Source organism: Actinospica sp. (assembly GCF_035552695.1).
Taxonomy (GTDB): domain Bacteria; phylum Actinomycetota; class Actinomycetes; order Streptomycetales; family Catenulisporaceae; genus Actinospica.
Map to the genome: position 1 here is coordinate 1 of NZ_DASZKT010000137.1, position 48038 is coordinate 48038.

Consider the following 48038-nt stretch of genomic DNA (forward strand, 5'->3'; position numbering starts at 1 on the left):
GGACGCGCTCCCAGCCGATGAGGCAGACGAACCCGGCGACCGGCAGGCCGACCACGAACGTCCAGAACGACGCCTTCTCCCACCAGCCCGGGTCACCGGGCCCCAGCCAGCCGATCAGCGGCTGGCCCGGATAGCCCGGGATCTGCGGCCGCAGCATGTCGATCACGACCTGGATGCCGTACGCCAGCGACATGAGCGCCGCGATGATCAGCACGGCCTTCATCCGGCCGTCGGTCGGCCGGGAGACGGGGCGGGGCTTGGGCATCGGCGCGGGCGCGGGACCGGGCGGGGGCGCGAAAGTCGGCTGGTAGCTCATCGCCGGGCCGCCGTCGCGGTCGCGGTCGCATCCGAAGGCGCGGCCACCGCCGTCGTCCGCGCGACGTGCGCGTCGTTCCCGGTCACCTGCGATGCCGAGCTCGGGTGCCGGCCGAGGCCGAAGTTCACCACGAGGGCGAAGACCGCCAGGAACGCGGCCGCGACGGCGTAGCCGATCAACACCCTCAGGTGCGGTTCACGCTGGTAACCGCGCGGTTCCCGGATTGCAGGCGGCGACGAGTACGCCATGACCTCTCCTCAGCGCTCGAACACAGGGGTCTGCTTCGCGCTGAGAGTAGATCCGGGCTGTCGGGACCGGTCCCTCGAAACCTAGGCGGCGGCTCGCGCCAGGGCCAGCCGGCGCACGTCGAGGATGACGCCGGACTGCTGGTCGAAGGAGTCGAAGCGGACGCGACGCTCGTCCACGCCGAGGTCGATCAGGCGGGCCGCGGTGCCCGCGACCATCGGGCCCGAGCCGGCGATGAAGATGTCGTGGCGGGTCCAGTCGTCGTGCTCCATCGCCTGGCGCTGCAGCACGTCCGCGAGCAAGCCGCGCTCGCCGCGGAAGCGGTAGTCCTCCGACACGCACGGCACGACGCGCAGCCACGGATCCCGGCGAACCAGCGCGGCGAGCCGATCCATGGCGTACAAGTCCTCCGCTCGGCGTACCCCGAAATAGAGATGCACCCGGCGGTGGTCATTCCAGCGGCTCAATTCCTCGGCGATGGCGAGCATCGGAGCGATGCCGGTACCGCCGCCGACGAGCAGGATGTCGCGCTGCGAGCGGGGGTCGCAGACCATGGACCCGACCGGGGGACCGAGGCGCACGGTGTCGCCGACGTAGGTGTGGTGAACGAGCGCGGAGGACACCCAGCCCGCGTCGATCGCCTTGATGTGCAAAGAGATCAGGCCGTCGGGGGAGGGCGCGTTGGCTATCGAGTACGGTCGCCAGACCCGCGGCCAGCGCAGCGTCTCCACGGATGCGTACTGGCCCGACCGGTAGGGATACGGCGAATCCGGCTCCAGTGTGACGACGGCCGTTGAGCCGTTCGGACGTACGTGCCCGACGACGCGCGCGGCCCACCACGGCGGCGCGGTGCGAGCCGCCTCGTTGGCCGCCTCCACCATGAGCCCGGCGACGCGCTGGAACGCGGCGTACCAGCAGCCGTCCATCTCGGCCGTCCAGCGCGGACCGGCGAACCTGCGCAGCGTGCTCAGCAGGCACTGGCCGACGACGGCGTAATGCTCGGGGCGCACCCCGAAGCGGCGGTGGTCACGGCCGAGTTGCCGCACGTACTCGTCCAGCGCCTCGGTGTCGTGGGCGCGGTGCACGAGCGTGACCAGGGCGGTGATCAGCCGGTCCCGGTGGGCGTCCATCATCGGCGGGAACAGATCCCGCAGCGCCGGGTCCTCCAGGAACAGCAACGCGTAGAAGTGGCTCGCCAGTTTGTCGGCCTCGGCCTCGACGAGCGCGAACGACTCCTGGATCAGGCGGGGGTCGAAGGGCTTCGGCATCCGTGGGTCCCCTCGTCATCGGTGTCTTCGTCTCCGTCCGGCGGACAGCCAGTCGGCCGGACGGTGATCCTCACGCTAGGTCATATCTCGGCTACGCGTGGTCCATTCGGTTGAATTCGCTGGCCCACGCCATGCCCTGTGCGCGGCCGAATGGGGTTCCGACGCATCCCAGCGCGCTGGTTGAGTGACCGAGCGTGAGCGACGTCACTCGACGCGGCCCGGTGCGTGGTGGAAGGATCGGCGGCATGACTACCGCTCTCATCACCGGCGGCACGGCGGGCATCGGACGCGCGTTCGCCGACAAGTTCGCGGCGCTCGGCTACGACCTCGTACTCGTCGCGCGCAACCAGGAACGGCTCGACGCGACGGCCGGGGAGCTGCGCGGCGAGTCGGCCGGAACCGATGAGGAGCGGCAGCGGGCCGAGCGCCGGGTTGAGACGCTCAGCGCGGACCTGGCGACGGTGCAGGGCCGGGCGCTGGTCGAGGAGCGGCTGGCGGAGAAGGATCGGCCGGTGGACATCCTCGTCAACAACGCGGGATTCGGCATCGCCCACTCGTTCCGCTCCGGCTCGCTGGAGGAAGAGGAGCGGCTGATCGACGTGCACGTCCGCGCGGTGCTGCGGCTCACGCACGCGGCGCTGCCCGGGATGGTGCTGCGCGGGAAAGGATCCGTGATCAACGTCGCGTCGGTGGCGGCCTTCGTCCCGCGCGGCACGTACAGCGCGGCGAAGGCCTGGACCGTCAGCTTCAGCGAGTCGGTGGCGGCCGAGCTGAACGGCACCGGCGTGCGCTGCATGGCCCTGTGCCCGGGCTTCACGCACACCGAATTCCATGATCGCGCCGAGGTTGACCCGCAGCAGATCCCCAACTGGATGTGGCTCGACGCCGACGAGGTGGTCGACGCCGCGATCGACGACCTTCGCAAGGGCCTGACTGTCAGCGTGCCGAGCATCAAGTACAAGGCGCTGGTCGGCGTCAGCAAGATCGTTCCACGCCGCCTGAGCACCCGGGTGAGCCGCGGCGTCTCGAAGCGCTGGTAACACTGGTGACGGCGCGTCGGCGGCCGGGCTCCGACACCCGGCCGCCGACCCTGCGATCACTTCGTGAAGTAGTGCCCCGCCTCGAGGTCCTCGATCAGGCCCACGTGCTCCGGGCGCCAGCCGAGCCACTCACGGGTGAGTGCGCTGGACGCGGGGTTGTCGATCGCCGCGAAGTGCGCGAACCAGCCGAAGTAGCCCTCGACTTCGTCGGGGGCGAGGGACTTGACCGGGAGGCCGAGCCCCGCGCCGATGGTCTCCGCGATCTGGCGGAACGGGATGCCCTGCTCGTCGGTGGCGTGCAGACGACGACCCGCGGGCGCCGACTCGAACGCCAGCCGGAACAGCCGGGCGGCGTCGAAGCGGTGCACGGAGGGCCAGACGTTCGCGCCCTCGCCGATGTACGCCGCGGCGCCGTTCTGGCGCGCGAACTCGATCAGCTGCGGGACGAAGCCGTGGTCGCCCTCACCGTGCACGCTCGGGGCGAGCCGGATCGCCGTCGCGCGCACGCCGCGGTCGGCGAACTCGAGCGCGGTCTGCTCCGAGACGCGCGGGATCGGCGGCGGGTTGGGTGCGTCGGTCTCCTCGGTGATGAGAGTGCCTTGGCTGATCAGGCCGGTGCCCGAGGCGACCACGAGCGGCCGGCCGGACCCGGCCAGCACCTCGCCGAACGTCTTGATGGCCACCCGGTCCGCCTCGCCCGACGCGGCGAAGTCGGCGAAGTCGTGGATGAACGCGGTGTGGATCACGCCGTCCGCCGCGTCCGCCGCGGCACGCAGAATGTCCAGGTCGTGCAGCGTGCCGCGGGCGACCTCTGCCCCGGTCGCGGCGAGCGACGCGGCCCCCTCGTCCGAGCGGGCCAGGCCGACGACCTCGTGCCCGGCGTCGAGCAGGTCGCGGACGACGGCGGAACCGATGAAGCCGGTCGCGCCGGTGACGAATACGCGCATGATTTCTTCCCTCGATGAAGATCGCTGAAGCTGTCGTGCTTGCCCTTCCACGATGCGCGCCGCGGGTCGCCGCCGTCCAAGTCCTGTTCCGAGTCGGTTCATACGTATCAGGCATCATCCCAGTTAGAACGATATTCTCGATGACAGAGGTGACAGAACGAGATACCATTCCCGTATGACAGATTCGTCATCGCCCGAGCCGGAGTCGGGGCGCGCCGCGGACCTCGATCTGCGGCTGGTGCGCTACTTCACCGTCGTCGCCGAGCAGCGGCACTTCGGCCGCGCCGCGGAGGCGCTGCACGTCGCCCAACCGTCCCTCAGCCGCCAGATCGCCCGCCTCGAACAGACGATCGGCGCCCGCCTGCTGGACCGGACGACGCAGGGCACGAAGCTGACCGAGGCCGGGGAGGTCTTCCTGCCGCAGGCCAAGTCCCTGCTGCGCTCGGCCGCCCAGGCCACCGCGCGGGCCAGGGCCGCGGCGGAGCCGAGCCGGATCACGATCGGCTACATGACCGGGATCATCGTCACCCCCGCGGTCCGCGAGCTCCGTCGTCAGCATCCTGACGCCGACGTGCACACCGTGCACGTGGACTGGAACGAGTCGCGCGACGCGCTGCTCGACCACCGGTTGGACGCGGCGGTCGCCCGGCTGCCCTTCCCGACCGACCAGTTGAACGTCACGATCCTCTACGACGAGCCGCGGGTCGTGATCGTGCCGCTGCAGCACCGGCTGGCGGGCAAGGAGTACGTCACTCTCGCGGACATCGCGGACGAGCCGATGCCCCGGGTTCGCGGCTCCGACCCGGCCTGGTCGGCCTTCTGGCGCATCGAGCCGCGGCCGGACGGCCGCCGGGTCCTGGACGGTCCGATCGTCGACGCCATGGAGGACAAGTTCGAGGTCGTCGCGGCGGGTGAGGCCGTGGCCATCGGCGCGGGCGTCGCGCACAACTCGCTGCGACCCGATCTGACGGCGATTCCGCTGGAGGGCGTCGAGCCCGTGCACGTCGTGCTCGCCACCCGCGCCGACGATCGGTCCCGCCTGGTCGCGGCCTTCCGCAAGATCGCGTCGGCCCAGCTCACCGGCCCGGAACCGCGCGTCCGCCACTAGACTCGGCGGGTGCGCATCACTCGGTGGATCCCGCGGCGCGTGCTCGGCAGCCCGCTCGTGTCCGCGGCCGGGCGACAGGTGTTCCCGCGCGTCGACGGGACCCTGCAGCGGGCCACGCACGGACGGGCCTCGCTCGCCCGCGCGCTCGGGATCCCGTTGATGCTGCTGGAGACGACCGGGCGGCGGACCGGCCGGCCGCGCGTCACGCCGCTGACCTTCGCGACGCAGGGCACGGATTTCCTCGTCGCCGGCTCGAACTGGGGGCAGGAGCGCCAGCCCGGATGGGCGCTCAACCTCGGCGCGACGCCCGAGGCCGTCGTATCGCTGAACGGCGAGCGCATCCCGGTGCGCGCCCGGCGGCTGGCGGACCCGGAGCGCGCGACGGCCTGGTCGCTACTGCTCGAGGTCTGGCCCGCGTACGACGAATACGCCGAACGGGTGCAGGCCACGTCCGGCCGGGAGATCATGGTCTTTCGATTGGAGCGCTCATGGTGACGATCACCGTGGTACCGGCGAACGAGGCGTCCTGGAACGATCTGCAGACGATCTTCGGCGAACGCGGCGAGGCCCACCGCTGCCAGTGCCAGTGGTTCAAAGTGCCCGCCGCGGAGTGGCGTGCGCTGAGCGTCGAGGACCGCGCCGAGGGGCTACGCGCCCAAACGGAGTGCGGTTACCCCGACGCCGGTACGACAAGTGGGCTGATCGCGTACCTAGACGACGAGCCGGTCGGCTGGTGTGCGGTCGAGCCGCGCACCGAGTACCCGCGCCTGCTGCGCAGCCGCGTCCCCTGGTCCGGCCGCGAGGAGTCCAGAACCGACGAGACGGTGTGGGCCGTCACCTGCTTCGTGACGCGCACGGGCTTTCGCCGACAGGGCGTCAGCAAGGCCCTCACCGCGGCCGCGGTGGATTTCGCCCGAAAGCGCGGTGCGCGAGCGATCGAGGGCTACCCGATCGCCACCAAGCCCGGCCAGGAGTTCTCCTGGGGCGAACTGTACGTCGGCAGCCGCAGCACGTTCGTCGCCGCCGGATTCCGCCAGGTCAGCCGACCCACGGAACGCCGCGTAGTAATGCGCATCGACTTCGACGAGACCTGACGACCCCGCGCCCGCAACGCCGCTCGAAGCGACGCACGGGCCCGAGTCGCGATCCGCGTGGGATCGGCTCAGTCTGCTTCGGATCGTGTCAGTGCGGGTCACCCCTGATCAGCCCGGTTCAATCTTGATCAGTGCGGTTCAGTCTTCTGCGGTCAGCGCGTGGGGTCGCGTTCGGCGAGCGATCCCGCGTCGGCTCGGATCAGTCCACTTCGGATCGTGTCAGTGCGTGTCCGTGCGGGTCAGCCCGGTTCAGCCATGATCAGTGTGGTTCAGTCTTCTGCGGTCAGTGCGGGTCAGACCTGATCAGTCTCCTGCGGTCAGCGCCGTCAGCAGCCGCCGGAGTGAGTCCAGTCGCGCCGGGTCGACGCCCTCGGTTTCGTCGAGCTTGCAGTCTGGGGCGTCTGCCATGTGCGTGCAGCCGCGCGGGCACTCGGCCGTGATCGCCGCGAGGTCGGGGAAGGCCGCCACCACCGCGTCCGGCGAGACGTGCGCTAGGCCGAACGAGCGTACTCCGGGGGTATCGATCACCCATCCGCCCGCGAACTCGTCCGTCTCCGGCAGCCGCAGTGCCACCGCCGAGGTCGAGGTGTGTCGCCCCCGGCCGGTCACGTCGTTGACCACGCCTGTCACCCGGTCCGCGCCCGGAATCAGCGCGTTGACGAGCGTGCTCTTGCCGACACCCGAATGGCCTACCAGGATGCTCATCTTCCCGGCGAGCTCCCGCCGCAGCTCAGTCAGGTCGCCGGTGCGTTCGGTCACCACGACCGTTACGCCGATCGGCTCATACGCGGCCAGCAGCGCGCCGGGATCGGCGAGGTCCGCCTTGGTCAGGCACAGCACCGTGGACAGTCCCGCCTCCAGCGCCGCGACGAGGCAGCGGTCGATCATCCGCGGTCGCGGCTCCGGATCGGCCAGCGCGGTGACGATCACGAGCTGGTCCGCGTTGGCGACGAGCACGCGCTCGACGGGGTCGGTGTCGTCCGCCGTACGCCGCAGCACGTGCTGTCTCGGCTGAACCCGCACGACGCGCGCGAGGGAGTCCGGACCGCCGCGCATGTCGCCGACCAGCGACACCCGGTCGCCGACGACCACGCCCTTGCGGCCCAGCTCGCGCGCCTTCATCGCGGTCACCTCGGCGCCCTCGCGCTCGCCGGACTGCACGAGGCAGGTGTAGCGGCCGCGGTCCACGGCCAGCACCATCGCGTCGGCGGCGTCCTCCTGCGCGGGACGGATCTTCGAGCGGGGACGCGAACCGCGCGGATTCGCCCGGACGCGGACATCGTCCTCGTCGAAGTCCCGGCCACGCCTCACCACGAGGCAGCTCCAGCCGAAGCAACCCCAGCCGAAGCAACGACGACCCCACACGCGGCAGACCCGGGCAAAGCGGCCCCGGACACGGCGGCCCCGGACACACCAGACCCGGGCACAGCAGATCCGGACACACCAGACCCGCCCGAGAACGCGTCGCGCTCATCCGAGCCAACGCCACTGCCAGTGCCACAGCCAATGCCCCCACAGCCGCTGCCAACGCCGCCGTCAGTGCCGCTGCCAACGCCACTGCTACCGCCACGGAACTCGACACAGCGTCCGTCCCGGCGCCTGATCCTGCGGCCAGGCCTGTTCGGACGCACGCCGCGCTCGCTCACGCCGCGTAGTCCGTCCCGGCGAGCAGCGCCGCCCAGCGTCCGGGGAAGTCCGGCAGCGTCTTGCCGGTCGTCGCCACGTCCTGCACCTGCACGCCCGGCACCGCGAGCCCGAGCACCGCACCGGCGGTCGCCAGCCGGTGGTCCTCGTACGTGTGGAACACCCCGCCGTGCAGCGGCGCCGGCTCGATCAGCAGCTCCTCCGGCAGCTCCTTCACCCTGCCGCCGAGGCCGTTGATCTCCGCGGCGATCGCGGCGAGCCGGTCGGTCTCGTGCAGCCGGATGTGGCCGATGCCGCGCAGCCGCGAGGGGCCGTCGGCGAGGGCCGCGAGGGCCGCGATGGTCGGCGTCAGCTCGGCCTCGTCGGCCAGGTCGAGGTCGATCCCGTGGATGGTCGCCGAGCCCCGGCACTCGAGTCCGGCCTCGGTGAACTCGAACGAGGCCCCCATCAGCGTCAGGATCTCGCGGAGCCGGTCGCCGGGCTGCGAGGTCGCCCGCGGCCAGTCGGCGATCGTCACCGTGCCGCCGGTGACCAGGGCCGCGGCCAGAAACGGGGCCGCGTTCGACAGGTCGGGCTCGATGGTCTGGGTGACCGGCTTGATCGCGCCGGGCCGCACCCGCCAGCGCTCCGGCTCCGAGTCGTCCACCTCGACGCCCGCCGCGCGCACCATCTGCACCGCCATCGCGATGTACGGCAGCGAGGGCAGTCGGCCGCCCACGTGCCGCACGTCCACGCCCTCGTCGAAGCGCGCGCCGCTGAGCAGCAGCGCCGAGACGAACTGCGAGCTGGACGACGCGTCGATCTCCACGGCGCCACCGCGCAGTCCGCCCGCGCCGCGCACGGCCAGCGGGAAGTGGCCCGGATTCGCGGCGTCGTCGATCTCGGCGCCGAGCGTGCGCAGCGCGTCCACCAGCGGGCCGACCGGACGTTCGTGCGAGCGCGGGTCCCCGTCGAAGCGCACCGGGCCGTCGGCCAGCGCGGCGATCGGCGGCACGAAACGCATCACCGTGCCCGCGGCGCCCATGTCCACCTCGGTGCCGCCGGTCACCCGCTCCGCTGGCGTGACCAGCCAGGATCCGTCCAAGCCGTCCTCGCCGGCGTCGTCGATCTCCGCGCCGAGCGCGCGCAGCGCCCCGGCCATCAACAGCGAGTCCCGGCTGCGCAGCGGCCGATAGAGCGTGGACGGGCCGTCGGCCAACGCCGCCAGCACCAGCGCGCGGTTCGTCGCGGACTTCGACCCCGGCACCGTCACCCGGGCGCGGATCGGTTCAGCGGCGGCCGGCGCGTCCCACAGCTCGTCTCTGCTCATGAACCCAAGCGTATCGGGGATGATGGGTGACATGTGCGGGAGATACGTGGTGGCGACGCCGTACCGGCAGATGGAGCTGGACTTCCAGGCCGTGGCAGGGGACGAATTCGCCGCGGGCTACGCCGCCAGCTACAACGTGGCCCCGACGGACCCGGTGCCGGTCGTCTGGCAGCGCCGCGAGGACGAGGGCGAGCGGCTTCTCGGCGCTGCGCGCTGGGGGCTGATCCCGTACTGGGCCAAGGACCCGGGCATCGGCGTGCGGGCGTTCAACGCGCGGATCGAGTCCGCCGCGGAGAAGCCGATGTTCCGCGACTCCTTCGCCAAGCGCCGCTGCGTGCTGCCCGCGGACGGCTACTACGAGTGGAAGAAGGAGGCCGGCCGGAAGCAGCCGTTGTTCATCCACGCCGAGAACGGCAGGCAGCTCGCCCTCGCCGGTCTCTACGAGCGCTGGATCGACCCCGAGGGCCGTCCGCTCTTCTCCGTCTCCGTCCTCACCGGCCCCGCGCTCGGCCGGTTCACCGAGATCCACGACCGGATGCCGCTGACGATCGCCCGCGACACGATCGACGCGTGGCTGGACCGGGACGTCCGGGACGCTGACCAGGTGCGTTCCTTACTCGACCTGGCCACCGTGCCCGCGTGGGCCGCGCGCCCGGTCGGCCCGGAGGTCGGCAACGTGCGCAACAACGGGCCCGAGCTGATCCGGGAATTAACCGACCCCGGCACGCTGTTCTAGACCACGTGCCTGGATTGATGACGAGAACGCCCGTGCAGTCGGACCATGACCTGTTCATGAAGCCTCGACTCGTTGCCCCGACCCCGCAGCGGCTAGAGTCGGGTGGGGCCAAGGTGGTCGACGCCGCTTGGGAGCGTCGTGGCCTTGCCCTGGACACGGAGGTTGCAACAGGCGTGGGCATGATCGCCGACCACGGCCGTCCGACCGCGTCGCAGGACGCCGAGGATACGCTGAACGCTGCCGCCGAACAGAGGACGTCCGCCGCGCCGGAGGGGGAGACCCCCGCGCAGCGCGACGCCCGGTTCGAGCGGGACGCGATGCAGTACCTCGACGCCCTCTACTCGGCCGCGCTGCGGATGACCCGCAACCCGGCCGACGCCGAGGACTTGGTGCAGGAGACCTACGCCAAGGCGTACGCGTCCTTCCACCAGTTCCGGCCGGGCACCAACCTCAAGGCCTGGATGTACCGCATCCTGACGAACACGTTCATCAACGGCTACCGGAAGAAGCAGCGCGAGCCGCTGTCCGCCGGCAGTGACGAGATCGAGGACTGGCAGCTGCACCGCGCCGAGTCGCACACCTCCAGCGGGCTGCGCTCGGCCGAGGTCGAGGCGCTCGACCACCTGCCCGACTCGGACGTGAAGCAGGCGCTGCAGTCCATCGGCGAGGACTTCCGGATGGCCGTGTACCTCGCCGACGTCGAGGGCTTCCCGTACAAGGAGATCGCGGACATCATGGGTACGCCCATCGGCACTGTGATGTCCCGGTTGCACCGGGGACGGCGCCAGCTGCGGGAACTGCTGGGCGACTACGCGAAGCAAAGGGGCTTCGGCGGCGAGAGCGAGAAGGAGACGGTGTCATGAGCTGCGGCCACCCGCACGACGACTGCGCGTCGGTGCTCGAACACGTCTACGAGTACATCGATCACGAGATGGCCGACGACGACCTCGCCACGGTCAAGCAGCATCTCGACGACTGCACCCCGTGCCTCGCCGAATACGGGCTGGAGCAGGCGGTCAAGGCCCTGGTGCACCGGTGCTGCTCGGAGGTCGCGCCGGAGGACCTGCGCGTGAAGGTGCTCTCCAAGATCCGCCAGGTGCAGGCGGGCGCCGCGGCCGACGCCGGCTGCGGCGGTCCCGAAGCCGACGCCGCGGACGTCCCGGCGGGCGCGAAGCAGGCCTCGGCGCTGTCCTGACGCGCCGTCCTGACCCGCCCCGACGGCGTTCACCGCTCGTCGCAATGCCCTGAGCCGTGGCCCGCGGGACGCCGTTCGGCGCCGTACCGTGACGCCGGGGTGACCGAACGCTCACGACGCGCCGACCAGCGCACTCGACGTTCGCTCAATGAAATGAATTCCTCACGACTACGCCCCCTCGCGGCGTCTATGCTCAGTACGCTTAGCCGGTAGTCCGATCGGAGAGACCGATCGACGGGGCTGGCGAGGACGGGCCGGATGCCGCAGCGCGCACGGTACTTCTTCACCGCCGTGATCGCCGCGGCGGCGGTGGCCGCCGCGTGCGTGCTGCCGGGCACCGACTGGGCGAACGTGCCCCGTGCCCCCTTCCTGGTCCTGCTGCTGCTGCAGGTGCTGCTCAATCTGACGATCCGGCTGCCGGACACCCAGGAGAGCCCCGCGGGCCCCGCGATGGTCTCGGTGCTGCTGGCCTCGATCGTGCTGCTGCCGCCCGGTGCCGCCGCGCTCACCGGAGCCGTCTCCTCCTCGTGCATGGTGCTGCGCCGCGCCCGGCCGACGCGCGTCGGCTTCGCCTGCGCGGTCGCCTTCCTGGCCGCGGCCGCGGCGGGCGAGGTGTACCACGCGGCGGACGGGCGCACCGTGCTGACCGGCTCCGACTTCCCCGGCGCGCTGGTGCCGATAGGCCTCGCCGTGCTGGTGCTCAGCGTGGTGCCGGCCGCGGTCATCGAGACGTTCCTGGTGCAGGTCGGCCGGCAGACCCAGCGTGCCGCGCTGCGCGACTTCACCCTCCGGATGGTGCCGCGCAACATCGCGTACGCCCTCGTCGGCCTGCTCACCGCGGTGCTCTGGACCGTGTCCTACGACGCGCTGGCCGCGATCGTGCTGCTCGGGCCGGTGATCGTCACGCGCTGGGCCACGGTGCAGTACGAGGAGCAGCGCACCGCGCACGACGCGATCATCAGGACCCTGGTCCAGGCCGTGGAGATCAAGGACCTCTACACCCGCGGGCACAGCGAGCGGGTGGCCAGGATCAGCGAGATGATCGCGGACGAGTTGCGGCTGCCGCCGGAGCGGGTCGAGGTGCTGCGCTACGCGGCGACGCTGCACGACGTCGGCAAACTCGGCGTGCCGACGCGGCTGCTGCGCAAGACCGAGCGACTGGACGACGAGGAGTTCGAGGAGATCCGGCTGCACCCCTCGCGCGGCGTGGAGGTGGTGCGCGACATCGCCTTCCTGGACGAGGCGTACAGCGCGATCCTGCACCACCACGAGCGGATGGACGGACTGGGCTATCCGAGTGGCCTGCGCGGTATGAGGATTCCGCCGTTCGCGCGCATCATCGCGGTGGCCGACGCCTTCGACTCGATGACCTCGACCCGGTCCTATCGCGGCGCCCGCGGCTCGGACGAGGCGCTGAACGAGCTGCGCGCCAACATGGGCACCCAGTTCGACCCGGCGATCGTGGACGCGATCGCGGCGGCGCTGTCCCGGGCCGAGCTGGCGGGACGTCCGTGGCGCGGCGACGGTACCGCGTGCCCGGGCGCCCGCGGCGGCCAGCCGGAGCTCGCGGAGCTGCCGCCGGGAGCGGTGGTCGCGCAGTTCGACCACGACGACCCCGCGTATCAGCTCCTTGCCGTGGACGTCGAGGGCGCCGAGAAGCCGCAGACCGATGACTACGCGTCCGGCAGCGAGCCGCCGACCGATGAGTCCGCCGAGCGTGAGCCGGCGGTCGACGAAACGTCGGGCGGCGACAACCCGGTCCCGGACGTCTCGCTTCCGGCCGCAACCCTTCCGGACGCGGCGCTCCCCGACGCGGTGCTCCCGGACCCAGTGCTTCCAGACGCCGTGCTTCCGGACCCGAAGCAGCCCCCTGCCCCGCGCGACGAGCTGCGTCTCGCCCCCTTCCGTCCCGAGCTGAACCTCCCGACGCAGACCAAGCGCGAGCCGAAGAACGACCGCGCCGCGGACCGAGCCGCGGACCTGGCCACCGAGCGCGGCACCGACCGCGACACCCCGACGAACACGGGCCCTGAGACGGAGGGCAGATGAGCGGCGCCCTCCGGTACTTCACCCGATCGCGTCACGAATCGGGACCCGCGCGGACGCAGACTCCGCCGCGGCACCACTTCGTCGCCACTCCGGTGCTGCTCGGCTGCCTGCTCGTCGCTGGCGTGCTGGCGGCCATGCTCAAGCTGTTCGTGCGCGGTCCCGTGCAGATGTCGGACGCGCTCGCGTTCGGCGCCGTCATAGTGCTCGGCGAAGCCCTGCGGATCACGCTGCCTGGCGGCCGGGACAACGCCCCGTTGGCCGCCACCGCCGGGCTCGGCTACGCGCTGACCACGTCCATCGGCGGGCGGCCCGCGATGTGGGGCCCGGTGCAGGTGATCGTCGTGGTCGCGGTCGCCGCCGTGATCGGCTCGGTGCCGCAGGCGATCGCCGGACGGCCCGCTCCGATCGGATACCTCGTTCGGCGCATTGGTGTGACCGGCATCGTGGCCTGGCTCCTCCGTACGGTCCTGGCGCCCGAGATCGCCACGGCCACCCGCACCGAACTGCTCCTGCTGCTCAGCGCGATGGCCATCCTCGCGCTGCTGATGGACCCGGCTTTGGCGGCCGTGTTCGCGACATCCTCCGGCTACTACGCCACCGGCTCGCTGCTCAGCCACTCCGAGTACGGCGACTCCTCCGTCGAGCACGGACGGCCCGCCGAGTCCGCCGCCGCGCCCCGGACGAGCCTGCGGCGGCTGCTCGACACCTGGTTCGAGGAATGCGTGGCGACGGCGCGGATCTGCCCGGCGGTCGCCGCACTCTCCGTCGCGGTCGCGCTCGCCGCCGACCCGCTCGGCCTGTGGGTGCTGCCGATCGCCGCCGCGCCGGTGCTCGTCATGCAGCGCGCGCTGCGCCGCTACTCCGCGATCCGCGCCACCTACCAGCAGACGATCCGCGCGTTGTCCCGGATGACCGACCTCGCCGGGTACACCGACCCGGGCCACGCGCGCCGCGTGTGCCGGCTGGCCCTCGCCATCGGCCGCGACCTGGACCTGACCGAGCCGGAGCTGCTCGACCTCGAATACGCGGCGCTGCTGCACGACATCGGCCAGCTCTCGCTCGCCGACCCGCTGCCCGGCGGCGCGACCGTGCTGGCCACGCCGTGGGTCGCGGCCGAGGTGGCGGCGCGCGGCGCGGAGGTGGTGCGGGAGACCGGCGTGCTCGACCGGGTCGCCCGGGTGCTTGAGGCCCAGCCGCTGTCCTACCGCGCCCAGCTCGCCGTCTCGGAGGCCGCCGTCGGCGAGGACGAGGCGATCGGCGACGAGAGCGAGCGGCGGGCCGCCGCGATCCTGCGCGTGGCCAACGACTTCGAGGACCTGCGCACCGCGGAGCCCGGACCGTCCGCGCACGTCAGTGCCCTGGCACGGATCCGCCGCGGGATTGGGGACCCGTACGACCCGCGCGCCGTCGAATCGCTCACCCGGCTGGTCTCGGTCGAGTAGGCCGCAGCCTGCGCTGGGAATCCGCGCTTGTCAATGCGCGCCCGGTACCGCCTTCGTTGATCCGATTGGTCGCCGCCGTTCGTCCGGCCGGGCGGCCCGAGTTGGTACTGTTCAGACTATGAGCGAAGTGGTCCGGGCGGAGATGGTGGCGAACGTCGCCGAGGTGCACGTCAAGGTCGGCGACAAGGTCGAGGCCGGGACCGCGCTGGTGCTGCTGGAGTCGATGAAGATGGAGATCCCGGTGCTCTGCGAGGGCCCCGGCACGGTGACCGATGTCCAGGTCGTGCCCGGTGACGTGATCCAGGAGGGCGACGTCATCGCCGTCCTCGGCTGACGCGGCCCGAAGCCCCGATCATGCCCATGCCCACGCCCGACCCCGCCGCCGTTCCCGCGAACTCGCCGACTTCTGAAATCCCCTACTGTGGCCACTGCGGCGAGCCCGCCGCGTCCCCGCACCCGGCGTGCGTCGCCCGGCTGAGCCTCGAGCCGCCGCGCTACTGCCCGCAGTGCCGCAGGCGTCTGGTCGTCCAGGTGCTGCCCACCGGCTACCGGGCCCGCTGCTCCGCCCACGGCGACCTGGCCTAGTCCCTCTGGCGTTCCCTCTGGCGAAGTCCCTGTTCTAGGCCGTCGCCGCGCCCCTACAGTTCCAGCGCGTACGCGCGCAGCACCAAGTCCAGGTCCGACCGCGGACGCCAGTCCCGCTCCGGCACGCGGGTGAACCCGAGCCGGTCGTACAGGCGGTGCGCGGCGAGGTGCTGCGGGCCGGTCGAGAGCACCAGCCGCGTCGCTCCGGCCCGCTTCGCACGGTCGATACACGCGCGGACGAGCGACTCGCCGACGCCGCGTCCGCGTGCCGGATCCGCCGTCGCCAGCATGCGGAACTCCACCTCGTCGCCCGTCGCCAGATCCCGCCAGGGTGATCCGGGGCCGGCGAAGACGACGGTGCCGAGCAGGTCTTCCGGCTCCTCGGCACCGTCGTCGAACGCGACGAGCAGCGTGGTGCCGGGCGACTCCCAGCGGGACCGGGCATCGCGCAGCACCTGCACGTACTCCGGACCGGCCAGGTTCTCCGACTCGTACACCTCGGCCGTCAGCTCGCCGATCCGCTCAAGCTCGGCTTCCCGCGCCGCACGCACCACCAGATCCATGCCGCAGATCCTACGTGGTCACTCCCGCACGCGGCGCGGGCCGGTTACCCGCCGCCCTCAGGCCGTCTCGGGCTTCGCCGTCACGGCCAACGGCTCCTCGTGCTCGACGTCGTGGTCGTAGTCGGAGGAAGCGGTGGCGTCCACCCCGGCCGGTGCCTTGATCGCACGGAGCACGAGGTTCGACACGACGAGCACGACGAGGTTGACCACCAGCGCGGTGACCGCGATGTACGCCTTCTGATGCGTCCACGGGATCAGCGCCACCTGCGAGGCGAAGTGGTGCTGGGTGGCCGAGGACTGCTGCCAGGCGACGACCGCGCCGTAGACGATGCCCGCGGCCCAGCCGAGGAGCAGTGCCCACCGGTGGAAGTAGCGGGTGTACAGGCCGCCGACGATCGCCGGGAAGGTCTGCAGGATCAGTACGCCGCCGAGGAGCTGGAAGTTGATCGCGCTGGTCGCGTCCAGGCCGAGGACGAAGGCCAGGGCGCCGAACTTGACCAGCAGCGAGACCCACTTGGACACGGCCGTCTGCTGGGCGGGGGTCGCGTCGGGTTTGATGTAGTCGACGTAGATGTTGCGGGTGAACAGGTTCGCCGCGGCGATGGACATGATGGCGGCCGGCACGAGCGCGCCGATGACGATCGCGGACAGGGCGATGCCGGCGAACCAGGATGGGAACATCGCGTCGAACAGCGCCGGCACGGCGTGCTGCGCGTTGTTGCCCAGGCTCTTGGTCGTGAACCCAGCGGCGATGGCCATGTAGCCGAGTAGCGCGACAAAGCCGAGCATCAGCGAGTAGACGGTGAGTGCGGACACGTTGCGGCGCACGGTGCTGCGCTGCTTGGTGGCCAGCACGCCGATCTGCGCGTGCGGGTACATGAACAGCGCCATCGCCGAACCGATCGCAAGGGTGGCGAACGGCAGGGCGTTGCCGTGGGCGAGCAGTGTGGAGCCCGCGGGCAGGTGCGTGGTGGGGCTCTTGACCGCCAGGCGAGTGCTGGCCGCGCTGAAGATGTGCGTCCAGCCGCCGAGCCGCATCGGGATGTAGATCACCGCGACCAGGATCGTGATGTAGATCAGCAGGTCCTTGACGAACGCGATGGCGGCCGGGGCGCGCAGCCCGGAGGTATAGGTGAACGCGGCCAGAATGATGAACGCTACGAACAGCGGCAGGTCCTGGGCGAACGAGGAGCCGCTGGAGCCGATGCCCATCACGTACAGCACGGACTGGATGCCGACCAGTTGCAGCGCGATGTACGGCATCGTCGCCACGATCCCGGTCACCGCGATCGCCAGTGACAGCAGCCGTGAGCCGTGCCGACCCTTGACGAAGTCGGCCGGGGTGACGTACCCGTGCTTGCGCGAGACCGACCAGAGCCTGGGCAGGAAGATGAACACCAGCGGCCAGACCAGGATGGTGTAGCCGACCGCGAAGAACCCGAGTGCGCCGGTGGCGAACAGGCTGGCGGGCACCGCGACGAATGTGTAGGCGGTGTACAAATCACCGCCGATCAGAAACCAGGTGATGAACCCGCCGAACGAACGCCCGCCGAGCCCCCACTCGTGCAGATGGTTCGCGTCCCCCGACCGACGCCACCGCGCCGCCAGGAAACCCAACACCGCCACCAACACGAAGAGCGTGACCACGACGCCGAGTTCGACCCCGTGCACTCCGGAACTACCGGAAGCCAGAATCCTCACGCCCCCGCCTCCCCGTCACCAGCGCCGTCGCCGGCGGGTTCGGCGGTGGCCCGGATCTGCTTGCGCCGCCGCGCGTCGATCTTCATCGCCCAATACGCCGCGACCATCAGGATCCCGGTGATGACCACCCAGATCAGTTGGTACCAGTAGAAAAACGGGAAGCCGCCGAGTGTGGGCGTCGCGGAGTTGTACGTCGGAACCGCGATCACGGCGATGGTGGGCGCCAGGATGCAGAGAGTCGCGAACAACCGCAACGGAGTGATCATCCCGGGCGGGGTGGGTCCCCCGGCCATGGGCACCTCCTATGTGAGAGCTACGTCACAGGTGGATATCTCTCCGGAGGTTAGTTGCGATCGGGCCGCTTGTGACGGAAGTAATGCATTTCGATTGGGTCACAGCGTGCGTACGTGCCGCACCTTCAGCGTGAACAGGCTCAGCACCAGCAGGAACGTCAGCGCGTTCGGCAGGATCACCGCGACCGCGGAGATCGCGAAGCCGTAGACCAGCCAGAACGCCACGCCGAACCCGAACATGGCGAACCAGCTCCAGGAGAAGTCCTGGGTGGACTTGGTCCGGAAGGCCTTGACCACCTGAGGCAGCCAGGCGGCGGTGGTCATCGAGCCGGCCAGCAGGCCGATGAGCATGGCGGTGTTCACGGGCTTCCCCCTCCTACACGGTCCCGGGCGGCGCTCCGGGCCTGACAATTTTGTGCAACGGCTGTACAAATACATAATCGAGGGGTGACCCCACCCTTGTCCAGTTCGATCATCGGTCCGAGCGGCAACGATTCGGCGAACAACGCCTCGCGGCTGCTGACGCTGCTGCACCACGCCGGCGGCGAGGCGACCCGCGCCGAACTGACCGCGGAACTCGGCTGCGGCCGGTCCGCCGCCGGGTACGCGCTCAGCGATCTGGTCAACCGCGGACTGGTCCGGGTCGACGACCGCCCCACCGCCCGCCGCGGCGACGGCTCCGGTTCGGGCCCCGGCCGCCCGTCGCACCACGTGCACGTCGCCGCCACGTCGCCCGTCGCACTCGCCGCGCACCTGCGCGTGGACACCCTCGACGTCGCGGTGATCGAACTCGGCGGACGGGTGCTCCGCGTGGAGCGCGAACCGATCGAGGTGCGGCCCGACGTCGCCTCGATCTTCCTGCGCATTACCAGACTGCTGCGCAAGCTCGGCCGCGAAGCCGGGCGACCGATCGCGGGCATCGGCGTCTCGATGCCGTCCCCCGTGCGCACCGAGGACGGCTACGCGCTCGAACCCCGGCACCTCGAGTGGGCCGGAGTCCCGACGCGCGACCTCGTCCGCGAGGGCCTCGACGAGCCGTGGCCCGTGCACGTCGGCAACGACGCCAACCTCGCCGCCCTCGCCGAGCACCGGCACGGCGCCGGCCGCGGCGCGCACCAGCTGCTCTACCTGACGACCGAGCACATCGGCATCGGCGGCGCGCTGATCACCGAGGGGACCGTCTTCGGCGGAGCGCGCGGCTACGCGATGGAAGTCGGCCACACGACCGCCGACGCCGACGGCCCCCGCTGCTCCTGCGGCTCCCGCGGCTGCCTCGAACTCGTCGCCGACACGAGGGCCCTGATGCGTGCCGCCTACCTCCCGGACAGCCCCGTCACCGGCATCGAATACCGTGCCAGGGTCCTGATCGAGGCCGCCGAACGCGGCGACCCCGCCGCCACCCAGGCCGTGGACCACATCTCAACCCTGCTCGGCAGCGGCATCGCCGGCCTCATCAACGTGCTCGACCCCGACCGCATCCTCCTCGGCGGCCTGCTCGCCAAGCTCTACCCGCTAGGCGCAGCCCGCATCGCCGCCGAGATGGCCGAGCGCTCCTTCCTCGAGCGCGCAGTCCCCGTCCCCGTACTCCCCGCCACCCTCGACTGCGCCGCCCTCCTCGGCGCCGCCGAACTCGTCCTCGACCACGTGCTGCAGACCCTCCAGGTCCCCGCCCCCGCCGAATAGCCCGCGCCCTTCGATCTCCCGCCCCGCAACACAATCTCCCGATCGGATAGCCTCGATACGAGGATTGGGGGTCCTGCCATGTCCCGACACGCCGTATACCTGCTGTCCAGCACCAGAAGGCTGCACATCCTCAGCGTCGATCCGACCAACCACGGCTCGAACTTCCCCGTCGTCGCCGCCCTGGCCGTGGCCATCCTCGCCCTCATCGGCCTGCTCGTCTTCCTCCTAACCCGCCGCGGCGGCCCCCGCAGCCGCTGACGAGCCGCGCCCTTCAGCCCCCCGTCAGCTCCGTGAGCCACGCCGCCGCCGGCCGGTACTCGACCACCTTCATCCGCCCATAAAGATCGACGGCCTCCCGCAGGTGCCCAACCCCCGCCTCCACCATCCCCAACTCCACCTCGCACCGCGCCATCCCCTCAAGCCCCCGCGCCCGCTCCAACGGATGCTCCGCCCTGACGGCGACCTCGTGGGCTTCCTGATAAAGCTTGAGCCCCACCTCAGGTCCATCCACGTCAGCCCGAAGGGCTGCAATGGAGTTTCGGACTTCTGCCTCCCCGATTTGGAATCCGGTCTCGACGTTGATCTGCAGCGCTCGATCGAGAAGCGGCTTGGCGCGTTCAAACTCACCCCTGGCGTGATGTGCGCGACCAAGCTCGTGCCTCGCGAGAGTCTCGCCGTACAGATTGCGGATCTCCAGGAATATATCGAGCGCTTTGAAATAAAGCTCCATTGCGCCGTCGTGGTTGCCGCGCGCGAACTCTATCCGCCCGCGTTCCCAATAGATATTGCCTTCACCCATGCGAAAGCCAACCTCGACGTGCAGTTCGAGTGCCTGGCTAAACAGCCGCGTCGCGTCGTCGAGTTCGCCGGCGAGCAGGTGGTATCGCCCGATCTCCTGCAGGATGTTGGCGGTGAGCTGCCTATTTAGGGCTTGTTTGGCCAGCGTGAGGGCTCGGTGGAGTGACGGTCGTACTTCGTCGAAGTCTTCTGTGGCAAAGAGGGAGAAGCTGGCGTTCAGCAGACAGTCGGCCTCGCCGATCGCATGGTTCAGTTCGCGGCGGATCGCGATGGCCTGTGCGAAGTATTCTTTTGCCGCTTTGTTCTTACTTGTGGCATGGCTCTGGACGCCGAGCAGGCTAAGTAGCGCGGCCGTTCCCGAACGGTCGCCGAGTTCGCGGTAGATTTCGAGTGCTCGTTTGTAGGGCTTCGCCGCCATGTGCATCCGGCCTCGTTGGAGATTCGTATGACCGATTGACCAGAGGGTGCGTGCTTCTCCGCGGGCATTGCCGACTTTTCGGTAGAGCGCCGAAGCCCGCTCAAGATGATCGAGCGCGACATCCGGCTTGCCCAGCCCACCAGCGGTCGTGCCAAGGTCGACCAGAGCGTTTGCCTCAGCCAGTTGATCACCGCGTATCCTTGCCGACTCGGCAGCGGAGGCGTGTAGATCTTCGGCGAGGCTCCACGGCCCTTCGGCGCCAAGATGGGTGGCCAGTGCTGAAATCAGTGCGTCTCTGTACACAGGATCGGTAGTGGGTTGAGCGACGAGCGCAAGAAGGTTCTGACGTTCTGTTCGCAGCCAATCATTCGCATCGCGCCCTGTTCTGATCACGGGCAGCGGGTCCTTGGGGGACAGCACTGGGGCTGTCATGGGTTTGGCTTTGCTGTTGATCACGGCGTCGGCTGCACGCTCTGTGACCAGGTAGTAGTCGACGAGGCGGGTGAAGGCGGCTTCGGAACCTGGGTCTTGGGCGGCGAGGGTGCGGGCGTGGGCGCGGAGGAGGTCGTGGAGGCGGTACCTGCCGGGGGCGTGTTGGATGAGGAGGTTGTGGTCTAGCAGGGTGTCTAGGTGGCGCTCGGCGGTGCGGAGGTCGGTGGCGGCTAGGTGGGCGGCGGCGTGGGGGTCGAAGTCGGGGCCGGGGATGAGGCCTAGGAGGCGGAAGAGGCGTTGGGCGGGGTCGGGGAGCATGCGGAGGGAGGCGTTGAAGACGGTGGTCAGGTCACGGTCGCCGTCTTGGATGCGGTCGAGGCGGTCGGCTTCCTCGCGGAGTTCGGTGTTGAGGGCGTCCACCGTCAGGGAAGTGCGGTGGCGGAGGCGGGCGGCGACTATGCGGATGGCCAGGGGGGTGTGGGCGCAGAGGGTGATGAGTTCGGCGACGGCGGTGGGTTGGGCGTCGAGTTCGGGGGCGCGGGTGGGGCCGGCGACGTCGCGGAGCAGGGCTACGGCGTCGGCGTGGGGGAGGACGTCGAGGGCGAGAAGGTGCGCGTCGTCGAGGCTTGTCAGGCGGTTGCGGCTGGTGATGAGGACCAGGCAGCCTGGCGCTGCGGGGAGGAGAGGGCGGACTTGGGCCGCGTTGACGGCGTTGTCGAGGAGGATCAGGGTTCTGGAAGCGGCCAGGCGAGAGCGGTAGAGGGCGGTGCGGGCGTCTGGGTCGCCGGGGATCGACTGGGGTGGCACGCCTAGGGAGCGCAGCAGGTAGTCGAGGGCATCCTCCGGCGCGACCGGGTCGAGGTCTACGGAGTAGCCGTGCAGGTCGATGAAGAGTTGGCCGTCGGGGTAGCGCTCGTGGAGTTGGTGCGCGGCATGGATGGCCAGTGCGGTCTTGCCTACGCCTCCCATGCCGTTGATGGCGGAGATGACGACGGTGCCTGCGGTGGGATTCCCGTTTAACGCGAGTGAGGTGAGCTCGTCTAGTTCGGCTTGGCGGCCGGTGAAAAGGCGGGTGTCGGCGGGGAGTTGGCGGGGGGAGGGCATGGGTGGGCGGGGAGCGGGGGCGGGGGCGGTGGGCGCGAGTGCTGACGCGGAGGTGAGTGCGAGGGAGGGGTCTGAGTTGAGGATGGCGCTGTGGAGCGCCTGTATCGCCGCGCCCGGTTCTACGCCGAGCTCGCTGCTCGAGGCGCTGCGGAGGTCGCGGTAGACGCTGAGAGCGTCGGCTTGGCGGCCTGCGCGGTAAAGGGCGAGCATCAGTTGGGCGTGGAAGGCCTCGCGCAGCGGGTGGGATTTGGTGAGGGTCCTGAGTTCGCCGATGAGTTCGTCGTGGCGGCCGAGGTTGAGGTCGGCTTCGATGCGGCCTTGGACGGCGACGAGGTGGTCCTCGGTGAGCTGGTGGATGGACGGGTGGTCGTGCAGCGCGGGGACGTCTGCGAGCATTTCGCCGCGCCATAGGGCCAGTGCCGCGGTGTAGAGCTTGGCGGAGTCAAGCCAGTCGGATGTGGCGGCGGCGTCGCGGGCTCGGGCGCAGAGATCGGTGAACTCGGTGAGATCGAGGTCGTCGGGGGCGACATGGATCAGGTAGCCCGGGGGGACGGCGCGGATGAGGGCGCCGTCGTCGTCGAGGGCCTGGCGCAGGCGCATGACCTGGTTGTAGAGCGGCGTTACGGCGTCGGCAGCGTCGTCGCCCCAAAGCAGTTCGCTGAGACGGTCCGCGGAGACGACGGCGCCGCGGTTCAGCAGCAGGGCGGCGAGCAGGGTGCGACGCAGGGTGCCGCGAATGGGGACGTCGGCGCCGTTGGAGCGGACCTGGAGCGGACCGAGGAGCCCGAAGCGCATGATCAGTCTCCCATTGCGTCGAGGGCGAAGAAGTGGGCGTCGTCGAGGCCCATCATGCGGTTGCGGCTGGTGATCAGGACCAGGCAGCCGGGGGTGCCGGGGAGCAGCGGCTGGACCTGGGCGGTGTTCGCCGCGTCGTCGAGCAGGATCAGGGTTCTGGTACCGGCCAGGCGGGACCGGTACAGCGCGGCGCGCTCGTCGAGGTCGGCGGGGATCGCGGGCGGCGGGACGTCGAGGGAGCGCAGCAGGTAGTCGAGGGCGTCCTCGGGCGGCGTGGGGGGCGGGCAGGAGCTGGAGCCGTGCAGGTCGATGAAGAGCTGGCCGTCGGGGTAGTGCTCGCGGAGCTGGTGCGCGGCACGGACGGCGAGCGCGGTCTTGCCGACGCTCCCGGCGCCGTTGTTCGCGGAGATCACGACCATGCCGGTGTCCGCGCCGTTGACCGTGGCCTCCACCAGGGAGACGAGTTCGTCGAGGTCGGTGGGGCGGACGGTGAATGGAGACTTCTCGTCAGGGAGCTGACTGGGGGTCGTCCGCGGGGGAGGGGCGACGGAGAGCGGCGCACCGGTGTCAGGGTTCGGCTTCGGCGGGGTGAGTGCGGGGTCTGAGCTCAGGATCCGCTGTTGGAGCGTCTGGATCGCCGCGCCCGGTTCGACGCCGAGTTCGTTCCTGGTCGCCCGGCGCAGGTCGCGGTAGACGTTGAGGGCGTCGGCCTGGCGGCCCGCGCGGTAGAGGGCGAGCATCAGCTGTGCGTGGAAGGCCTCGCGCAGCGGATGGGATACGGTCAGGGTTCTAAGTTCACCTATGAGTTCGTCGTGCCGGCCGAGGTTGAGGTCGGCCTCGATGCGGCCTTGGAGTGCGCCGAGCCGGTTCTCGGTGAACTGGTGGATGGACGGGTGGTCGTGCAGCGCGGGGACGTCGGCCAGCATCTCGCCGCGCCACAGGGCCAGCGCGGTGGTGTAGAGCTTCGAGCACGCGCACCAGTCGGACACGCCGGCGGCGCGGCGCGCCTCCGTGCACAGGTCGCCGAACGCGGTCAGGTCGAGGTCGGCCGGGGCGACGTGGATGAGATAGCCGGGGGTCACGGCGCGGATCAGGTCGCCGTCGTCGTTCAGGGCCTGCCGCAGCCGCATGATCTGGTTGTAGAGCGACGTGGTGACCGAGGCCGGGGGCCGTCCGCCCCAGACCAGTTCGCCCAGCCGGTCCGCGGACAGCACCGAGCCGCGGTGCAGCAGCAGCGCGGCGAGCAGAGTGCGTCGCAGGGCTCCGCGAATCTCCACCGGACCGTCGTCGTCGTGCACCTGCACGGGACCGAGCAAAGCGAACCGCAACGCAACGTCCTTCCAGCGATCGGCCGCGGCGTTCCGCCACCGTGGGAACGACGTGGCGAGGATCCGCCACGCCCCGAAGCGCGACAGGCAGATCGTAGCCCGATGCGGTCCGTGACCGGAATGGATTTCGCCGGGGAAGATCACCGATGCGACAGCGTCGCGGTAGTCGCACGGTAGGCCGCTGCGGAATGCTCGAGGCCAGGTACCCGAGTGCACGCGAAGCGCCAGCGATCGTGCATGAGCGGCGGCCGGCGTTGTTCTTCTTCCCTTCGCGCAACGGCGGCCGGGCTCGGGGTGCCGGCTCGTGTGGGGACCGGCGAAGCCCACGACACTTCGCCGGTCCCCTGCCGTCGGCGGCGCCCACCGGGAGGGGAGGGCGCCGACGCGGAGCACGATGAGACACGGCGGCGAGACACAGCGGCCGCTGGGGACCGCCGGACCGCCGCCGCGGACTACGGCCGCCGCGGACTACAGCGTGGCGGAGAGCGCCTTGACCGGCATCGAGAGCTTGTCGAGCAGTTCCAGGTCCGCGGCAGCCGGACGACCGAGCGTCGTCAGGTAGTTACCGACGATCACGGCATTGATGCCGCCGAGCAGGCCCTGCTCCGTGCCGAGATCGCCGAGGGTGATCTCGCGACCGCCCGAATAGCGCAGGATCGTGTGCGGCAGGGCCAGCCGGAAGGCCGCGATCGTACGCAGCGCCTCCTTCGCCTCGAGCGGGGTCCGGTCGCCGAACGGCGTGCCCGGACGCGGGTTGAGGAAGTTGAGCGGCACCTCGTCCGGCGTCAGTTCGGCGAGCTGCGCGGCGAACTCGGCGCGCTGGGCCTTGGTCTCGCCCATGCCGACGATCCCGCCGCAGCACACCTCCATGCCCGCGTCGCGCACCATCCGGAGCGTGTCCCAGCGCTCCTCCCAGGTGTGCGTGGTCACCACCTCGGTGAAGTACGAGCGAGCCGTCTCGAGGTTGTGGTTGTAGCGGTGCACGCCCATCTCGGCGAGCTCGTCCACCTGCTCCTGGGTGAGCATGCCGAGCGACGCGGCGACGTTGATGTCCACCGCTTCCTTGATCGCCGCGACGCCCTCGCGCATCTGCGCCATGAGCTTCTTGTCCGGCCCGCGCACGGCTGCGACGATGCAGAACTCCGTCGCGCCGGTCGCGGCCGTCTCCTTCGCCGCCTGGACGAGCGACGGGATGTCCAGCCACGCCGAGCGCACCGGCGAGGTGAACTGGCCGGACTGCGAGCAGAAGTGGCAGTCCTCCGGGCAGCCGCCGGTCTTGACCGAGACGATGCCCTCGACCTCGACCTCGGGGCCGCACCAGCGCTCCCGCACCTCGTGGGCCAGCGCGAGGAGTTCCTCGAGCCGGTCGTCGGGCAGTTCGAGCACCTCGAGCAGCTGCCGCTCGTCCAGGCCGCGGCCGTGTTCGAAGACCTGCTCGCGGGCTGCGGCGAGGATGTCGGGGGTGGTGGAGTGGTTCTCGGTCACGCGCGCCATTCTGCCTCATGGGCCGCGAACGCCGTCCAGCAGGCCGCATGGCCTCTGTCACATGTCACAGGCCCCAGGTCTCGCGGAAGCGCGCGGCGTCGAACGAGCCGCCGAGCGTCGGACCGAGCCCGGCCCGCGCCGCGAGCAGGAACTCCGGCGCGTCCAGTCGGCCGGCGCCGGCGGGCAGCGCCCCGGCCAACGGGCGTGCCGCCAGCGTCTCCAGGTCGCGCAGGTTGCAGCGCATCGCCAGGTCCGGAACCTCGCCGGAATCCTCATGCGGCCAGCTGCCCAGCACCACGCCCGCGAGGTCGACTCCGCGCGCGGCCATCGATTCCAGCGTCAGCGCGGTGTGGTTCAGCGTGCCGAGCCTCGGGTCGGCGACGACGAGGACCGGCGCGCCGAGGTCACGGGCCAGGTCGGCGAGCGTCGCGCCCTCCTCGTCGTAGCGCACGAGCAGTCCGCCCGCGCCCTCGACGAGCACCAGCGCGCGGTCCTCGCTCAGCTTCCTGATATCGGTGGCGACCTGGCCGAGCGACAGCGCGGGCAGGCCGCTCAGCCGGGCGGCCGCGGCGGGCGAGAGCGGGTCCGGGTAGCGCGCGTACTCGTGCGTGTCGCGGACTCCGGCCAGCCGGGAGACCGTGGCCAGGTCGCCGGGCTCGCCGGGGGCCATGCCGGTCTGCACGGGCTTCACCACGGCCACGCCGCCGCCGCGCGCCGCGGCCAGCGCGGCCACCGCCGCGGTCACGATCGTCTTGCCGATCTCCGTACCGGTGCCGGAGACAATCAAAATACTCACTCGACCACCTCGCCGGCGCTCGGCGGCCGCGTTCGCGGGCTCGCTGTGTTCATTGATTCGCTCGCGAGCTCGCTCATTCCGCGGGCCGGGTCAGCCGGGCGAGGAACTTGTACCGGTCCCCGCGGTAGATCGAGCGCACCCACTCCACCGGCTCGCCGTCCTCGTCGATCGAGTGGCGGGACAGCAGCAGCATCGGCAGGCCGGTGTCGGTGCCAAGCAGCGCCGCCTCGCGCGGCGTGGCCAGCGCGGTCTCGATGGTCTCCTCGGCCCGCGCCAGGTGCACGCCGTACTCCGCGCTGAGGGCCGAGTAGAGCGAGGAGTACTTCGCCAGATGCCTGCGCAGGCCGGGGAAGCGCTTGGCGCTCAGGTGGGTGGCCTCGATCGCCATCGGCTCGCCGTTGGCCAGCCGCAGCCGCTCGATGCGCAGCACGCGCGCGCCCTCGCGGATCCGCAGCAGGTCGGCCAGGTCGTCGTCGGCGCTCACGTAGCCGACCTCGAGCAGCCGGGAGGTGGGCTCCAGGCCCTGCGCGCGCATGTCCTCGGTGTACGACGTCAGCTGCAGCGACTGGGCGACCTTCGGCTTGGCGACGAAGGTGCCCTTGCCCTGGATCCGCTCGAGCCGTCCCTCCACCACGAGCTCGGCCAGCGCCTGACGGACCGTCGTGCGCGAGGTGTCGAACTCCTCGGCGAGCGTGCGCTCGGGCGGTACCGGGGTGCCGGGCGGGCTGGACTGGGTCATCGCCAGCAGGTGCCGTTTGAGCCGGTAGTACTTCGGCTCGCGGGCCACCGGTTCGGCGCCCGCGGCGCCCTCGTCCCGAGCCTGCTGTTCGTCGTGGAGGAGCGACTCATCCTCGTCGAACGCCACGGCACCTCCTCGGTTCCATCGCCAGTATCGTGCCTGCTTAGGCCCGGAACCGAGCTTAACCGGCCCCGCGAGCGGAAGCTTAACGGAACCATACGGTCGGTGAAGCCTTGATAACGGGATGGTCGAGCCCGAGTGGAATCCCTTGACGGTGCGGATTGGTCTATGCCACTCTCCGAACTGGTCTAAACCATTTGTAGCACCGCACGCGATCCACCCGAAAACCAGCCCGAATCACGTCGTGTGCGCACCGGACCGAGTCCCGGCCCAGCTCAGGGAGGCCGGGCGGGGACCACGGTGCGAACCGCCCACCGTCCAACGGAGGAATGTTGTGAAGCGCAAGAAGCTTGCCGCGCTGGCGTGCGCCACCGCGTCCGTCGCGCTCGTCGCATCGGCCTGTTCATCCTCGTCCAACTCCGGCTCGGGCTCTGGCTCCGGCTCCGGTACTTCGGTGCTGTCCACGTCCGGCGCCGGTAAGACTATCAATGTCTGGATCATGAACGACGCGGAGAAGGGCTGGCCGGCCGTCGTCACCCAGGCCGTCAGCCGCTTCGAGAAGGCCACCGGCGCCAAGGTCAAGATCAACTGGACCGACTGGTCCGGCTACACCACCAAGATCCAGGCGGCGATCCAGGCCGGCGGTGCCAACGAGCCGGACGTCGTCGAGATCGGCGACACCGACACCGCCTCGTTCATAGCGAACCAGGAGCTGTACAACCTCACCTCGGGCAAGAGCCAGTTCGACAACTCGAGCACCTGGCTCAAGGCGCTGACCGACTCCAGCTCCTCGGCGGACGGCAGCAAGCTGTACGCCATCCCCTACTACGCGGGCGACCGGGTCGCGATCTACCGCACCGACCTGTTCAGCAAGGCCGGCCTGAGCGTGCCGGCCACGCTCAGCGACCTCGAGGCGGACGCGGCCACGCTCAAGTCCAAGGCCGGCGACGCCAGCCTGGTGCCCTACTACATCCCGGGCAAGGACTGGTACGTCGCGCTCTCCTTCGTCTTCGGCGCGGGCGGCGGCATCGCCTCCGACACCGGCGGCAAGTGGACCGGCACCCTCGAGTCCGCCGCCTCCGAGCAGGGCCTGGCCACCTGGGCCAAGCTGGAGGCCGCCTCCTCGACCGCCGGCCAGACCAAGGACGAGACCGACCAGGACGCCGTCATGGCTCAGGGCCACACCGGCCTGATCTTCGGCGCAGGCTGGGAGGCCGGCTCGGTCACCGCGGCCACCGGCGGCGGCAACCCGGCCCTGGCCAAGGACATCGCCACCTTCGCGATCCCCGGCGCCACCGCGGGCACGGTCACCCCGACCTTCCTCGGCGGCTCCGACCTGGCCGTCCCGGCCAACGCCTCGAACGCCGCGCTGGGCGCCGAGTTCATCAAGTACTACACCGACACCACGTCGGAGACGATGCTCGCCAAGTACGCCATGCCGAACAACACCACCCTGATGCCGACCTTCGAGGCGGGCAGCGCGGGCAACAAGGTGGCCGGCCAGGCGGCGGCGGACAGCTGGTTCGTGCCGAACACCCCGGCGTGGACCAACGTGGAGAGCCAGAACGTGCTGCAGAACATGCTGGAGGGCATCGCGACCGGCAAGCAGTCCGTGGACGCCGCGGCCAAGGCCGCGGACACTCAGCTCGCGACCATCCTCAACGGATCCTGACCCCACGGCTCTGCTGAGAACCGCGGCCCGGCGGGCGTGAGCCCGTGCCCCGCGTCGCGCGAGACCCCGGCGGTCTCGCGCGACGCGGGCACCGGCGCGCGGGACCCGAGCTATGAAAGGACGCGACCTGTGAGCGTTGTGAACATCATCGAGATCGACGACCCGCCCTCCCCGAGCCCGGCGCCCGCGCGGCGCAGGCTGCTCGGCGGCGCCGGGCGCGAGGCGGGCCTGCTGCCCTACCTGCTGCTCATCCCCACCGGACTGGTGCTCGCCGCCGTCATCGGCTATCCGCTGGTGCGGCTGGTGATCATGTCACTGGAGAAGGACGGCAGCAGCAGCAAGTTCACCGGAACCCCCTTCGTGGGCTTCTCCGAGTACCAGAAGGTCCTCACCGACTCGGTGTTCTGGTCCTCGGTCGAGCGCACGATCGTCTTCGCCGGGGCGAACGTGATCCTCTCGCTGCTCTTCGGCCTCGGGCTCGCCCTGCTGATGGGCCGGGTGTCCCGCTCGGTCAAGCTGATCCTGACCGTGGTGCTGATGTTCGTCTGGTCGGTGCCCACCACGGTGTCCACGGAGCTGTTCCGCTGGCTGTTCGACGCGCAGTACGGCGTGGTCGACTACGTGCTGGCCAAGGTGGGCCTCGGCTCGTACGCGCAGCACGACTGGTTCGCCGACCCGAACCAGGGCCTGCAGGTGGCCTCGTTCATCATCATCTGGGGCGCGATCCCGTTCCTCGCGGTGACGCTCAGCGCCGGCCTCGCGCAGATCCCGAAGGAGCTGCTTGAGGCGGCCAAGGTGGACGGCGCCTCGGCCTGGCAGGCCTTCCGCAACGTGACCTACCCGTTCCTGCGGCCGCTGCTGGTCATCGTGACCACGCTCTCGGTGATCTGGGACACGGGCGTGTTCAACCAGATCTACATCCTGCGCCAGACGCACCCGGAGCCCGGCTACTACACGCTCGGCATCTACTCGTACGTCAAGGCCTTCGCCACGATCTACGGCAACGACAACTACAGCTACGGCGCGGCCATGGCGATCATCATGGTGCTGCTGATGGGAGTCTTCATGGTCGGCTATATCCGGCAGCTGCTGCGGATCGGATCCGAAGCCTGATGGCCGCCGTCGCCTCCGCCGCCGTGCGGCCGCGCCGCCGCCGTGTCTCGGCCCGTCGCCGCCGCGCCACCATCGGGTGGAACATCCTCGGCCTGCTGCTTTCGGTGTTCATCGCCTTCCCGGTCTACTGGCTGCTGCTCACCTCCGTCGAGCCGACCCGCTTCGTGCAGAGCGCAACGCCGAACTTCCTGCCGAAGGCCTTCTCGTTCAGCTCGTACTCCGAGGTGATCCACGACCCGGTCTTCACCCAGGACCTCGTCAACAGCCTGATCATCACCGCGTCCACGGTTCTGTTCAGCCTGCTGATCGGCTTCTTCGCGGCCCTCGCGCTCGCCCGCTTCCGCTTCCGCGGCAAGAGCCTGGCGATCATCATCGTGATGGGCGTGCAGATGGTGCCGCTGATCGCGCTGCTGTTCCCGCTCAACGACGCGCTCTCCAAGGCGGGCCTCGGCGACACGTCGCTTGGCGTGATCATCGCTTACGTGTCGTTCACCGCGCCCTTCACGGTCTGGACCCTGCGCACCTTCATCGCCAACGTGCCGCGCGAGCTGGACGAGGCGGCGCTGGTGGACGGCTGCACCCGCTTCCAGACCTTTTACAAGGTCATCCTGCCGCTGACCCTGCCGGGTCTGGTGGCCACCGGCGTGTTCGGCTGGATCCAGGCCTGGAACGAGTTCCTGATGGCCAACATCCTGCTGACCGACAACTCGAAGCAGACCGTCCAGCTCTACCTGGTCAGCTTCGGCAACTCGCCGACGCACGGCGCGGACTGGGGCGGCCTGATGGCCGCCTCCACGCTGGTCTCGATACCGGTGATCATCCTGTTCCTCATCTTCCAGCGCTGGATGGCCTCCGGCCTGACGGCCGGGGCGGTGAAGGGGTGATCCCGTCCGGGACGGAGTCCGCGCGGTTGATCCGGGACGCGGGCACGGTGCTCCAGATGTCCTTCGTCGGCACCACGGCGCCCGACTGGGTGCTGCGGGCGCTGGGCGACGGGGCGCTCGGCGGTGTCGTGCCCTTCTCGCGGAACCTCGAATCGCCCGAGCAGATCGCCTCGCTGTGCGCGCAGCTGCTGGCCGCGAACCCCGAGGTGCTCATCGCGCTGGACGAGGAGGGCGGCGACGTCACCCGGCTCGAGGTGCGCGGGGGGTCCTCATATCCGGGGAACCTGGCGCTGGGCAAGGCGGACGACATCGAGCTGACCGAGTCCGTGGCGCGCTCGATCGGCGGGGACCTGAAGTCGCTCGGCGTGAACTTCAACTACGGGCCCTGCGTCGATGTCAACGCCAACCCCGACAACCCGGTGATCGGGACGCGGTCCTTCGGCGCCGACAGCGACCTGGTCGCGCGGCACTCCGCGGCGTACGTGCGCGGACTGCAGTCCCAGGGCGTGATCGGCTGCGCGAAGCACTTCCCGGGCCACGGCGACACCGCGGGCGACTCGCACCTCGGCCTGCCGCTGATCGACTACGACGAGGCCTCGGAGCTGATGCACCTCGCGCCGTTCCGCGCGGCGATCGACGCCGGCGCCAAGGCGATCATGACGGCGCACATCCTGTTCCCGCGCCGCGACGCCGAGGTCCCGGCCACGATGTCGCACGCGATCCTGACCGGCCTGCTGCGCGAGGAACTCGGGTATCAGGGTCTGATCGTGACCGACGGCATCGACATGGGCGCGATCTCCGGCCGGTTCGGCGTGGCCGAGGGCACGATCCGGGCGGTCGCGGCGGGCTGCGACGCGATCTGCTGGGGCGGCAGCAGGGCGGACGAGAACACGTACCTGTACCTGCGCAACGCACTCGTCTGGGCGGTGCGCGAGGGCCGGCTGTCCGCCGAACGCCTCAACGAGGCCGCGGAACGGTCCAGGACGGCCGCTCGCTGGTCGCTGGCGGCCGCCGCGGCGGCTTCGGTAGCAGCGGCCCCGGTCGACCGCTCCGTGGGCCTCATAGCGGCCCGCCGCGCCGTCACGCCGCGCACCGAGCTCAAGCCGCTCACCGCGGCCCCCCACGTCATCGAGTTTTCCCCGCTGGTCTCGATCGCGGTGGACAACGCGACACCCTGGGGGCTCGCCGGGCCGCTGGAAGAGTTACTGCGCGGCACCACGTCGGCCCGGATCGCCGCGCCCACGGCGCACGTGGAGACCATAGGCTTGATAAAGGCGCCCGTGGTGGACCAGGAGGCCGAGGTGGACATCGCGACCGAACTCGCCGCCGCCGCCGGACGTCCGCTCGTGCTCGCGGTGCGCGACCTGCACCGCAACCCGTGGATGCGGCGCGCGGTGGACGGCGTGCGGGCCCGCCGCCCCGACGCGGTGGTCGTCGAGTTCGGCCTGCCGCACGGCGATGTCGCGGACCTGTGCACGTACGGCGGCTCGAAGGTGAGCGGCATCGCGGCCGCGGAGTATCTGGCCGGAAGACTCGACAATTCCGACTTTTCGCACAACGGCAAGGAACAGCACTGATGGAAGTCGTCATCGTCCCCGACGCCGCGGCCGGCGGTGAGCTGATCGCGGAGGCGATCGCCGCCCTGATCGCGCGCAAGCCGGCCGCCCTGCTGGGCGTCGCCACCGGCTCCACGCCGCTGCCGATCTACCGGGCCCTGGCCGCGCGGGTGACCGGCGGTCTCGACGTGGGCCGGCTGCGCGTCTGCCAGCTCGACGAGTACGTGGGCCTGCCGTCCGGCCACCCCGAGTCGTACCGCTCCGTGATCCGGCGCGAGGTCCTCGAGCCGCTCGGCCTCGGCCTTGACCGCTTCCTCGGCCCCGACGGCACCAGCGAGGACGTCCCCGCCGCCTGCGCCGAGTACGACGCCGCGCTCACCTCGGCCGACGGCGTGGACCTGCAGATCCTCGGCATCGGCACGGACGGCCACATCGGCTTCAACGAGCCCTGCTCCTCGCTCGCCTCCCGGACGCGGATCAAGACCCTGACCCCGCAGACCCGCGAGGACAACGCGCGGTTCTTCGACTCGCTGGACGAGGTCCCGCACCACGTGATCACCCAGGGCATCGGCACCATCCTGGAGGCCCGGCACCTCGTCCTGCTGGCGACCGGCGCAGGCAAGGCCGAGGCGGTGGCGGCCACGGTCGAGGGCCCGCTGTCCGCCCTCGTCCCCGCCTCCGCCCTGCAGCTGCACCCGCACGCCACCGTCGTCGTCGACGAGGCGGCCGCCGCCCAGCTGAAGCACGCCGAATACTTCCGCGCCACCTACGCCGCCAAGCCCGAGTGGCAGGGCCTGTAGACGGCCGCAGAGCGCGGTGAAAGCCTCGCCCCCGCACCGTGATCCGGTGCGGGGGCGATGTGTTTCGGCTCGGGGCCGGGGTGGGACGGTACCCTCAGACCAGTCCCACCCCGGTATCCGCGAACGCCGGGATCTCCCGGCCGTCCACCCAGGTGCGGGCTGGGTGGAAGTCCTCGGTCCAATGCACCAGATCGGCCCGCGCGCCCACGGCGATCCGGCCGATGTCCACCCGCCCCACGGCGTCCGCGGGCACCCGGGAGGCCGCCTCGATCACCGTCGGCACCGGCATGCCGAGGCCGAGCAGGTTGCGCACGGCCTGGTCCAGCGTCAGCGCCGAACCCGCGATGGTGCCGTCGGCGTTGCGCGGCACGCCGTCCTCGCCGAGCTCCACCGGAATCCCGGCCAGCACGTAGGCTCCGGGCGGCATGCCGGCGGCCGCGATCGCGTCGGTGACCAGCACCACCCGGCCGGGCGCGGCGCGGAAGATCAGTGTGCAGATTTCGGCGGCCACGTGGTGCAGGTCGGCGATCAGGCCGACCCGGTAGCGGCTGTCCGCCAGCGCCGCGCCGGGAACCCCGGGCTCGCGGTGCGCGAGGCCGCGCTGCGCGTTGAAGATGTGCGTGACGAGCGTGGCCCCGGCATCGGCGGCCGCCTCGACCTGCGCGGCGGTGGCGTTGGTGTGCCCGATCGAGACCGTGACGCCCGCGCCGGTCAGCCGCTTGATCGCCTCGAGGGCGCCGGGCAGTTCGGGAGCCAGCGTCAGTGTCGTCAGGATGTCGAATCCCACGGCCGACAACAGCGTGTCCACGGCCTCGGGCGTCGGCTCAGCCAGGTATTCGGCCTCGTGCACGCCCTTCTTGAGCGGCGCCAGCCACGGACCCTCCAGGTGCACGCCGATGATCCGGGCGTACGGGCCGTCCTCCTGCCGGTCGCGGGCCTCGGTGGCGGTGTCCAGGCCCGCGATCAGCTCAGGCAGCGGCGCGGTGATCAGCGTCGGCTGGAAGGAGGTGACGCCGGTGAACGGCAGCTGGGCCGCGACCGCGTCCCAGTCGGCGTCGTCCGCGGCGGCGAAGTCGACGCCGAAGGAGCCGTTGATCTGAACGTCCACAAGTCCCGCGCTGAGCACGCCGGTGTCCAGCACGACATCCGCCTGCGGATCCGCGTACGGCTCGACGGCCGTGATCAGACGGTCATTCACGCGGACGGTCACGGGGGTCAGCACCCCGTCGACGACCGCGCTGCGGGCCGAGATCCTCACGCGACTTCCTCCAGTTGGGCGGCGACGAACCAGCGCCCATTGTGGACTAGACCACTGAAGGTTGTCCAGACCTCTCCTGGCATTGGTCTGGACCATTTGGCGGTTTCGGGATTCCCCGCAAAGCCTCGGAAACGCGGGCGAAATCCTCCTCGGTGAGGTCCGCGCGCGCGGTCAGCCGCAGCCGGGAGCGGCCGTCCGGCACCGACGGCGGCCGGAAGCAGCCGACCCGCACGCCGTGCTCGGCGCACTGCTCCGCCGCCGCCACCGTACTGTCCGGGTCGCCCAGTATGACCGACGTCACGGCGCCCGAGGGGGCGGTGGCGGGCAGCCCGGCCTCCTCCGCGATCTTGTGCAGCCGTGCGGCGTTCCGCTGCACCCGGTCGGCGAGCTCCGGTTCGCGTCGCAGAATCCTGAGGGCGGCGCGCGCGGCCGCCGCACAGGAGGGGGCGAGGGCGGTGTCGAAGATGAAGGGACGCGCGGCGTCGATCAGATGGTCGATCACCTCCTGCGGGCCCACCACGGCTCCGCCCTGCGTCCCGAAGGACTTGGAGAGGGTCACTGTGAGCACCACGTCCTGCGCGCCCGCCAGACCGGCCGCGTGGGCCCCGCCGCGGCCGCCCTCGCCGTGCACCCCGACGCCGTGCGCCTCGTCGACGAGCAGCACGGCTCGATGGCGGCGGCAGACCTCCGCGAGTTCGGCCAGCGGGGCCACGTCGCCGTCCACCGAGAACACCGACTCGGTCAGCACGAAGGCGCGGCGGTACGAGATCGACGTGCCGGCCAGCGCGCGCTCGACGGCCAGCGGGGAGCAGTGCTCGACCACGATGCGGCGCGCCCCGGACAGCCGGCAGGCGTCGATCACGCTGGCGTGGTTGAGCGCGTCGGATACCAGCAGGTCCTCCGGCCCGGCGAGCGCCGTGACGACGCCCACGTTGGCCAGGTAGCCCGAGGAGAACACCAGCGCGGCCTCCGCGCCGAGGAACTCCGCGAGCTCCCGCTCGAAGCCGGTGTGCTCCGCCGTGGTCCCGGTCACCAGCCGCGAGGCCGTCGAGCCCGCGCCCCACGCCCACACCGCCTCAGCCGCCGCCGCGCGAACCTCCGGATGCGTGGACAGGCCCAGGTAGTCGTTCCCGGCCAGGTCGACCGGCCCGTCGCCGACCTCGCGAGTCCGCAGCCGCCGCCGCAGCCCCGCGGCCTCACGCTCGGCCGCCCGCGTCCCAAGCCAGTCCCACATATCGTTCATCGAGTTCCCTTCGGGATGTCCTGGTCTTCAGGTCGGGAAGGATTCGACCTTCCGGCGTGGCGAATAGACGTCCACGATGTGACTGAGTGCATTTGATTGCAAACTGACGGTGTATCATCTGAAGTATGGGGGTCGCTGCCGTCAAGCGAGCGTTCAAGTTTCGCTTCTACCCGACCGATGCGCAGGCGGCTGAATTGGCGCGCACGTTCGGGTGTGTCCGGAAGGTCCACAACCCGGCGCTCACGGCGCGCAGTGAGGCGTGGACCGCGCGTGGCGAGCGAGTGACGTACGGCGAGACCTCGGCGATGCTCACGGCGTGGAAAAGGACCGAAGAGTTCGCCTACCTGAATGACGTCTCCTCGGTGCCGCTGCAGCAGGCGCTGCGGCACCTGCAGGCGGGGTTCGCCGACTTCTTCGCCAGACGGGCGGGCCATCCGCGGTTCAAGAGCAGGAAGAAGTCCAGGGATTCCGCGGAGTACACCTCGAGCGGCTTCCGATGGAGGGACGGAAGTCTGACGCCGGCGAAGATGGGGGAGCCGCTGGACATCGTGTGGTCGAGATCGCTTCCCGAAGGCGCCTTGCCGTCCACAGTGACCGTCTCCCGCGACAGTGCGTGCCGCTGGTTCGTCACGATGCTGTGCGAGGACCAGAGTGGCTTCAATGCGCTCCCGCCGACCGAGTCGACTGTCGGGATCGACGTCGGGATCACGAGCCTCGTGACGCTCGCGGCCGGGGAGAAGATCACCAATCCGAGGCACGAGCAGCGCGACCGAGAGCGCCTCGCTCGGGCGCAGCGAATCCTGTCGCGCAAGCAGATCGAGTCTGAGAACCGGGACAAGGCCCGGATCAAGGTGGCTCGCGTGCATGCGCGGATCGTCGACCGGTGCGGCGTCATCCGCGCCGACCTGCCGCTGGAGGTCCGGGAGTGGACGTGTGTCTGCGGAATGGTGCACGACCGCGACGTCAACGCGGCACGCAACATCCTGGCCGCCGGGCTGGCGGTTGCAGCCTGTGGAGACGGTGTAAGACCTCAACGGAGCACTCCGGGCAGGCGGTCGTCGGCGAAGCAGGAAATGGTCCCACCGCGGCGCGCACGCGCTGCGGCCCAGCCGTGAGGCTGAGGGGAACCCCCGCGTCCGGGTGGGGAGGAAGCCAAGGTCACGATCTTTCCGCCCTGTTGTCACCGCGCCTTCGGTCATACTGGCCGTATGCCCTCGATGAACGACCTTGTCCGCGAGCAGACCGCGCTCCAGTCCGAAGACCTGGAGTGGCTGCACCTGATCGTCGCCGACTGGCAGATCATCGCCGACCTGTCGTTCGCGGACCTGGTTCTCTGGGTTCCCACGGCGGACGAGGCTCAGTACGTCGCGGTAGCCCAGATGCGGCCCAACACCGGACCGACATCCTACGTGGACGACCTGGTGGGGCACGTCGTGCCACGCGGGCGGCGTCCGCTCCTTGATCAAGCCCTGGACGAGGGGCGGATCGTGCGCGAGGGCGACCCGGAGTGGCGCGAGGCCGTGCCGGTGCGGGTGGAGGCGGTCCCGGTGCGCCGCGGCGACAAGGTGATCGCGGTCATCGCGCGCAACACCAACCTGCTCACCGCGCGCACCCCGAGCCGGCTCGAGCTGACGTACCTGCAGACCGCCTCGGACATGGCACAGATGATCGCCACCGGACGCTTCCCGCTGCCGAACTCGCGCAGCCACCTGGACGCGATGCCGCGGGTCGGCGACGGCATGCTCCGCCTGGACGCCGACGGGCTGGTCACCTACGCGAGCCCGAACGCGGTGTCGGTCTTCCACCGCGTGGGCCTGAACACGGAACTGATCGGTGCTCACCTCGGCAAGCTGTGCGCGGACATCGCGGTGAGCACCGGGCCGACCGACGAGGCGCTGATCGAGACGGCGAGCGGCCGCAAGGCCAGGGACACCGAGCTGGCCAACGACCGCGGCAACGCGATGCGGCTGCGTTCGATCCCGTTGCGCCCGTCCGGAGAGCGGATCGGCGCGCTGGTGCTGGTGCGCGACGTGACCGAGCTGCGCCGGCGGGACCGCGAGCTGATGACGAAGGACGCGACGATCCGGGAGATCCACCACCGGGTCAAGAACAATCTGCAGACGGTCGCGGCACTGCTGCGGCTGCAGGCCAGGCGGCTGGACGAGCCGCGCGGCAAGGCGGCGCTACAGGAGGCCGTGCGCCGGGTGGGCTCGATCGCGATCGTGCACGAGACGCTGTCGCAGACGCTGGACGAGCGGGTGAACTTCGACGAGATCGCCGACCGGGTGCTGAGCATGGTGCTGGACTTCTCGGCTTCCGGTCTCGGCACCACGTCGGGGGGAGTGGCCACCGAGCCGGTGCGCCCGCGCCGGGTGGGCAGCTTCGGGGTGCTCGGCGCGACCGTGGCCACGCCGCTCGCCATGGTGCTGACCGAGCTGCTGCAGAACGCCTTCGAGCACGGCCTCGACGGCGGCGCGGGCACCTTGTTGGAGGTGACCGCGCAGCGCCGCGAGGACCGGCTGGTGATCTCAGTGGTCGATGACGGCCGGGGTCTGCCGGTGGGTTTCGACCCGCGCACGGCGGGGAATCTCGGCTTGCAGATCGTCAGAACTCTGGTCCAGGGTGAGCTGGGAGGCGAGTTCGACATGCGACAAAGAGACGGCGGCGGTACCGTCGTCTCTCTTGAGATCGCTGCGGGCTAGGCGCTGATGGAGCCTCGAGCCCGTTGGGTATTCGGTTGTGTGCCTCGCTCCGGCCCCCCGCCGGCGAGCGGTGGGCGCACGGCGGGTCGGGGGCCAGGCAGGTTTCGTGCGGGCTGTGCGCGTGTCGCGGGTACTAGCTGTTCTCGCGGGGTTCTAACGGGGTGTTGCCGAGGGGAACGGAATCTCGAGATCCGAAGCCGTTCCGGGCTGGGTCGTATGACGGGCTCTCACCCGTCGCGGCCCGGAAGGCCTCGATCAGGCCATCCGGGAACGGGCACGCGCGGCGCGACGCTTGAGCGCGCGACGTTCGTCCTCGCTCATGCCGCCCCAGACGCCGGCGTCCTGACCGGACTCCAGGGCCCACTGCAGGCACTGGTCGATCACGTCGCATCGGCGGCACACCGCCTTGGCATCTTCGATCTGCAGAAGTGCCGGCCCGGTGTTCCCGATCGGGAAGAACAGCTCCGGGTCTTCATCACGGCACGCGGCGCGGTGGCGCCAGTCGCTCATCGGTCCTTCTCCTTCGCAGAAGTCTTCGTGCGTTTGTGAAGTGCTATGGGTGGCGCACGCCCTAGGGTGCCGGGCGGCGCTGTGGTGCTGATGGTGCTTCAGGTGGTGCGGTTCGCGCGTCATCGAGCAATTCGACGCTCCATAGAAACGCCGACGCCGTCTGGTACGTTCCCGGTTCCCCAGTCCCGCTGGAACATTCGCCGCCGTAGGGCCGCGTTGCGCGAGCGGATCTTGTGAATGTGAACGCTTTCACGAGCATCGGCGTTCCCCGGCCCCGTGAGCCTGGGCTCACGGATGTGAAGGGTGACGCGCGGAGGCTGGTGGGCCGGAATCCCGTGGGTCTGTGTCCACGCTCGGCGCTGAGCGATCACAGCCCACGTTTCAGGGCCGTGAACAAGCCTGTCAGGCGCGCTCGCGGAACACAAGGGTCTCCGGGAATCATTTTTCAATTCTCAGGTGTCGGTTCGGTCACACCTTGTCTTTGAAGGTCACTCTGCGAAGCACGCCATGGGACTTCAAGGACAAGCCGGAACCGTGGCGCACCGCCCCGGCGCCGGGCCGGTCCGCCGAATCCAGTACATCACGCGAAGACGCGAAGCGCAGCGGGAACACTACGGAATGTCACACGTTCGCGTGGTCCCAGGTAGTCGCCGTCCACCTGGAAGGGGACGGGACGCTGCGCGAGCAGGGTGAGTTCGGGCAGGTCGTGCCGCAGGATGACCCCCCGGCCCGTGGCGAGTCTTGGTGAGCTGGCGATCAGTCGTCCGACCGTCTGCCAGACCGGCACGGCCGCCAGCGTGGTCAGCCCGAACAGGTCCAGGCCCGTCTCGAATCCCGCCTTCGGCGTGGCGATGATCTGCCGTTGCCCGAGATACGTCCACGGCGAGGTGTTCGCGATGATCGCCATGAACAGTTCCGGCAGGACGGTGCCGTCCTCGGCTTTCGCCGTGATCGGGGCGTTGCGCTTGTCGGTGCGCCGGAAGTATTCGCGCAGCGCCGAGCGGACGTAAAGAGTGTGCGTGGACTTCTTTCCGTTAGCCCGCTGCCGCTCCACCTCGCCGACCACCGCCGCGTCGAATCCGAAGCCCGCGGAGAAGGTGAAGTAGCGCTCGTCCGGCTCGTCGTCCGGGCGGACCGCGCCGAGCGAGACCAGCCGGGTCCGATCGACGTACCTCGCGTCGAAATCGTCGCCCCCGCGCAGCAGCCGTAGCAGTGCGCCGGTCGCCTCGACGGCGTGGTTGGGCAGGCCGAGCGCCCGCGCGAAGACGTTCGTCGACCCGCCGGGAACTATCGCCAGCCGCGGCCGGTCCTCCGGCCCCGAGCCGTGCGCCATCAACCCGGTCACCGCCTCGTTGACCGTGCCGTCGCCGCCGAACGCGATCACCACGTCGACGCCGTCCTCCGCCGCCTGCTCGGCGAGATCCGCCGCGTGCCCGCGATACCGGGTGTGCTCGTGCCGCAGTTCGAGTTCCGAGGACAGGGCGCCGACCAGCACGTCGAGGGTGCCCTCGGAGGCCGTGGTGGCCTTGGGATTCATGATCAGCAGCCCGCGAGCCCGCTCGTCCGACATGCCCTTTAACGTACCCGCATCTCGCACTTGTACGACGGGCGGCCCCGCCGACCGGGTGGCCGCCCGCGCGCTATACGCTCATAGCGTGCCGAATGCATCCACCGCGCCGAGCCGGCGCCCAGCGCCGGGCCCGGACTCGAGCCCGGCCCCGAGCCGGCGCCCCGCGACCGTGACCGGCGCGGCCGCCGCCACCGCCCTGCCCGGCGTGGCCCTCACCGCGTACGGCGTCTACCAGCTCGTCGCCGGCCTCACCGGCGACCCGATGAGCCGTTCGATGGCCGAGACCCTCGGCGTGCTGTACCTGATCTTCGGCCTCGGCATCTGCTGGGTCGCCCGCGGCCTGCTCCACTGCCAGGCCTGGGCCCGCACCCCCGCCCTGATGACCTTCATGCTCATCGGCGGCGTCGCCTACTGGATGCTCCAGGGCGGCTACGACGTCTACGCCGCACTCTCCATCGCCTACGGCGTCCTCGGCATCGTGCTCCTGTTCGCCCCGGGGTCGCACAGGGTGCTGACGCGCTGAGCCGAGCGTTTCGGCTGTCGACTCAGAGCGTCCCCTGCGCTTCCGGTCGTCCGTGGATCAAGGCTTTGTCGAAGGCTCCTGAATTGGCGTGGCGAGCCGTGGGCGCATCCAAGAGTAGGGGTCGCGGAGCGGGTGCCGCTGCGACTTGCGGTTTTGCTGGATCATCTGGAGCGGCTCGCCGGCCGTGTAGAAGCGGCCCCGGCCGTTTCCATGCGGGGTGAGCACACCCGCGTTGGCCAGTGCCGCAAGGTCCCGAGTCGCTGTCTGCTCCTCGACCCCTGTCCGCTTCCGATAGGTGTTTCGCCGAACTCGGTAACCCAGAACGGCCTCGAACATGGCGTCGATGGACCGCTCCGGAAGCCTGTGCCGGGTGACGAGAGTGTCCAGTTCGCCCCACGTTTCACCTGCTTCTTGGAACCTGCGCGCCACCGTCTGGGCCTGCATGTGGTGGGCGCGCAGGTTGAACGAGACCCAAAGCCCGGCGTCGCGACTCGGCTGCCATGAGCCGTTTCCGGTCAGGGCAAGCACCGCGTAGTAGTCCTCGGTATTCGCGCCCAACCACTCCTCGATGCTTGAGAACTCTGGCTCGCTGATATCCGACCGTGTCAGCACGGAAGTCGCCAAAGCACGTGCCATGCGTCCGTTTCCGTCCCGGAAGGGGTGGATCATGACGAGATTCAAATGCGCCATCGCAGATCGAACGACGGGATCTAGCTCCGCTCCGCCACGCAAGCTCTCGACGAGGGCATCCATGAGGGCGGGCACGTTTTCGGCGTCCGCGCCTTCGTAGACGACTCGGTCATGGCGTTCGTCATGAACGAAGACCGGCCCTTTGCGATAGCGGCCCGGCGACTTCGAACCGTCATGACGCAGCATCATGAAGTGCATCGCTCGCAGTTCCGTGGTGTCGAAAGCCAGATAGTCCTCCTCGCCCATCGCCAGGACGTAGCCGAGCGCGTCTCGGTAGCCTTGGATCTCGAGGAACGTGCGCTCGTCCGCGCTGATCGGCTCCTCGTCATCCAGTGCGGCCGCCGCGTCGTCCTCGTCGACTTCGTAGCCCTCAATGCTGTTGGAGCCGCGGATGGCGCGGGCTAGCGCGGATCGCCGCAGGCCGCCTTGCCAACGCCTGGGAGTGCGAAGCAGATGTTGCAGCGTCTTGCGCATCTGGTGGATCTCGGCGAGCACAGCCAGATCCTCGCTGCTCAGCGTCGGCGCCACGTAGATGGACGGCTGTCGCGTTGATTCCTTCATTCAGTCATTGTAGCCCATTTTTGACTAGATAAACTAAACATCGATTGGCGGGCGGCGTGACGATCGCCAATCGGCCGCAGTCCGCGAGTGAGACAGCCGTCCGTCAACCTCAACCGCGCTCGAAAAGACGTTGTCCCGTAGGCCGATCCGTCCGATCGGCCTACGGGACAACGCGACTGCCTGCGTGAGCTCTTACTCCTCGACCAGGAGCTTCTCGCGGAGCTGGGTCAGGGTTCTGGCCAGCAGGCGGGAGACGTGCATCTGGGAGATGCCGATCTCCTCGGCGATCTGGGACTGCGTCATGTTGCCGAAGAAGCGCAGCAGCAGGATGCGCTTCTCGCGGGCGGGCAGCTGCTCGAGGAGCGGCTTGAGGGACTCGCGGTACTCGACGCCCTCGAGGGCCTCGTCCTCGCTGCCGAGGGAGTCCGCGACGGCGGGGGACTCGTCGTCGCCGGATTCGGGGACGTCGAGGGACAGCGTCGAGTAGGCGTTGGCCGACTCGAGGCCCTCCAGCACCTCCTCGTCGCTGATGCCGAGGTGTACGGCGAGTTCGCCGACCGTCGGCGAGCGGCCGTTGCGCTGGGAGAGCTCGCTGGTGGCGGCGGTGAGCGAGAGCCGCAGCTCCTGGAGGCGGCGCGGCACGCGCACGGCCCAGCCCTTGTCCCGGAAGTGCCGCTTGATCTCGCCGATGATGGTCGGCGTCGCGTACGTGGAGAACTCCACGCCGCGCAGCGGGTCGAACCGGTCCACGGACTTGATCAGGCCGATCGTGGCCACCTGGGTCAGGTCGTCCAGCGGCTCGCCGCGGTTCCGGAAGCGCCGGGCCAGGTGCTCGACCAGCGGCAGGTGCATGCGGACGAGCCGGTCGCGCACGCCGGCCTTGGCCGGGTCCTGCGCGTCCATCTCGGCCATCCGGCGGAACAGCTCGCGGGCCTCGGCGTGCGTGGCGGCCTGGGCCGCGCTGCGGGCGCTCTGCACGGTCCGCTGCGGGCCCACCTCCGCGGCGCGCTGCGCGGTCTCCGCTTCCACGTCCACGGCCTCCTCCACCTCCTCGTCCGCGTCGGGGCGCGGCGGCTCGGTCGGCTCGGTCGGCGTCGGCGGGGTCATAGGTCGCTGTGCCGTAGTCACGCTGCCGTCGTCTCCGCCCCGCCGCGCTGCTTCACCATGGTGATCGCCACGAGGTTGTCCGGCCCCCCGGCGCTCGCCTCGACCTGGCCGGCCAGCGCGGTCAGCACCGTCCAGGCGAACGTGTCCTTGGCGGGGGCCTTGCCGTCCCCGGTCGGCGCCGACACGGTGATCGCGAGTTCCGCGGGCGCCAGGTCGAAGCGGCAGGTCAGGCTGGTGTGCGGGATGTTGTGCTGGAGCAGCATCGCGCAGGCCTCGTCCACCGCGATCCGCAGATCCTCGATCTCGTCCAGGGTGAAGTCGAGGCGCGCCGCGAGGCCCGCGGTCGCCGTGCGCAGCACGGAGAGGTAGGCCCCGTCAGCCGGGATGCTCACCTCGACGAAGTCGTCCGGAGACAACACCGCGGTTCCTCCTGCCTGGCCGACTTCCGCTGTCGATTGGTGTTCCACAGTGCCTCCCACGCGCGTGACCGGGCCCGGAGGGACACACGGCCGTACGCATCGTGCGCGGACGCCGCCGCTCCGTGAGTAGAAGTTACCCCGTTCGGACCATCTGTGTCTCGCACCGACGCCATAGGGTCCGGCGCGTCCGCTCCCGGACGCGCCGGACCCCGGCGGCAGCGGCCTCAGGCCTGCTTGGTCTCCCAGAAGATCTTGTCGATCTCGCCGATCAGATCCAGCAGTTGCTGGCCGGTCGCCGGGTCGTTGGAGGCCTTGGTGCCGCCCGCGCCCGCGGCCTTGACCGCGTCGTTGAACAGCGTGTGCAGTTGCGGGTACTTCTCGAAGTGCGGGGTCTTGAAATAGTCGCTCCACAGCACCTCGAGGTGGTGCTTGACCAGCTCGGAACGCTGCTCCTTGATTTGCACGGCACGGGCCCGGAACGTCGGGTCCTCGTTGCCCTGGTACTTCTCCTGGATCGCCTTGACCGACTCGGCCTCGATACGGGCCTGGGCCGGGTCGTAGACGCCGCAGGGCAGGTCGCAGTGCGCTGAGACCGTGGTCTTCGCGGCGAAGATGCGCATGGATGACTCCTTCTCACGCGTGAACTCTCGTTGCTTCGGAACCGAGCCTACTGCCCACTGATTCCCGCCGCCCGGCAAGGTGTGATCTAGAGTTGCGGCCATGCTGGGTGTGGCCGTGGTGCGGGGGCCCTCAATGGTGCCCTCGTACTACGACGGCGACCGTCTGCTGGTCCGCTACGGGGCACGGGTCCATGCGGGGGACGTGGTGCTGGCCCGAGACCCCCGGTTGCCCGAACGGATCGTGGTCAAACGCGCCGCGCGGCGCGAATCCGGCGGCTGGTGGCTGCTCGCGGACAATCCCTACGCCCCCGGCGATTCGCGGCAGTTCGGTGCGGTCCCGGACGAACTGGTGATCGCCAGGGTGCTGCTGCGGCTGCGCAAAGCGAAGCGGAACTGAGGGCTCCGGGAACTGACGTCGCGTCGGTTCCCGGAACCCTCAGTTCCGCGTTGGCCCTGCGTGGGCCGCTGTCCTGCGCCCCGCGACGCGATCCGCCGACGCCGCGGGATTCCTTCCGAGAGCGGCGCCGTCAGGCCGCCGAGCTCGCCGCGCCCGCCAGCGCGGCCTCCTTGCGCCGGGCCCGGTAGGCCGCGACGTTCGCGCGGGTGGCGCACCGCTCGGAGCAGTAGCGCCTGGAACGGTTCGTCGAGGTGTCGATGAACACGTCCCGGCACGGCGCGGCCTGGCACACGCCGAGCCGGTCGATGCCCAGCTCGGTGGCCTGCACCGCGAGGCCCATGCAGGCCTTCGCCGCGTACGCCGCGGCCGTCGAGGGCATGCCCTCGACCAGGTGCAGGTGCCAGTCGGTGCCGTCGTGGCCGGAGATCTGCGGCCGGATCGGGTACTGCTCCAGCAGTCCGTTGAGCACGTCCACGGCCTGCTGCTGGCCGCCGGCGTCGGCGGTGTCGAAGATGGTCCGCAGCTTGTCCCGCAGCGTACGCAGTTCCTGCACGTCGGCGGACGTCAGCCGGCCGCAGGCGCCCTGACGGGAGAGCAGCGCACGGGCGTCCTCCACCGTGGTCAGGTCGTCCCGGCGCCGGTAGGGGTCGAACGTGTTGACGAGGTGGACGGCACGGTCCGCGTAGGAGGCGAGTTCCATTGTCTGTTGCCCCCTCTGGGAAGGCGGTTCGGTTATGGTCGGTCGGCACCAAGGTACGCGATACGCGTGTCCCCGGCTGTGATGTGCCATAACCGTACGCCTCGACGCCGCGTTGGCAAGAGTCCTTCGCCGCTTCGTGTCCGGCCCGCGATACGACCGTCGAACGGGCCCGGGTATCCGCGTGGCGGACATCGCAGTCCGATAACCGTGCTCGGTCGGCGGATTTGGCATATGGTGGCGACCAACCGTGTGCGGCGGTCCACCCTCCTTTCGCCGTGCGCAGCCACACGATGGCGTTGACCCCGACCCCTCGGTGCCTCGACGTTCGCTTTCCGCGCGGGGACACCGGCCACGACGCCCAAGGATGTGCCCCATGTCCGCTGACGCGACGACGACCGCGCCCGCCCTGATCACGCCGCGGCACTCCGCCGCGGCCACCAGCCCCGAGACCGAGATCGCCGCGGAGAGCCCCGTCTTCGCGCTGCACCGCGGCGGCAAGATGGAGATCGCCGCCACCGTGCCGCTGCGCGACCGCGCGGACCTCTCGCTCGCCTACACGCCCGGCGTGGCCGAGGTGTGCACGGCCATCGCCGAGCGGCCCGAGCTGGCCCGCGACTACACCTGGAAGTCGCACACGGTGGCCGTGGTCACCGACGGCACCGCGGTGCTCGGCCTCGGCGACATCGGGCCGCTGGCCGCGCTGCCGGTGATGGAGGGCAAGGCGGTGCTGTTCAAGCAGTTCGGCGGCGTGGACGCGGTGCCGATCTGCCTGGACTGCACGGACACCGACGAGCTCGTCGAGACGATCGTCCGGCTGGCCCCGGCCTTCGGCGGCATCAACCTCGAGGACATCTCGGCGCCGCGCTGCTTCGAGATCGAGCGTCGGCTGCGCGAGCGGCTCGACATCCCGGTCTTCCACGACGACCAGCACGGCACCGCGATCGTGCTGCTGGCCGCGCTGCGCAACGCCGCCAAGGTCACCGGCCGCGGGCTCGGCGAGCTGCGCGCGGTGATCTCCGGCGCCGGGGCCGCGGGCGTGGCCATCGCGAAGATCCTGGTGGAGGCCGGGATCGGCGACGTGGCGGTGGCCGACTCGCGCGGCATCGTGCACGCCGGCCGCACCGACCTGACCGAGGTCAAGCGGGAGCTCGCCTCGTATACGAACAAGGCCGGGCTGTCCGGATCGCTGGAGGACGCGCTGGCCGGCGCCGACGTGTTCGTGGGCGTTTCGGCCGGGACCGTGCCGGAGTCCGCGGTGGCCACGATGGCGCCGGACTGCATCATCGCCGCGATGGCGAACCCGAACCCGGAGATCCACCCGGACGTGGCCCGCAAGTACGCCGCCGTGGTCGCCACCGGCCGCTCCGACTTCCCGAACCAGGTCAACAACGTGCTCGCCTTCCCAGGCGTGTTCGCCGGCGCGCTGGCCGCCGGGGCGCGGCAGATCACCGAGGAGATGAAGCTGGCCGCGGCCGACGCGCTGGCCGAGGTGGTCGCGGACGAGCTGAGCCCCGAGTGCGTGATCCCCTCGCCCTTCGACCCGCGGGTGGCCCCGGCGGTCGCCGCGGCGGTGGCGGCGGCGGCCAAGGAGCAGGCGGCGTAGCGCTGCCCGTTTCGGGCTGTGCCGGCCGGTTACCGGCGAGTAGGGTGGTCGCATGTACGCGGTTTACGCACAGCGCATCGACAAGGACGAGCCGCTCAAGGCCCTGGCGGCCGGTGAGCTGCCCGAGCCCGCGGAACTCGCGGAGCGGCCCGGCTGGACCACCGTCACCATGAGGGCCGCCGCGCTCAACCACCACGACCTCTGGTCGCTGCAGGGCGTCGGCCTGCCCGCCGAGCGGCTGCCGATGATCCTCGGCTGCGACGGCGCGGGCGTGGACGAGGACGGCAACGAGGTGGTCGTGCACGCCGTGGTCGGCGAGAACGGCCACGGCGTGCCGGAGGGGGAGCGGCCCTCCATCCTGACGGAGCGTTACCCGGGCACCTTCGCCGAACGGCTGGCCGTGCCGCGCTGGAACCTGCTGCCCAAGCCCGCCGGGCTCAGCTTCGCCGAGGCGGCCTGCCTGCCCACCGCGTGGCTGACGGCCTATCGGATGCTGTTCACCCGTTCGGGTCTACGGCCGGGCGACTCGGTGCTGGTGCAGGGCGCCGGCGGCGGCGTGGCGACGGCGCTGATCGTGCTGGCCAGGGCCGCCGGCTTCCGGGTCTGGGCCACCTCGCGCAGCGAGGCCAAGCGGGCCCGCGCGGTCGAGCTCGGCGCCCATCAGGCCTTCGAGTCCGGCGCGCGGCTGCCCGAGCGGGTGGACGCGGTGATGGAGACCGTCGGCGCGGCGACCTGGGCGCACTCGGTGGCCTCGGTGCGCGAGGAGGGGACGATCGTCATCTCCGGCGCGACCTCGGGCCCGAACCCGCCCGCCGCGCTGACCCGGATCTTCTTCCACCAGCTGCGCGTGGTCGGCTCGACGATGGGCTCGCGCGA

General features: G+C 70.4%; 47 protein-coding genes and 1 pseudogene. 24 read left to right on the plus strand and 24 right to left on the minus strand.

Translation table 11 applies throughout. The annotated features are described in order from the left end of the window. The 3 genes and pseudogenes from VG296_RS17485 to VG296_RS17495 form a co-directional block, all read right to left on the minus strand. A pseudogene (locus VG296_RS17485) lies at positions 1–316 on the minus strand (hypothetical protein); the annotation flags it as partial. After that, the gene (locus VG296_RS17490; RefSeq protein WP_325566811.1) at positions 313–564 is read right to left on the minus strand and encodes a hypothetical protein; all 252 of its coding nucleotides are present in this window, start codon (positions 562–564) and stop codon (positions 313–315) included. The pseudogene VG296_RS17485 and the gene VG296_RS17490, both read right to left, overlap by 4 nt. A gap of 81 nt (positions 565–645) precedes the next feature. After that, positions 646–1830 carry a globin domain-containing protein gene (locus VG296_RS17495; RefSeq protein WP_325566812.1) on the minus strand — a complete coding sequence of 395 codons (1185 nt, stop codon included), beginning with the start codon at positions 1828–1830 and terminating at the stop codon, positions 646–648. Positions 1831–2075: 245 nt separating this feature from the next. On the opposite strand from VG296_RS17495, the gene VG296_RS17500 reads away from it, so the two are divergent. Further along, positions 2076–2870, plus strand: a complete 795-nt coding sequence (locus VG296_RS17500) for an SDR family oxidoreductase (RefSeq protein WP_325566813.1) — start codon at positions 2076–2078, stop codon at positions 2868–2870. A gap of 56 nt (positions 2871–2926) precedes the next feature. Here VG296_RS17500 and VG296_RS17505 read toward each other — a convergent pair whose 3' ends face one another. Next, entirely contained in the window at positions 2927–3817 is an 891-nt protein-coding gene (locus VG296_RS17505; RefSeq protein WP_325566814.1) for an SDR family oxidoreductase, read from the minus strand. Between the two features lie 175 nt (positions 3818–3992). On the opposite strand from VG296_RS17505, the gene VG296_RS17510 reads away from it, so the two are divergent. Genes VG296_RS17510 through VG296_RS17520 form a run of 3 tightly spaced genes read left to right on the plus strand, consistent with a single transcriptional unit; the run spans position 3993 to position 6019 of the window. Continuing rightward, positions 3993–4925, plus strand: coding sequence for a LysR family transcriptional regulator (locus VG296_RS17510; RefSeq protein ID WP_325566815.1), 933 nt, complete (start codon positions 3993–3995; stop codon positions 4923–4925). Between the two features lie 9 nt (positions 4926–4934). Further along, entirely contained in the window at positions 4935–5420 is a 486-nt protein-coding gene (locus tag VG296_RS17515; protein ID WP_325566816.1) for a nitroreductase/quinone reductase family protein, read from the plus strand. Beyond that, positions 5414–6019, plus strand: coding sequence for a GNAT family N-acetyltransferase (locus VG296_RS17520; protein ID WP_325566817.1), 606 nt, complete (start codon positions 5414–5416; stop codon positions 6017–6019). Before VG296_RS17515 ends, VG296_RS17520 begins: the two co-directional genes overlap by 7 nt. Positions 6020–6322: 303 nt before the next feature. Here VG296_RS17520 and rsgA read toward each other — a convergent pair whose 3' ends face one another. Next, positions 6323–7333: a ribosome small subunit-dependent GTPase A gene (gene rsgA, locus VG296_RS17525; protein ID WP_325566818.1), complete on the minus strand. Its 1011-nt coding sequence runs from the start codon at positions 7331–7333 to the stop codon at positions 6323–6325. Between the two features lie 328 nt (positions 7334–7661). Continuing rightward, a complete protein-coding gene (aroA, locus tag VG296_RS17530; RefSeq protein WP_325566819.1) occupies positions 7662–8972 on the minus strand; it encodes a 3-phosphoshikimate 1-carboxyvinyltransferase in 1311 nt (436 codons plus the stop codon). Between aroA and VG296_RS17535 the strand changes: the two genes are divergently transcribed. The 7 genes from VG296_RS17535 (at position 8971) to VG296_RS17565 (ending at position 14979) form a co-directional block, all read left to right on the plus strand. Further along, entirely contained in the window at positions 8971–9708 is a 738-nt protein-coding gene (locus VG296_RS17535; RefSeq protein WP_325566820.1) for an SOS response-associated peptidase, read from the plus strand. The two genes, aroA and VG296_RS17535, sit on opposite strands and share 2 nt — an antisense overlap. 179 nt (positions 9709–9887) lie before the next feature. Next, entirely contained in the window at positions 9888–10571 is a 684-nt protein-coding gene (locus VG296_RS17540; RefSeq protein ID WP_325566887.1) for a sigma-70 family RNA polymerase sigma factor, read from the plus strand. Beyond that, entirely contained in the window at positions 10568–10903 is a 336-nt protein-coding gene (rsrA, locus tag VG296_RS17545; protein ID WP_325566821.1) for a mycothiol system anti-sigma-R factor, read from the plus strand. Before VG296_RS17540 ends, rsrA begins: the two co-directional genes overlap by 4 nt. Positions 10904–11161: 258 nt before the next feature. Further along, positions 11162–12952 (plus strand): HD-GYP domain-containing protein, encoded by a 1791-nt coding sequence (locus VG296_RS17550; protein WP_325566822.1) that lies wholly within the window; start codon positions 11162–11164, stop codon positions 12950–12952. After that, positions 12949–14394, plus strand: coding sequence for a hypothetical protein (locus VG296_RS17555; protein WP_325566823.1), 1446 nt, complete (start codon positions 12949–12951; stop codon positions 14392–14394). The genes VG296_RS17550 and VG296_RS17555 overlap by 4 nt, the downstream gene beginning before the upstream one ends. A gap of 118 nt (positions 14395–14512) precedes the next feature. Continuing rightward, positions 14513–14728 carry a biotin/lipoyl-binding carrier protein gene (locus tag VG296_RS17560; protein ID WP_325566824.1) on the plus strand — a complete coding sequence of 72 codons (216 nt, stop codon included), beginning with the start codon at positions 14513–14515 and terminating at the stop codon, positions 14726–14728. Between the two features lie 26 nt (positions 14729–14754). Continuing rightward, the gene (locus VG296_RS17565) at positions 14755–14979 is read left to right on the plus strand and encodes a hypothetical protein (RefSeq protein WP_325566825.1); all 225 of its coding nucleotides are present in this window, start codon (positions 14755–14757) and stop codon (positions 14977–14979) included. A 53-nt stretch (positions 14980–15032) separates the two neighbouring features. Here the strand turns inward: VG296_RS17565 and VG296_RS17570 are convergent, their stop codons facing one another. From VG296_RS17570 to VG296_RS17585, 4 genes are all read right to left on the minus strand, one after another. Further along, complete coding sequence (locus tag VG296_RS17570) at positions 15033–15542, minus strand: GNAT family N-acetyltransferase (protein ID WP_325566826.1); 510 nt, start codon at positions 15540–15542, stop codon at positions 15033–15035. Between the two features lie 57 nt (positions 15543–15599). Next, entirely contained in the window at positions 15600–17243 is a 1644-nt protein-coding gene (mctP, locus tag VG296_RS17575; protein ID WP_325566827.1) for a monocarboxylate uptake permease MctP, read from the minus strand. Continuing rightward, positions 17240–17536, minus strand: a complete 297-nt coding sequence (locus VG296_RS17580; protein ID WP_325566829.1) for a DUF3311 domain-containing protein — start codon at positions 17534–17536, stop codon at positions 17240–17242. Before VG296_RS17580 ends, mctP begins: the two co-directional genes overlap by 4 nt. Before the next feature lie 99 nt (positions 17537–17635). Then, entirely contained in the window at positions 17636–17899 is a 264-nt protein-coding gene (locus VG296_RS17585) for a SemiSWEET transporter (protein WP_325566831.1), read from the minus strand. A gap of 84 nt (positions 17900–17983) precedes the next feature. On the opposite strand from VG296_RS17585, the gene VG296_RS17590 reads away from it, so the two are divergent. Further along, positions 17984–19219: an ROK family protein gene (locus VG296_RS17590; protein WP_325566833.1), complete on the plus strand. Its 1236-nt coding sequence runs from the start codon at positions 17984–17986 to the stop codon at positions 19217–19219. Between the two features lie 78 nt (positions 19220–19297). Then, on the plus strand, positions 19298–19477 hold the full coding sequence (locus VG296_RS17595; RefSeq protein ID WP_325566835.1) for a hypothetical protein: 180 nt from the start codon (positions 19298–19300) through the stop codon (positions 19475–19477). A 13-nt stretch (positions 19478–19490) separates the two neighbouring features. On the opposite strand, the gene VG296_RS17600 is transcribed toward VG296_RS17595, so the two are convergent. From VG296_RS17600 to VG296_RS17620, 5 genes are all read right to left on the minus strand, one after another. Next, positions 19491–22766, minus strand: a complete 3276-nt coding sequence (locus VG296_RS17600; protein WP_325566837.1) for an AfsR/SARP family transcriptional regulator — start codon at positions 22764–22766, stop codon at positions 19491–19493. 2 nt (positions 22767–22768) lie between these two features. Next, the gene (locus VG296_RS17605) at positions 22769–24070 is read right to left on the minus strand and encodes an AfsR/SARP family transcriptional regulator (protein ID WP_325566839.1); all 1302 of its coding nucleotides are present in this window, start codon (positions 24068–24070) and stop codon (positions 22769–22771) included. A 492-nt stretch (positions 24071–24562) separates the two neighbouring features. Beyond that, positions 24563–25588, minus strand: coding sequence for a biotin synthase BioB (gene bioB, locus VG296_RS17610; protein ID WP_414641107.1), 1026 nt, complete (start codon positions 25586–25588; stop codon positions 24563–24565). A gap of 55 nt (positions 25589–25643) precedes the next feature. Continuing rightward, entirely contained in the window at positions 25644–26375 is a 732-nt protein-coding gene (gene bioD / locus VG296_RS17615; protein ID WP_325566843.1) for a dethiobiotin synthase, read from the minus strand. A 73-nt stretch (positions 26376–26448) separates the two neighbouring features. Next, entirely contained in the window at positions 26449–27162 is a 714-nt protein-coding gene (locus tag VG296_RS17620) for a GntR family transcriptional regulator (protein WP_349259602.1), read from the minus strand. Positions 27163–27568: 406 nt separating this feature from the next. Here VG296_RS17620 and VG296_RS17625 point away from each other — a divergent pair, with 406 nt between their 5' ends. From VG296_RS17625 to VG296_RS17645, 5 genes are all read left to right on the plus strand, one after another. Then, positions 27569–28906 carry an extracellular solute-binding protein gene (locus VG296_RS17625; protein WP_325566847.1) on the plus strand — a complete coding sequence of 446 codons (1338 nt, stop codon included), beginning with the start codon at positions 27569–27571 and terminating at the stop codon, positions 28904–28906. Positions 28907–29035: 129 nt separating this feature from the next. Continuing rightward, the gene (locus VG296_RS17630) at positions 29036–30019 is read left to right on the plus strand and encodes a sugar ABC transporter permease (protein WP_325566849.1); all 984 of its coding nucleotides are present in this window, start codon (positions 29036–29038) and stop codon (positions 30017–30019) included. Beyond that, positions 30019–30903 (plus strand): carbohydrate ABC transporter permease, encoded by an 885-nt coding sequence (locus tag VG296_RS17635; protein WP_325566851.1) that lies wholly within the window; start codon positions 30019–30021, stop codon positions 30901–30903. Before VG296_RS17630 ends, VG296_RS17635 begins: the two co-directional genes overlap by 1 nt. Further along, positions 30900–32480 carry a glycoside hydrolase family 3 protein gene (locus tag VG296_RS17640; protein ID WP_325566853.1) on the plus strand — a complete coding sequence of 527 codons (1581 nt, stop codon included), beginning with the start codon at positions 30900–30902 and terminating at the stop codon, positions 32478–32480. The genes VG296_RS17635 and VG296_RS17640 overlap by 4 nt, the downstream gene beginning before the upstream one ends. Beyond that, positions 32480–33259 carry a glucosamine-6-phosphate deaminase gene (locus tag VG296_RS17645; RefSeq protein WP_325566855.1) on the plus strand — a complete coding sequence of 260 codons (780 nt, stop codon included), beginning with the start codon at positions 32480–32482 and terminating at the stop codon, positions 33257–33259. Before VG296_RS17640 ends, VG296_RS17645 begins: the two co-directional genes overlap by 1 nt. 94 nt (positions 33260–33353) lie before the next feature. Here VG296_RS17645 and nagA read toward each other — a convergent pair whose 3' ends face one another. Beyond that, a complete protein-coding gene (gene nagA / locus VG296_RS17650) occupies positions 33354–34517 on the minus strand; it encodes an N-acetylglucosamine-6-phosphate deacetylase (protein WP_325566857.1) in 1164 nt (387 codons plus the stop codon). A 46-nt stretch (positions 34518–34563) separates the two neighbouring features. After that, entirely contained in the window at positions 34564–35760 is a 1197-nt protein-coding gene (locus VG296_RS17655) for an 8-amino-7-oxononanoate synthase (RefSeq protein ID WP_325566859.1), read from the minus strand. Positions 35761–35885: 125 nt separating this feature from the next. On the opposite strand from VG296_RS17655, the gene VG296_RS17660 reads away from it, so the two are divergent. Continuing rightward, on the plus strand, positions 35886–36875 hold the full coding sequence (locus tag VG296_RS17660) for a transposase (protein ID WP_325566861.1): 990 nt from the start codon (positions 35886–35888) through the stop codon (positions 36873–36875). A 93-nt stretch (positions 36876–36968) separates the two neighbouring features. Then, positions 36969–38462: a histidine kinase N-terminal domain-containing protein gene (locus VG296_RS17665; protein ID WP_325566863.1), complete on the plus strand. Its 1494-nt coding sequence runs from the start codon at positions 36969–36971 to the stop codon at positions 38460–38462. Between the two features lie 255 nt (positions 38463–38717). On the opposite strand, the gene VG296_RS17670 is transcribed toward VG296_RS17665, so the two are convergent. Together VG296_RS17670 and VG296_RS17675 are read right to left on the minus strand one after the other, a co-directional pair. After that, positions 38718–38972, minus strand: coding sequence for a WhiB family transcriptional regulator (locus VG296_RS17670; protein WP_034265110.1), 255 nt, complete (start codon positions 38970–38972; stop codon positions 38718–38720). Between the two features lie 580 nt (positions 38973–39552). Continuing rightward, positions 39553–40542, minus strand: a complete 990-nt coding sequence (locus tag VG296_RS17675) for a diacylglycerol/lipid kinase family protein (protein ID WP_325566866.1) — start codon at positions 40540–40542, stop codon at positions 39553–39555. A gap of 85 nt (positions 40543–40627) precedes the next feature. Between VG296_RS17675 and VG296_RS17680 the strand changes: the two genes are divergently transcribed. Continuing rightward, on the plus strand, positions 40628–41065 hold the full coding sequence (locus VG296_RS17680; RefSeq protein ID WP_325566868.1) for a hypothetical protein: 438 nt from the start codon (positions 40628–40630) through the stop codon (positions 41063–41065). 57 nt (positions 41066–41122) lie between these two features. Here VG296_RS17680 and VG296_RS17685 read toward each other — a convergent pair whose 3' ends face one another. The 4 genes from VG296_RS17685 to sodN all read right to left on the minus strand — a co-directional run bounded on the left by VG296_RS17685 (position 41123) and on the right by sodN (position 44462). Next, positions 41123–42316 (minus strand): Fic family protein, encoded by a 1194-nt coding sequence (locus VG296_RS17685; RefSeq protein WP_325566870.1) that lies wholly within the window; start codon positions 42314–42316, stop codon positions 41123–41125. Positions 42317–42508: 192 nt separating this feature from the next. After that, positions 42509–43423 (minus strand): RNA polymerase sigma factor SigF, encoded by a 915-nt coding sequence (locus VG296_RS17690; protein WP_325566872.1) that lies wholly within the window; start codon positions 43421–43423, stop codon positions 42509–42511. Positions 43424–43440: 17 nt separating this feature from the next. Then, complete coding sequence (locus VG296_RS17695) at positions 43441–43842, minus strand: ATP-binding protein (RefSeq protein ID WP_349259601.1); 402 nt, start codon at positions 43840–43842, stop codon at positions 43441–43443. A 224-nt stretch (positions 43843–44066) separates the two neighbouring features. Further along, positions 44067–44462, minus strand: coding sequence for a superoxide dismutase, Ni (sodN, locus tag VG296_RS17700; protein ID WP_325566874.1), 396 nt, complete (start codon positions 44460–44462; stop codon positions 44067–44069). 100 nt (positions 44463–44562) lie between these two features. Here sodN and sodX point away from each other — a divergent pair, with 100 nt between their 5' ends. Continuing rightward, positions 44563–44859 carry a nickel-type superoxide dismutase maturation protease gene (sodX, locus tag VG296_RS17705; protein ID WP_325566877.1) on the plus strand — a complete coding sequence of 99 codons (297 nt, stop codon included), beginning with the start codon at positions 44563–44565 and terminating at the stop codon, positions 44857–44859. 130 nt (positions 44860–44989) lie between these two features. On the opposite strand, the gene VG296_RS17710 is transcribed toward sodX, so the two are convergent. Next, the gene (locus VG296_RS17710) at positions 44990–45559 is read right to left on the minus strand and encodes a CGNR zinc finger domain-containing protein (protein WP_212520995.1); all 570 of its coding nucleotides are present in this window, start codon (positions 45557–45559) and stop codon (positions 44990–44992) included. Positions 45560–45932: 373 nt separating this feature from the next. On the opposite strand from VG296_RS17710, the gene VG296_RS17715 reads away from it, so the two are divergent. Both VG296_RS17715 and VG296_RS17720 read left to right on the plus strand, forming a co-directional pair. Further along, the gene (locus tag VG296_RS17715; RefSeq protein ID WP_325566883.1) at positions 45933–47162 is read left to right on the plus strand and encodes an NADP-dependent malic enzyme; all 1230 of its coding nucleotides are present in this window, start codon (positions 45933–45935) and stop codon (positions 47160–47162) included. Between the two features lie 52 nt (positions 47163–47214). Then, a partial coding sequence (locus tag VG296_RS17720) for a zinc-binding dehydrogenase (RefSeq protein WP_325566885.1) occupies positions 47215–48038 on the plus strand: 824 nt, incomplete at its 3' end.

What these genes read in the sequence shown, in the direction of transcription:
- VG296_RS17520 (WP_325566817.1), top strand. Translation starts at nt 5,414, where the DNA reads ATGGTGACGATCACCGTGGTACCGGCGAACGAGGCGTCCTGGAACGAT.
- VG296_RS17535 (WP_325566820.1), top strand. Translation starts at nt 8,971, where the DNA reads ATGAACCCAAGCGTATCGGGGATGATGGGTGACATGTGCGGGAGATAC.
- VG296_RS17495 (WP_325566812.1), bottom strand. Translation starts at nt 1,830, where the DNA reads ATGCCGAAGCCCTTCGACCCCCGCCTGATCCAGGAGTCGTTCGCGCTC.
- VG296_RS17570 (WP_325566826.1), bottom strand. Translation starts at nt 15,542, where the DNA reads ATGGATCTGGTGGTGCGTGCGGCGCGGGAAGCCGAGCTTGAGCGGATC.
- VG296_RS17565 (WP_325566825.1), top strand. Translation starts at nt 14,755, where the DNA reads ATGCCCACGCCCGACCCCGCCGCCGTTCCCGCGAACTCGCCGACTTCT.
- rsrA (WP_325566821.1), top strand. Translation starts at nt 10,568, where the DNA reads ATGAGCTGCGGCCACCCGCACGACGACTGCGCGTCGGTGCTCGAACAC.
- VG296_RS17645 (WP_325566855.1), top strand. Translation starts at nt 32,480, where the DNA reads ATGGAAGTCGTCATCGTCCCCGACGCCGCGGCCGGCGGTGAGCTGATC.
- VG296_RS17540 (WP_325566887.1), top strand. Translation starts at nt 9,888, where the DNA reads ATGATCGCCGACCACGGCCGTCCGACCGCGTCGCAGGACGCCGAGGAT.
- VG296_RS17635 (WP_325566851.1), top strand. Translation starts at nt 30,019, where the DNA reads ATGGCCGCCGTCGCCTCCGCCGCCGTGCGGCCGCGCCGCCGCCGTGTC.
- sodX (WP_325566877.1), top strand. Translation starts at nt 44,563, where the DNA reads ATGCTGGGTGTGGCCGTGGTGCGGGGGCCCTCAATGGTGCCCTCGTAC.
- VG296_RS17510 (WP_325566815.1), top strand. Translation starts at nt 3,993, where the DNA reads ATGACAGATTCGTCATCGCCCGAGCCGGAGTCGGGGCGCGCCGCGGAC.
- VG296_RS17500 (WP_325566813.1), top strand. Translation starts at nt 2,076, where the DNA reads ATGACTACCGCTCTCATCACCGGCGGCACGGCGGGCATCGGACGCGCG.
- VG296_RS17560 (WP_325566824.1), top strand. Translation starts at nt 14,513, where the DNA reads ATGAGCGAAGTGGTCCGGGCGGAGATGGTGGCGAACGTCGCCGAGGTG.
- aroA (WP_325566819.1), bottom strand. Translation starts at nt 8,972, where the DNA reads ATGAGCAGAGACGAGCTGTGGGACGCGCCGGCCGCCGCTGAACCGATC.
- VG296_RS17670 (WP_034265110.1), bottom strand. Translation starts at nt 38,972, where the DNA reads ATGAGCGACTGGCGCCACCGCGCCGCGTGCCGTGATGAAGACCCGGAG.
- VG296_RS17580 (WP_325566829.1), bottom strand. Translation starts at nt 17,536, where the DNA reads ATGGCCGGGGGACCCACCCCGCCCGGGATGATCACTCCGTTGCGGTTG.
- VG296_RS17655 (WP_325566859.1), bottom strand. Translation starts at nt 35,760, where the DNA reads ATGAACGATATGTGGGACTGGCTTGGGACGCGGGCGGCCGAGCGTGAG.
- VG296_RS17715 (WP_325566883.1), top strand. Translation starts at nt 45,933, where the DNA reads ATGTCCGCTGACGCGACGACGACCGCGCCCGCCCTGATCACGCCGCGG.
- VG296_RS17690 (WP_325566872.1), bottom strand. Translation starts at nt 43,423, where the DNA reads ATGACCCCGCCGACGCCGACCGAGCCGACCGAGCCGCCGCGCCCCGAC.
- VG296_RS17710 (WP_212520995.1), bottom strand. Translation starts at nt 45,559, where the DNA reads ATGGAACTCGCCTCCTACGCGGACCGTGCCGTCCACCTCGTCAACACG.
- VG296_RS17550 (WP_325566822.1), top strand. Translation starts at nt 11,162, where the DNA reads ATGCCGCAGCGCGCACGGTACTTCTTCACCGCCGTGATCGCCGCGGCG.
- VG296_RS17665 (WP_325566863.1), top strand. Translation starts at nt 36,969, where the DNA reads ATGCCCTCGATGAACGACCTTGTCCGCGAGCAGACCGCGCTCCAGTCC.
- VG296_RS17685 (WP_325566870.1), bottom strand. Translation starts at nt 42,316, where the DNA reads ATGAAGGAATCAACGCGACAGCCGTCCATCTACGTGGCGCCGACGCTG.
- VG296_RS17595 (WP_325566835.1), top strand. Translation starts at nt 19,298, where the DNA reads ATGTCCCGACACGCCGTATACCTGCTGTCCAGCACCAGAAGGCTGCAC.
- sodN (WP_325566874.1), bottom strand. Translation starts at nt 44,462, where the DNA reads ATGCGCATCTTCGCCGCGAAGACCACGGTCTCAGCGCACTGCGACCTG.
- bioB (WP_414641107.1), bottom strand. Translation starts at nt 25,588, where the DNA reads ATGGCGCGCGTGACCGAGAACCACTCCACCACCCCCGACATCCTCGCC.
- VG296_RS17600 (WP_325566837.1), bottom strand. Translation starts at nt 22,766, where the DNA reads ATGCGCTTCGGGCTCCTCGGTCCGCTCCAGGTCCGCTCCAACGGCGCC.
- VG296_RS17660 (WP_325566861.1), top strand. Translation starts at nt 35,886, where the DNA reads ATGGGGGTCGCTGCCGTCAAGCGAGCGTTCAAGTTTCGCTTCTACCCG.
- VG296_RS17490 (WP_325566811.1), bottom strand. Translation starts at nt 564, where the DNA reads ATGGCGTACTCGTCGCCGCCTGCAATCCGGGAACCGCGCGGTTACCAG.
- VG296_RS17505 (WP_325566814.1), bottom strand. Translation starts at nt 3,817, where the DNA reads ATGCGCGTATTCGTCACCGGCGCGACCGGCTTCATCGGTTCCGCCGTC.
- VG296_RS17555 (WP_325566823.1), top strand. Translation starts at nt 12,949, where the DNA reads ATGAGCGGCGCCCTCCGGTACTTCACCCGATCGCGTCACGAATCGGGA.
- VG296_RS17675 (WP_325566866.1), bottom strand. Translation starts at nt 40,542, where the DNA reads ATGTCGGACGAGCGGGCTCGCGGGCTGCTGATCATGAATCCCAAGGCC.